50 protein-coding genes, 1 tRNA gene and 1 pseudogene are annotated in these 50,419 nt (G+C 64.2%); 27 read left to right on the forward strand and 25 right to left on the reverse strand.

All coding sequences use genetic code 11. From position 1 onward, the window contains the following. Positions 1–177, forward strand: a pseudogene (locus AC0L3J_RS34335) (LabA-like NYN domain-containing protein); the annotation flags it as partial. Continuing rightward, a complete protein-coding gene (locus AC0L3J_RS34340) occupies positions 158–832 on the forward strand; it encodes a uracil-DNA glycosylase (protein ID WP_027567290.1) in 675 nt (224 codons plus the stop codon). The pseudogene AC0L3J_RS34335 and the gene AC0L3J_RS34340, both read left to right, overlap by 20 nt. An 8-nt stretch (positions 833–840) precedes the next feature. Here the strand turns inward: AC0L3J_RS34340 and AC0L3J_RS34345 are convergent, their stop codons facing one another. The 4 genes from AC0L3J_RS34345 to dapA are packed head-to-tail and all read right to left on the reverse strand — an operon-like array spanning position 841 to position 3,320. Continuing rightward, positions 841–1,422, reverse strand: a complete 582-nt coding sequence (locus AC0L3J_RS34345; protein ID WP_473350022.1) for a peroxiredoxin — start codon at positions 1,420–1,422, stop codon at positions 841–843. A 4-nt stretch (positions 1,423–1,426) separates the two neighbouring features. Continuing rightward, on the reverse strand, positions 1,427–1,900 hold the full coding sequence (smpB, locus tag AC0L3J_RS34350) for an SsrA-binding protein SmpB (RefSeq protein WP_027518360.1): 474 nt from the start codon (positions 1,898–1,900) through the stop codon (positions 1,427–1,429). A 59-nt stretch (positions 1,901–1,959) separates the two neighbouring features. Further along, positions 1,960–2,376: a large conductance mechanosensitive channel protein MscL gene (mscL, locus tag AC0L3J_RS34355; RefSeq protein WP_027567293.1), complete on the reverse strand. Its 417-nt coding sequence runs from the start codon at positions 2,374–2,376 to the stop codon at positions 1,960–1,962. A gap of 53 nt (positions 2,377–2,429) precedes the next feature. Beyond that, on the reverse strand, positions 2,430–3,320 hold the full coding sequence (gene dapA / locus AC0L3J_RS34360; RefSeq protein ID WP_007603384.1) for a 4-hydroxy-tetrahydrodipicolinate synthase: 891 nt from the start codon (positions 3,318–3,320) through the stop codon (positions 2,430–2,432). 295 nt (positions 3,321–3,615) lie between these two features. Between dapA and AC0L3J_RS34365 the strand changes: the two genes are divergently transcribed. After that, positions 3,616–6,033, forward strand: a complete 2,418-nt coding sequence (locus tag AC0L3J_RS34365) for a transglycosylase SLT domain-containing protein (protein ID WP_473350052.1) — start codon at positions 3,616–3,618, stop codon at positions 6,031–6,033. Positions 6,034–6,657: 624 nt separating this feature from the next. Here AC0L3J_RS34365 and AC0L3J_RS34370 read toward each other — a convergent pair. Both AC0L3J_RS34370 and AC0L3J_RS34375 read right to left on the reverse strand, forming a co-directional pair. Further along, positions 6,658–8,229 carry a porin gene (locus tag AC0L3J_RS34370; protein ID WP_473350023.1) on the reverse strand — a complete coding sequence of 524 codons (1,572 nt, stop codon included), beginning with the start codon at positions 8,227–8,229 and terminating at the stop codon, positions 6,658–6,660. Positions 8,230–8,745: 516 nt separating this feature from the next. Beyond that, a complete protein-coding gene (locus tag AC0L3J_RS34375) occupies positions 8,746–9,174 on the reverse strand; it encodes an O-linked N-acetylglucosamine transferase family protein (protein WP_473295536.1) in 429 nt (142 codons plus the stop codon). 218 nt (positions 9,175–9,392) lie between these two features. On the opposite strand from AC0L3J_RS34375, the gene AC0L3J_RS34380 reads away from it, so the two are divergent. Then, complete coding sequence (locus AC0L3J_RS34380; RefSeq protein ID WP_473350024.1) at positions 9,393–9,551, forward strand: hypothetical protein; 159 nt, start codon at positions 9,393–9,395, stop codon at positions 9,549–9,551. A gap of 694 nt (positions 9,552–10,245) precedes the next feature. After that, a tRNA-Ser gene (locus AC0L3J_RS34385) sits at positions 10,246–10,338 on the forward strand. Between the two features lie 154 nt (positions 10,339–10,492). On the opposite strand, the gene AC0L3J_RS34390 is transcribed toward AC0L3J_RS34385, so the two are convergent. From AC0L3J_RS34390 to AC0L3J_RS34425, 8 genes are all read right to left on the reverse strand, one after another. Continuing rightward, positions 10,493–10,759: a hypothetical protein gene (locus AC0L3J_RS34390; RefSeq protein WP_007611206.1), complete on the reverse strand. Its 267-nt coding sequence runs from the start codon at positions 10,757–10,759 to the stop codon at positions 10,493–10,495. Between the two features lie 1,709 nt (positions 10,760–12,468). Further along, the gene (gene gatB / locus AC0L3J_RS34395; protein WP_473350025.1) at positions 12,469–13,947 is read right to left on the reverse strand and encodes an Asp-tRNA(Asn)/Glu-tRNA(Gln) amidotransferase subunit GatB; all 1,479 of its coding nucleotides are present in this window, start codon (positions 13,945–13,947) and stop codon (positions 12,469–12,471) included. Then, positions 13,944–14,246, reverse strand: coding sequence for a hypothetical protein (locus AC0L3J_RS34400; RefSeq protein ID WP_473350026.1), 303 nt, complete (start codon positions 14,244–14,246; stop codon positions 13,944–13,946). Before AC0L3J_RS34400 ends, gatB begins: the two co-directional genes overlap by 4 nt. Continuing rightward, on the reverse strand, positions 14,237–15,712 hold the full coding sequence (gatA, locus tag AC0L3J_RS34405; protein WP_473350027.1) for an Asp-tRNA(Asn)/Glu-tRNA(Gln) amidotransferase subunit GatA: 1,476 nt from the start codon (positions 15,710–15,712) through the stop codon (positions 14,237–14,239). The genes AC0L3J_RS34400 and gatA overlap by 10 nt, the downstream gene beginning before the upstream one ends. Beyond that, positions 15,709–15,921: a hypothetical protein gene (locus tag AC0L3J_RS34410; RefSeq protein WP_007611210.1), complete on the reverse strand. Its 213-nt coding sequence runs from the start codon at positions 15,919–15,921 to the stop codon at positions 15,709–15,711. Before AC0L3J_RS34410 ends, gatA begins: the two co-directional genes overlap by 4 nt. Before the next feature lie 82 nt (positions 15,922–16,003). After that, positions 16,004–16,291, reverse strand: a complete 288-nt coding sequence (gene gatC, locus AC0L3J_RS34415) for an Asp-tRNA(Asn)/Glu-tRNA(Gln) amidotransferase subunit GatC (RefSeq protein ID WP_007603335.1) — start codon at positions 16,289–16,291, stop codon at positions 16,004–16,006. Positions 16,292–16,367: 76 nt separating this feature from the next. Next, positions 16,368–17,444 carry an NAD(P)H-dependent flavin oxidoreductase gene (locus AC0L3J_RS34420; RefSeq protein WP_473350028.1) on the reverse strand — a complete coding sequence of 359 codons (1,077 nt, stop codon included), beginning with the start codon at positions 17,442–17,444 and terminating at the stop codon, positions 16,368–16,370. Between the two features lie 18 nt (positions 17,445–17,462). Beyond that, the gene (locus tag AC0L3J_RS34425) at positions 17,463–18,443 is read right to left on the reverse strand and encodes an NAD(P)H-dependent flavin oxidoreductase (RefSeq protein WP_456769608.1); all 981 of its coding nucleotides are present in this window, start codon (positions 18,441–18,443) and stop codon (positions 17,463–17,465) included. Between the two features lie 97 nt (positions 18,444–18,540). On the opposite strand from AC0L3J_RS34425, the gene AC0L3J_RS34430 reads away from it, so the two are divergent. Together AC0L3J_RS34430 and AC0L3J_RS34435 are read left to right on the forward strand one after the other, a co-directional pair. Continuing rightward, positions 18,541–19,431 (forward strand): LysR family transcriptional regulator, encoded by an 891-nt coding sequence (locus tag AC0L3J_RS34430; RefSeq protein ID WP_456769607.1) that lies wholly within the window; start codon positions 18,541–18,543, stop codon positions 19,429–19,431. Positions 19,432–19,648: 217 nt separating this feature from the next. Further along, a complete protein-coding gene (locus AC0L3J_RS34435; protein ID WP_456769606.1) occupies positions 19,649–20,584 on the forward strand; it encodes a cyclase family protein in 936 nt (311 codons plus the stop codon). Positions 20,585–20,632: 48 nt separating this feature from the next. Here AC0L3J_RS34435 and AC0L3J_RS34440 read toward each other — a convergent pair whose 3' ends face one another. Then, positions 20,633–20,851, reverse strand: coding sequence for a hypothetical protein (locus AC0L3J_RS34440; RefSeq protein ID WP_473350029.1), 219 nt, complete (start codon positions 20,849–20,851; stop codon positions 20,633–20,635). A 46-nt stretch (positions 20,852–20,897) separates the two neighbouring features. On the opposite strand from AC0L3J_RS34440, the gene ruvX reads away from it, so the two are divergent. Both ruvX and AC0L3J_RS34450 read left to right on the forward strand, forming a co-directional pair. Beyond that, a complete protein-coding gene (gene ruvX / locus AC0L3J_RS34445) occupies positions 20,898–21,389 on the forward strand; it encodes a Holliday junction resolvase RuvX (RefSeq protein ID WP_007603328.1) in 492 nt (163 codons plus the stop codon). A 3-nt stretch (positions 21,390–21,392) separates the two neighbouring features. Further along, entirely contained in the window at positions 21,393–22,316 is a 924-nt protein-coding gene (locus AC0L3J_RS34450) for an AEC family transporter (protein ID WP_473350030.1), read from the forward strand. On the opposite strand, the gene AC0L3J_RS34455 is transcribed toward AC0L3J_RS34450, so the two are convergent. Beyond that, the gene (locus AC0L3J_RS34455; protein WP_473350031.1) at positions 22,313–23,083 is read right to left on the reverse strand and encodes a lysostaphin resistance A-like protein; all 771 of its coding nucleotides are present in this window, start codon (positions 23,081–23,083) and stop codon (positions 22,313–22,315) included. The two genes, AC0L3J_RS34450 and AC0L3J_RS34455, sit on opposite strands and share 4 nt — an antisense overlap. A 45-nt stretch (positions 23,084–23,128) precedes the next feature. Then, complete coding sequence (locus AC0L3J_RS34460; protein ID WP_473350053.1) at positions 23,129–23,893, reverse strand: M15 family metallopeptidase; 765 nt, start codon at positions 23,891–23,893, stop codon at positions 23,129–23,131. A gap of 177 nt (positions 23,894–24,070) precedes the next feature. Between AC0L3J_RS34460 and AC0L3J_RS34465 the strand changes: the two genes are divergently transcribed. The 4 genes from AC0L3J_RS34465 to AC0L3J_RS34480 all read left to right on the forward strand — a co-directional run bounded on the left by AC0L3J_RS34465 (position 24,071) and on the right by AC0L3J_RS34480 (position 28,319). Further along, on the forward strand, positions 24,071–25,018 hold the full coding sequence (locus AC0L3J_RS34465; protein WP_007603315.1) for an aspartate carbamoyltransferase catalytic subunit: 948 nt from the start codon (positions 24,071–24,073) through the stop codon (positions 25,016–25,018). Continuing rightward, on the forward strand, positions 25,018–26,325 hold the full coding sequence (locus tag AC0L3J_RS34470) for a dihydroorotase (protein ID WP_473350032.1): 1,308 nt from the start codon (positions 25,018–25,020) through the stop codon (positions 26,323–26,325). Before AC0L3J_RS34465 ends, AC0L3J_RS34470 begins: the two co-directional genes overlap by 1 nt. A 47-nt stretch (positions 26,326–26,372) precedes the next feature. Further along, positions 26,373–26,969, forward strand: a complete 597-nt coding sequence (plsY, locus tag AC0L3J_RS34475; RefSeq protein ID WP_473350054.1) for a glycerol-3-phosphate 1-O-acyltransferase PlsY — start codon at positions 26,373–26,375, stop codon at positions 26,967–26,969. A 144-nt stretch (positions 26,970–27,113) separates the two neighbouring features. Next, entirely contained in the window at positions 27,114–28,319 is a 1,206-nt protein-coding gene (locus AC0L3J_RS34480) for a patatin-like phospholipase family protein (protein WP_473350033.1), read from the forward strand. Here AC0L3J_RS34480 and AC0L3J_RS34485 read toward each other — a convergent pair. Then, on the reverse strand, positions 28,311–29,555 hold the full coding sequence (locus AC0L3J_RS34485) for an amidase (protein ID WP_473350034.1): 1,245 nt from the start codon (positions 29,553–29,555) through the stop codon (positions 28,311–28,313). The genes AC0L3J_RS34480 and AC0L3J_RS34485 overlap by 9 nt on opposite strands. Positions 29,556–29,720: 165 nt before the next feature. Between AC0L3J_RS34485 and AC0L3J_RS34490 the strand changes: the two genes are divergently transcribed. Beyond that, a complete protein-coding gene (locus AC0L3J_RS34490) occupies positions 29,721–30,692 on the forward strand; it encodes an ABC transporter substrate-binding protein (protein WP_473350035.1) in 972 nt (323 codons plus the stop codon). 109 nt (positions 30,693–30,801) lie between these two features. Next, positions 30,802–31,920, forward strand: coding sequence for a DNA-processing protein DprA (gene dprA, locus AC0L3J_RS34495; RefSeq protein ID WP_473350036.1), 1,119 nt, complete (start codon positions 30,802–30,804; stop codon positions 31,918–31,920). On the opposite strand, the gene AC0L3J_RS34500 is transcribed toward dprA, so the two are convergent. Next, on the reverse strand, positions 31,917–32,327 hold the full coding sequence (locus AC0L3J_RS34500; protein ID WP_473295257.1) for a winged helix-turn-helix transcriptional regulator: 411 nt from the start codon (positions 32,325–32,327) through the stop codon (positions 31,917–31,919). The genes dprA and AC0L3J_RS34500 overlap by 4 nt on opposite strands. An 83-nt stretch (positions 32,328–32,410) precedes the next feature. Here AC0L3J_RS34500 and AC0L3J_RS34505 point away from each other — a divergent pair, with 83 nt between their 5' ends. Next, entirely contained in the window at positions 32,411–33,019 is a 609-nt protein-coding gene (locus AC0L3J_RS34505) for an FMN-dependent NADH-azoreductase (RefSeq protein ID WP_473350037.1), read from the forward strand. 66 nt (positions 33,020–33,085) lie between these two features. Here AC0L3J_RS34505 and AC0L3J_RS34510 read toward each other — a convergent pair whose 3' ends face one another. Continuing rightward, entirely contained in the window at positions 33,086–33,268 is a 183-nt protein-coding gene (locus AC0L3J_RS34510) for a hypothetical protein (protein ID WP_027518388.1), read from the reverse strand. A 176-nt stretch (positions 33,269–33,444) separates the two neighbouring features. Then, positions 33,445–34,218 carry an SDR family oxidoreductase gene (locus tag AC0L3J_RS34515; protein WP_473350038.1) on the reverse strand — a complete coding sequence of 258 codons (774 nt, stop codon included), beginning with the start codon at positions 34,216–34,218 and terminating at the stop codon, positions 33,445–33,447. 121 nt (positions 34,219–34,339) lie between these two features. Here AC0L3J_RS34515 and AC0L3J_RS34520 point away from each other — a divergent pair, with 121 nt between their 5' ends. After that, on the forward strand, positions 34,340–34,810 hold the full coding sequence (locus tag AC0L3J_RS34520; protein WP_473350039.1) for a winged helix-turn-helix transcriptional regulator: 471 nt from the start codon (positions 34,340–34,342) through the stop codon (positions 34,808–34,810). Positions 34,811–35,047: 237 nt separating this feature from the next. Continuing rightward, positions 35,048–35,602 carry a flavodoxin family protein gene (locus AC0L3J_RS34525; RefSeq protein WP_473350040.1) on the forward strand — a complete coding sequence of 185 codons (555 nt, stop codon included), beginning with the start codon at positions 35,048–35,050 and terminating at the stop codon, positions 35,600–35,602. Between the two features lie 313 nt (positions 35,603–35,915). Here AC0L3J_RS34525 and AC0L3J_RS34530 read toward each other — a convergent pair whose 3' ends face one another. Continuing rightward, on the reverse strand, positions 35,916–36,155 hold the full coding sequence (locus AC0L3J_RS34530) for a hypothetical protein (RefSeq protein ID WP_247286819.1): 240 nt from the start codon (positions 36,153–36,155) through the stop codon (positions 35,916–35,918). 227 nt (positions 36,156–36,382) lie between these two features. On the opposite strand from AC0L3J_RS34530, the gene topA reads away from it, so the two are divergent. The 4 genes from topA to AC0L3J_RS34550 are packed head-to-tail and all read left to right on the forward strand — an operon-like array spanning position 36,383 to position 42,708. Further along, positions 36,383–39,142 (forward strand): type I DNA topoisomerase, encoded by a 2,760-nt coding sequence (topA, locus tag AC0L3J_RS34535; RefSeq protein WP_473350041.1) that lies wholly within the window; start codon positions 36,383–36,385, stop codon positions 39,140–39,142. A 7-nt stretch (positions 39,143–39,149) separates the two neighbouring features. Then, a complete protein-coding gene (gene rnr, locus AC0L3J_RS34540; protein WP_473350042.1) occupies positions 39,150–41,501 on the forward strand; it encodes a ribonuclease R in 2,352 nt (783 codons plus the stop codon). Beyond that, complete coding sequence (locus tag AC0L3J_RS34545; protein WP_473350043.1) at positions 41,495–41,929, forward strand: DUF983 domain-containing protein; 435 nt, start codon at positions 41,495–41,497, stop codon at positions 41,927–41,929. Before rnr ends, AC0L3J_RS34545 begins: the two co-directional genes overlap by 7 nt. Before the next feature lie 32 nt (positions 41,930–41,961). Beyond that, positions 41,962–42,708, forward strand: a complete 747-nt coding sequence (locus AC0L3J_RS34550; protein WP_473350044.1) for an NUDIX hydrolase — start codon at positions 41,962–41,964, stop codon at positions 42,706–42,708. Here AC0L3J_RS34550 and AC0L3J_RS34555 read toward each other — a convergent pair whose 3' ends face one another. Then, positions 42,709–43,260, reverse strand: a complete 552-nt coding sequence (locus AC0L3J_RS34555) for a hypothetical protein (protein ID WP_473350045.1) — start codon at positions 43,258–43,260, stop codon at positions 42,709–42,711. Positions 43,261–43,474: 214 nt separating this feature from the next. Between AC0L3J_RS34555 and AC0L3J_RS34560 the strand changes: the two genes are divergently transcribed. Together AC0L3J_RS34560 and rpmG are read left to right on the forward strand one after the other, a co-directional pair. After that, positions 43,475–44,800, forward strand: coding sequence for an LLM class flavin-dependent oxidoreductase (locus tag AC0L3J_RS34560; protein ID WP_473350046.1), 1,326 nt, complete (start codon positions 43,475–43,477; stop codon positions 44,798–44,800). A gap of 124 nt (positions 44,801–44,924) precedes the next feature. After that, the gene (rpmG, locus tag AC0L3J_RS34565) at positions 44,925–45,092 is read left to right on the forward strand and encodes a 50S ribosomal protein L33 (protein WP_045008041.1); all 168 of its coding nucleotides are present in this window, start codon (positions 44,925–44,927) and stop codon (positions 45,090–45,092) included. Between the two features lie 908 nt (positions 45,093–46,000). Here the strand turns inward: rpmG and AC0L3J_RS34570 are convergent. Further along, positions 46,001–46,252, reverse strand: coding sequence for a hypothetical protein (locus AC0L3J_RS34570; RefSeq protein WP_473350047.1), 252 nt, complete (start codon positions 46,250–46,252; stop codon positions 46,001–46,003). A gap of 42 nt (positions 46,253–46,294) precedes the next feature. Here AC0L3J_RS34570 and AC0L3J_RS34575 point away from each other — a divergent pair, with 42 nt between their 5' ends. Further along, on the forward strand, positions 46,295–47,374 hold the full coding sequence (locus AC0L3J_RS34575) for an acyltransferase family protein (protein WP_473350048.1): 1,080 nt from the start codon (positions 46,295–46,297) through the stop codon (positions 47,372–47,374). 39 nt (positions 47,375–47,413) lie between these two features. On the opposite strand, the gene AC0L3J_RS34580 is transcribed toward AC0L3J_RS34575, so the two are convergent. Beyond that, entirely contained in the window at positions 47,414–47,686 is a 273-nt protein-coding gene (locus tag AC0L3J_RS34580; RefSeq protein ID WP_473350049.1) for a hypothetical protein, read from the reverse strand. A gap of 314 nt (positions 47,687–48,000) precedes the next feature. Here AC0L3J_RS34580 and AC0L3J_RS34585 point away from each other — a divergent pair, with 314 nt between their 5' ends. Both AC0L3J_RS34585 and AC0L3J_RS34590 read left to right on the forward strand, forming a co-directional pair. Beyond that, entirely contained in the window at positions 48,001–48,813 is an 813-nt protein-coding gene (locus tag AC0L3J_RS34585; RefSeq protein ID WP_473350050.1) for an aminoglycoside phosphotransferase family protein, read from the forward strand. A 369-nt stretch (positions 48,814–49,182) separates the two neighbouring features. Continuing rightward, positions 49,183–50,100, forward strand: coding sequence for an NADP-dependent oxidoreductase (locus tag AC0L3J_RS34590; protein WP_473350051.1), 918 nt, complete (start codon positions 49,183–49,185; stop codon positions 50,098–50,100). Positions 50,101–50,419 lie beyond the last annotated feature (319 nt).

Raw genomic sequence — 50,419 nt, forward strand, 5'->3', positions numbered from 1 at the left:
CAGGCCGACGTCTTCACCGACCTCGTCGAGCTGCAGTCCAAGCTCGGCCGCGACCCGTCCGAACGCCCCGCCCCGCGTGACCGCGGCGACCGCGAGGCGCGCCACCACGCCCCGCAGTTCCTCCAGCGCGCGACCACGATGGCGCCGGCGAGGGGCGATGACGACTTCGAGGAGTGAGGCGGCCCGGTCAAGCCGCCAGCCTCTCAGCCTCGTCCCCGACCGTGACTGTCCGCTCTGTCCGCGCCTGGTCGCCTTTCGCGAGGCGAACCGCGCGCGCGAGCCATTGTGGCACAATGCACCGGTTGCGCCTTTCGGCGACATCAAGGCGCGCCTGCTGATCGTCGGCCTTGCGCCGGGAATGCAGGGCGCCAACCGCACCGGCCGTCCCTTCACCGGCGATTATGCCGGCGACCTGCTCTACGCGACGCTGCTCGAATACGGCTTCGCCAAGGGCAAATATCAGGCGCGTCCCGACGACGGCCTGAAGCTGGTCGACTGTCGGATCGCCAATGCGGTGCATTGCGTGCCGCCGCAGAACAAGCCGCTGCCGGTCGAGATCAACACCTGCCGGCAGTTCCTCGCGGCGAATCTCGCAACGATGCCGAACCTGCGCGCGATCGTCGCCCTCGGGCGTATTGCGCACGACACCGTGCTCAAGCCGCTGAACCTGAAGGGATCACAGGCCCCCTTCGGCCACGGCGCCGTGCATCAGGCCGGCGCATTCAGGCTCTACGACAGCTATCACTGCTCCCGCTACAACACGAACACCCGCGTGCTGACGCCGGACATGTTCCGCTCCGTGTTCGCAAAGGTGAAGGCCGACCTCGACTAATCCTTCGACTAGCCCGTGGCGGGATTGGCCTTCAGCCAGTCCAGGACATCGCCGGCGTTTCGGTCGGGCGGAAACACCGGATAGAACACATGCGTGATCCTGGCGTCGTCGACGATCAGCGCGAGGCGCTTGATCAGCGTCAGGCCCGCGACCTCCATGGTCGGCAAATTCAGGGCGCGCGTCAGCGCCAGCTTCTCGTCCGAGAGCACCGGGAACGGCAGATGCAGCCGCGAGGCCATCTCGGTCTGGTATGCGTTGCTCTGGGTCGAGAGGCCGTACACCTGCGCGGCGCCGGCGGCCTTCAGCTCGGCGAACAGATCGCGAAATGCGCAAGTCTGCGGCGTGCAGCCGCGCGCGCCCGGGATCATGTCCCAATCGTCGACCAGCGCGATCTTGCCGGGCTCGCCGGTGCGCGGATAGGCGAACACCACAGTCCGGCCACGCAGCGCCGAGAGCGCGACCGACGTGTCGTCAGTGGCGAGCAGGCTGACCGGCGGCAATGTCATGCCTTTCAGGTGCGCGGCGCCGCCGTCATCCGCGGGTGCGGGAATCCGGGTCCAATCGACCTCGAGCAGGTTTCTCTGAGTCATCCCGCTATCCCCTCGCCCGCATCAGGCGGCCCTTCTCCCGGCTCCAGTCGCGCTTCTTCTCGGACTCGCGCTTGTCGTGCAGCTTCTTGCCTTTTGCAACCGCTAGCTGCAACTTCGCGCGACCACGCTCGTTGAAGTAAAGCTTGAGCGGGATCAGCGTCATGCCTTCGCGGTCGACCGCGCCCATCAGCTTGTTGATCTGCTTGCGATGCAGCAGCAGTTTTCGCGGCCGCTTGGGCTCGTGATTGAAGCGGTTGCCCTGGAGATATTCCGGAATGGTGGCGTTGATCAGCCAGATCTCGCCATTCTTGGAATCGGCGTAGGATTCCGCGATCGTGCTCTTGCCGTTGCGGATCGACTTGACCTCGGTGCCGGTCAACGCGATGCCGACCTCGATCGTATCCTCGATCGCATAGTTGAAGCGGGCCTTGCGATTTTCCGCCATGACCTTGATCGGACGTTCGTTCTTGTCGGCCATGGAAGACAAACCTGATCGAGATGCGCGAGGACGCTAACAGTTTGGATGAAGCGCGCGCGTCAAGACTTCTTGAGGAGATCGCGGATCTCGGTCAGCAGCTCGACCTCGGCCGACGGCTTCGGCGGAGCGGCAGGCTCTGCCTCGTCCTTGCGCTTCAACTTGTTCATGGCACGGATCACCAGGAACAGCACGAAGGCAATGATGATGAAGTTGATCGTCAGCGTGAGGAAGTTGCCCCAAGCCAAGACGGCACCCTGCTTTTTCGCGTCCGCGAGATTTGCGGCGGTGACCTTGCCCGAAAGCGGCGTGAAGTAGTTCGAGAAGTCGAGACCGCCGGTGGCCGCACCGATGATCGGCATGATCACGTCGCCGACCAGCGACGTCACGATGGCGCCGAAGGCCGCGCCGATGATAACGCCGACCGCGAGGTCGACGACGTTGCCCTTCATGGCGAACTCGCGGAACTCCGTGAGCATCCGCGTGCCTCTTTCCTCGATCGCCATGAAAAGCTCCCTCATCGGCTAGCGCGTCAGTTGATGAGGCCAGCATGAACCATCGCGCTACGCACGGCAACGCGGGTCGGTTCGGTGACCGGCACCATCGGCAGCCGCAGCGTCTCGTCGAGCTTGCCGAGCAGCGACAGCGCGTACTTGATCGGCGCCGGATTGCTCTCGATGAAGAGGTTGTTGTGCAGCGGCATCAGCTTGTCGTGCAGCTTCAGCGCGGTGGCATGATCGCCCTTCGCCCAGGCGGCCTGGAACTCCGAGCACAGCCGCGGCGCGACGTTCGAGGTCACCGAGATACAGCCATGGCCGCCATGGGCCATGTAACCGAGGATGGTCGCATCCTCGCCCGAGAGCTGGTTGAAGTCCTCGCCCATCGCCGCGCGCTGCTGCGAGACGCGGACCATGCTGGCGGTGGCGTCCTTGACGCCGGCGATGTTCTTCAGCTCCCACAGCCGCGCCATGGTGTCGACCGACATGTCGATCACCGAGCGCGGCGGAATGTTGTAGATGATGATCGGAATCCCGATCGCGTCGTTGATCGCCTTGAAGTGCTGGTACATGCCTTCCTGGGTCGGCTTGTTGTAGTAGGGCGTCACGACCAGAACCGCATTGGCGCCCGCCTTCTCGGCGTGCTGGGCGAGCTCGATCGCCTCCTTGGTCGAGTTGGAGCCGGCGCCGGCGACGACAGGCACGCGGCCTTTCGCTTCCTCGATGCACCATTCGACGACCTTCTTGTGCTCGTCATGGCTCAGCGTCGGGCTCTCTCCGGTGGTGCCGACGGGAACCAGGCCGTTGGTGCCCTCTGAAATCTGCCAGTTGACCAGGGAGCGAAACGCCGCCTCGTCCAGCGAGCCGTTCTTGAACGGCGTGACCAAGGCGGTGAACGATCCCCGGAATTTTGTCTTGGCTGCCATGGACTTCCTCCGTACGCGGCAATCTTGAGCGCAGGCCGCATTCATATCGGGTCTATCCCGCCGGTAAAAGACCCGCTCCCGTCTGACGCACCGTTTAGGCCGCGATTTTGCCGCGGTGGTGGTGCAAACCGGGCGAAGGTAAGCGGCTGTTGGTAATTTGTCCGCATATTCAATCAAATACAGCCAGATCTTGTACAGCTAGGTCTTGAGCCAATTGACTGATTCGGGGCGACGAAACGCCGTGATCTCATTTCCGCGCGCCGCATGGCGATCCACCGGCCTGATCGTGTGCCTGATGGCAGGGCTGTCGGCCGGCTGCGCCGCCTGGGCCAAATCCAATGAGACAACCGCGGAAACCGCCAAGGAAACAGCGAAGGAAACCGCGAAACCCGCAGCCAAGCCAGCCGCCAAGGACACTACGAAAGGTGCGTCCAAGGGAACCGGCAAGGAAACTCCGAAGGACGCCGCCAAGGGGGCAAGCAAGGGGGCAAGCAAGGGCGCGCCCAGTGCCCCCGCCAAGGATGCCGCGAAGAAGCCTGCCAAGGATGCGGGCAAGGATGCTGGCAAGACCGCAGGCAAGGAACCTGCGAAGGACAAGCTGAAGCCTACGGCTGCCCCGCCAAAGTCAACGCCGACCGCTGGCGGCTCGGTCCCGAAGACCGCCCCCGCGCCGGCTGCGACGGCCATCGTCAGACCGACCGCCCCGTCCCCCGCCAAGCCCGTCGCGGCTCCTGTCCTGGCTCCTGCGACCCGCCAGCATGCCGCCCCGCGCAAGCCGATCACACCGGCTGCGGTTGCCGCGACCTCGTCGACCTCGCAAGCCGACAAGGACACGCTGGAGACCGTGATCGAGCTCGTGCGCAAACGCAAGGCGGGCGACGCCACCAATGCAGCAGTCACGATCTCGGATCCCGTCGCGCGCAAACTCGCGGAATGGATCATCCTGCGCAGCGAGGACAATGGCGCGACTGTGGAGCGCTACCGCGCCTTCCTCTCCGCCAATCCGAGCTGGCCGTCGCAGACCTTCCTGCGCCGGCGCCTCGAGGCCGCGATGTGGGACGACAGGCGCGACGACCAGGTCGCGTGGTCGTGGTTCGAGAACGAATCGCCCGTGTCCGCCAAGGGCCGCTTCACGCTCGCCAAGGCGATGCTGGCCCACGGCGACCGCGCCAACGCCGAACGTCTGGTGCGCGATGCCTGGCGCAGCGACCCGATGTCGGAAGACACCGAGAACAACGCACTCGACCAGTTCGGCGCACTGCTGACGCCCGGCGATCAGAAGGCGCGGATGGACACGCTGCTCTACGGCAGCGAGAACGAGGCCGCACTGCGTGCTGCAAAGCGCCTCGGCGCCGGCTATGTCGCACTCGCCAAGGCCCGCATCGCCTCGCTCAAGAAGGCGCCGAACGCTCGTGCGCTGCTCGACGCCGTGCCGCGCGAGCTGCACGGCGATCCCGGCTTCATCTTCAGCAAGATCCAGCTGCTGCGCCGCGAGGAGAAATTTGCGGAAGCTGCCCAGCTCATGCTGTCGGCACCGAAGGATCCGGGCCGGCTCTACAATCTCGACGAATGGTGGATCGAGCGGCGCCTGCTGGCGCGCAAGATGATCGACACGGAGGAATTCCGCAGCGCCTATCTGATCGCGCGCGATGCCGCCCTGCCCTCGCGCGACATCTACAAGACCGAGCAGGAGTTCACGGCCGGCTGGATCGCGCTGCGCTTCCTCAACGATCCCGCGGCCGCCACCCAGCATTTTGCCCGCATCGGGATCGGCAGCGTCAATCCGACCACGCTGGCGCGCGCCGGCTATTGGCAGGGCCGCGCCGCGGAAGCGGCAGGCCGCCAGCAGGAGGCGCGCAACGCCTACGCGCGGGCAGCCGAGCAATCGACCAGCTATTACGGCCAGCTCGCACGCGCCAAGCTCGGCCTGCCGCAGATCGAGCTCAACGCTCAGCCGCGCAGCCGCGGTGCCGAACGGCTGGAGATCGTGCGCGCCGCCCAGCTGCTCTACGAGCTCGACGAGCGCGAGATGGCGATACCTGTTCTCGCCGACATGGGCGAGAACGGCGATCCCGAAGCGCTAGCCGGCCTCGGCGAGCTCACCCAGCGCCACAACGACGCGCGCGGCATGCTGCTGCTCGGCAAGGCCGCGCTCAATCGCGGGCTGCCGTTCGATTTCTATGCCTATCCCGTCAACGGCATTCCGCAGTTCACGCCGATCGGCCCCGAGGTCGAGCGCAGCATCATCTACGCCATCGCGCGGCAGGAGAGCGCCTTCAATCCCTCGGTCGTCTCGCCGGCGCAGGCCTATGGGCTGATGCAGGTGACGCCGGACGCCGCGCGCTATGTCTGCAAGCGCCACGGCGGGACCTACGATCTGGGGCGTCTGAAGAACGATTCGGCCTACAACGCTACGCTCGGCTCGGCCGAGCTCGGTGGGCTGCTCGAGGACTATCGCGGCTCCTACATCATGACCTTTGCGGCCTATAATGCCGGCCGCGGCAGCGTGAAGAAGTGGATCGATCGCTACGGCGATCCGCGCGATCCCAAGGTCGACGCGGTCGATTGGGTCGAGCTGATCCCGTTCTCCGAGACACGCAACTACGTGCAACGGATCATGGAGAACCTTCAGGTCTACCGCGCGCGCTTCGGCGGCGGCACGCGGTTGCAGATCGAGGCCGATTTGCGCCGCGGCGCCGGCAGCGTGGAATAGCGGCATCTTCTTTCGAAGCGAAAGCAGGTCCCCCGATCCCCCAGATATGCCGAATTGAGTGAGACAGCCCACGCTCGCTTTGGTAGTATCCATTTCGGGACAGAGATCTGCCGTCCCAACCACCAAGAAAAGGAGGAAAGCTATGAAGACGTTGGCAATGTCCGCTTTTGCTCTTGTCTCGATGTCGATCGTGCCGTTGAGCGCCGCCCCGCTGAAAGTCGCAGCCGAAACCAGCAATGATCCTAGGGTCCAATGCTCCCTGTCCAGTGGTGTGGGTCACAATTGCAGAAACGTTCTCAACTTCAAAACCTTCTACGAGTGCCAAACCAACAGGATGGAGAGGGGCTGGACCAGCATTGAGAGCTCCAACTACTGCCGAACCCTCGACGTGAAATAACGACGGTTTCTGTTTGGACTCCAGGAGGCCGCCTCTCTTGGCGGCCTTTTTCGTACCAAGAGCCGGGCATCGAGACCGCCTCTGCGCCTCAGAGGCGCGATGACGATCATCCCAATCTCATCGCGCTTTACCGACCATCGCCTGCTCTTCGACCCCAGGGATAAGACCACCAAAAAAAGCCCCGGCGGTTTCCCGCCGGGGCTCTCTGTCAGGTCGTTAGACCGAACTTACCAGTTGCGCTGAGCGCGGAGGAGCAGAACGAGCGTGTCCTGATCCTTCAGCTCGTACACAGCGGCCGGCTTGGCCGTGGCGCCGGCACCAGCGTAAGCAACAGTGCCCGCGTACTTCTGGTCGAGATGGGTCCAGGAGAGGTCGGCCGAGAACGTCAGGTTCTTGACCGGGGTCCAGCGGGTGATGAGACCGACCTGGCCGATGGCGAAGTCAGGATTACAACCCGTCACACCCGCGAGGCCACCGAACACGCCGCCAGCACCACCAGCGCCGCAAAGCGTGGTCTTGGCAAGCGTGCCGTACTGGGCCTGAGCGTAGGCACCGTAGATCGCGGTGTTCCAGTATGGATCCCAGTTATGGGTGTAAGCACCGCGGAAGCCCCAGGTCTTGACCGACTCCTGCGAGCTGCCCGTGACATACACCGTGTCCGGAGCATTGGCGAAGCCGACGCTCTGGTAGGCAATGCCGGAACCGCCGAACATCGAGTAGCTGCTGCCCGCGAGGTTCTGGAAGTTGTAGCGGGTCGCGCCATCGGTGTAGACGCCCTGGATGTTGATCACGTCACCCGCACCAGTCGGGATGTTCTTGATCGACAGAGCGAGCTGAGCAGCCCAACCCCACTTGTCGTCGGGGTGGCCAGTCGGCTCGGTGGCGCCGTAGTAGGCAACGTGGTTGTCATGCGCAGCCACCGACGCCTGGAACAGACCCCAGGCCTGGTCGACACGGACCATAGCGACGAGGTTCGGCGAACGGGTAGCGCCGATGCCGTTGGAGCCATAAGCGCCACCGATCATGCCGCCCGCAGTCGCGCCGGTCATGTTCAGGTTGCCGGCATCATAGTAGGCCGCCCGGTCTTCCGCCGAGAACGCTGCCGTCACGCCCTGACCGAAGTCAGCGGTGTAGGAGAACTGGTTGACACCAGTGACCGTGCCGCTGCCGCCGACGAGGCTGTCGAAGTTGTTGCCGGGATAGTTGGTCCAGGGCGCGTCGAACTGCGACACGGCCTTACCCATGGTGAAGCCAGCGAACTGGATGAAGGCGTAGTACACGCCGAGCGAACCGCCCGAGGTGCCGCCGTCGTTGCCGTTGATCGACCCACCGACGAGCGCCGGGGCCGCGCCGGAGGTGTTGAGCGCCAGCGTGCTGCTGTAGGCAGTGCCGCCGGTCGCGCTGCCGGTTCCCTGATAATTGCCGGTCGTCCACGAGAACACGCCGTCAAAGAAGGTACGGACGACGCCGTACTCGGTCGCGGTGCGCGTGTCGATGTTGAGATCTTCACGAGCGCGCATGGTGTAGTAGTTCGTCAGGCGGTTGCGCGCACCGTTGTTACCGGATTGCTGACCGCTGTAGTCCGAGTTGGTGTTCAGCGCGACTTCAGCGCGCAGATAACCACCCAGCTTGATGCAGGTGTCAGTGCCGGGGATGTAGTAGAAACCCGCACCGTACAGGGAGCAGATCTTCACGTATTCGACCGCTTTGGCCTTCACGGGGAGATCGGCTGCCTGCGCTCCGCCAACAGCGAGCAGACCCGCCGCGGAACCGAGCAAAAGGCTCTTAACCAACTTCATGTTAAACCTCCAAGTTTGCCATAGGGAAGGTTCCGGATCCGCTGGGTGAAGACACCCTAAGGTTGGTTCCCTTGTCCCTTAAATTCACCGCTTAGTCGCTTCGCGCCTTCGGACACACCCGCTGAACGCGAGGGACTTAAGCGAACCACCTAAGACGGGACGACCTCGGGATGCCCCCCTCCGTCGCTCAGTCACAATTACCGAACGCCCTTGCACACACAACAACAGAACGCTTCAGAACCGGCCGATGGAGCGTGTTTTCCGGCGGGTGTTGCACAAATAACACGCAGATGTGATCAGAGCGGCTTTGTAAGGCATTGAATCTGCTGTGCTTTTTCGGCAGGTTTCATTGACGTCAAAAGTTCCGGCAAGGGCCAGCCACACCTGCGGAGACGCTCTGCTCTGGGTCTGAGCCGGTCGAATCGTGGAATCAACCAAGGACTCCCAAGGACTCGGCGCGGGCCACCGCTTCGGGAACTGGCTGGCCTGACCATTAAGCGGCTGCGATCATCATCCTCATCCGCGCGCTTGAACTTCGATATGATCCGGCGCCAAGCCGTCCTGATGTCGTTGATACATAGCCTCGAAAGCTGTCTCCAGCCGCTTGGCGTAGAGCGCGGCATCAAGCAGTGATGCGGCCAGGTGGCTCCCTTGCAGCCTTCGGCGAATATCCGCCAGCTTCTGTTTATCAAGCGCCAGTTCGATCGCGAGTGCTTCATAATCCGCACGCGTTCGCGTGATCAGCTCAGGCAGGCCGACAGCGCTCAGCAAGCTCGCCGCCACGCGACCGGCGAAACTATTCCCGATATGGGTCACTACCGGCAGACCAGCCCACAACGCATCGCTAGCCGTCGTATGTGCGTTGTAGGGCAGCGTATCCAGGAAGAGGTCGGCGAGGCGATGGCGCGCCAAGTGTTCGGATGAAGACTCGATTGGGCGCAGCACCGTCGATTGTCGCGACGTGATTATCACGCGGCATGAAGCTGCCGGGCAAACGGACAACCTTCTCGTCGAAGAATTGGCTGTTTTGATCTGGCAGCACGATTTGATCGGCAATGATGCAGCGGAAGAGCTCCCCTGCTCCCCGACGTTCCCGCGAACCCAAGATAGTTGACGACGATCGGAGGACTGGATGCAAACAACGACAGCCTGGCATTGTGCGTATGGCCTGCAAGATCAACAAGACTATCGATCTGCGCATCGTCGATCGCTTTCAGGACTTGGCCGTCGAGCTCGTGCTCGCAATCGACAAAGCAATGAATGATTTTTCGAGCCGCTTGCGGAGATCGCTGTTGTCGTCAGGGCCGATTGAAAAGGCATAAGTCTCCAAGCGGTGCGGATGTTGCCTATCGATATCTCGCGGTGAGGTACCCAGCTGGATGCTCTGCGTCCTGACATCGTAAGTAAGATAAGATCCGTAGCGGCGCAGCCCGGCAGTCGAAGGAAGAGCGAGCGTGCCAGCCCGGCAGCCCTTCCCCGCTTTGATCTCGAGGGCGCTGTTCCAACTGAAAGAGCAATCGCCCCAGGACAGGCCCTCCCTAATTGCGGCGACGTCCGGCGCGACGGGGTAGCTCCTCAGCCGGCGAGCGAGTTATCCCGACTAATAGTGAGAGCGCCCTTCCCGCAGCCTGACACGGGACCCCGTCGGCCGATCTGAGGCGTCATCGCTCCATAGCTTGTGGCGAATCGCTGAAACAGACAATTAAATCAATCACTTGCAAATGATCGCTTGATGGAGGCGGTCGGCGACGAAGGCAGTCGTCCCCCGCGCGGGCCATCCGATCCAATTTTGAAAGTAAAATCAATCGTTTATGTGGAGGAAGGCAGCTCTCATCCGCGCCAAAACGACTCATAATACGGGCGCCAGAACCTCCAGCTTTGTGTCCGTTATCGCGGCGTTATGTTCTCGCCCCGGGAGCAAACCGCTTGGTTTCGGAATTCGCTGGGAATATTCGAGCAAAAACACACGCTTCCAAATTGACCAGCCCAAGTAATTAGATGCATAAGGCTCGCACCGGAGAGGTGGCCGAGTGGCTGAAGGCAACGCTTTGCTAAAGCGTCATACGGTCTCAAGCTGTATCGAGGGTTCGAATCCCTCCCTCTCCGCCACCGCTCAGCAGAATGCGAGATCTGTGCGTTCCTTCCGCTGACGCGCGACGGTGGCCTCATGCCGCTCCGAATCCGGTTGGCGGAGCACGAGGGAACCTGATTCAGCGAAAATCAGCTTTCACCTGCGAAACGACGGCCAGGACGCGATCTCCGCTCAGTGGGCGGAGACCCACGCCCTCGCCTCGCGCTGCGCGGCCGAGATGTCGGCGTCCGACATCTGCCCGGCGACTTCCTGGCGCAGCGTCACGGCGTCCTTGCGGCCCTTGAGCGCGGCGAGGTTGAACCATTTGTGCGCGGCGACGAGATCGACCAGACCGGAGCGACCGCTCGCCCAATAGAGGCCGCGCTCGAACAGCACGTCCGACAGCGCGCCTGCGTCGATCGGCGTCGCGGTCTCCAGATCGAAAGTACCCTGAAACATAACGCATCCCCTTTTTTCTTATGCCGCCTCGTCCCCCGAGCGCGGCTCCCGTCCGATCAACTGTTCAACTCATCCCCGAGGCTTTTTGCCCGTGCCGTTTGCCGGCTTGTTGGAGGTAATGATGGCGGGCAAATTTGAATGGCAGTTTAAGTATCGCGATGAAGCAGACGTAAACGCGCCCGCCCCAGGCGCGCACGACAAATGCAAGAAGCCCTTGTTTTGCAGGCACATCCGCAATTCGTCAGATTCGGTTTACCTTGGGATTTTGGGAGAACGATAACCATCGCGCACGGTGAGGCGCGTCCTGTGGTGTCCCCTCCGCTCTCGTCACCGGTATTCCAGAGACAGCAATGGTCCCACGAGAAGCTGCGGGGTACTGGATCGTCCGGTCGGAGCCGGGCCATGACACCGCGAATGAGAAGCGGCGCGCGAACAGCGTGCAATTGCGCCGCAGCCTCCCTGCTCAAGCAGGGCGCGCATATGAAGAAACATGTAGCTGGAAGCTCGACCGCGGCCATCCTTCGAGACGCCCGCCTGCGGCGGGCCCTCAGGATGAGGGACAAGTATGCGGCAACATCAACGCAGATGGATACAGCTGAGCCTCATCCCGAGGAGACCGCGAAGCGGTCGTCTCGAAGGACGAGGCGCTCGCTCAGGCACCGCTGAGACGTCATATGCGATAGCCCTGCCTGCTCAAGGGCTGCACAGCCCCGTCGCGCTCACAGATCAGCAATGTCGGGATTTGGGAATGCCGGCAATACCCCGGCCTCATGAGAACGAGGGCGTCGGCGAACACGTCAGGACCAGCTTCCACGTTGGCCCGAAGGCCACTTGTGAAATTGCGGAGCCCCTTACGGAGAACCGCACGAACGAAGAAAACTTGTTTCTTCTGCCGGACCGGCCTTGGCGAGCGAACCCGCGAAAGAGAACGATCCGACCGTTGACCTGATGTCTCGCCGACACCCTCTATCGTCGACCAGAACCTTCGAGAAGGCGCTGATGACGTGCCGGCTCTCTAGGAGCCGGCAACTTCAAAAAGCGAAGTTACTTCTTCTTGGCGACCTTGCGGGTCTTCTTCGCAGTCTTCTTCACTGCGCTCTTCGCCTTCTTCGCCTTCTTTGCCTTCTTAGCTTTCTTGGCCATGTTGCCCTCCGATGTGTGAGATGGCTTAATCGCTGCATGCAGTCGGGGATCGAGTGCACACTCATCCCGAATACACCAACACAACGAAAAAAACAGCGTCTCGCTTAAAGAAGTGTTGACGACGAAACGCGCCTGCGCTGGCGAACGCGATGCAAACGGACTGCACCACGTGTGCATGCGAGCGCAGAGAGTCCCCGTGGCATCGACGTTTGCAAAAGATGCGACCGCAGAAAAACACTATGCAACAAGTATTTTTCTGCACGCGCGCATCGCGCACGATCGATGTAATGACCTATCGCGCCGATCCCGCGAGCGCCTCGCGAGGGCGCTTCGCGGACTCTGAGTCGCGACTTTTGGCAACGAAAATATTTTCATGATTAACGGCGCGAGCGCTCGTCGGAGCGTGTGCAAGTCGCCGTTTTGCGCGAATCGCGTGACCGCGATTCGGTCGGCGTATCGCGTTCGATCGGGATGAAGTTCGTCGCCGAGGACGCGCGCGAGCGTCGCATCGCGAACCGAAAGCGAGGTGACGACGCCTGTCCGTCACCTCGTTCGAACGTGCGAGGTCAGATGCCGAGCTTGGACTTGAGCAGCTCGTTGACGCTCTGCGGGTTGGCCTTGCCGCCGGATGCCTTCATCACCTGGCCGACGAACCAGCCGAGCGATTGCGGCTTGTCCTTGACCTGCGCCGCCTTGTCGGGATTGGCCGCGATGATGTCGTCGACAACCTTTTCGATCGCCGAAAGATCCGTGACCTGCTTCATGCCGCGGCTTTCGACCAGCGCGCGGGGATCGCCGCCCTCCTGCCAGACGATCTCGAACAGATCCTTGGCGATCTTGCCGGAGATCGTACCCTCGCCGATCAGGTCGATGATGCCTGAGAGCTGTGCGGCATCGACCGGAGAGTCCGTAATATCCCGGCCTTCCTTGTTGAGACGGCCGAACAGCTCGTTGATGACCCAGTTCGCTGCGACCTTGCCGTCGCGCGCGCGGTTGGCGAGCTTCTCCAGCACGGTCTCGTAGAACACCGCGCTCTCGCGCTCGGCGACCAGCACGCTGGCGTCGTAGGCCGACAGGCCGAAATCCGCGACGAAGCGCGTCTTCTTCTGGTCCGGCAGCTCGGGCAGCTCAGCCTTCAGTTCGTCGACGAAACTTTGCGAGAACTCCAGCGGCAGCAGGTCGGGATCGGGGAAGTAGCGATAGTCGTGCGCCTCTTCCTTGGACCGCATCGACCGCGTCTCGCCTTTGTTGGGATCGTAGAGCCGGGTTTCCTGGTCGATCGCGCCGCCGTCCTCGAGGATTTCGATCTGGCGCCGGGCCTCGTACTCGATCGCCTGGCCGATGAAATTGATCGAGTTCATGTTCTTGATCTCGCAGCGGGTGCCGAGCGGCGCGCCCGGCTTGCGCACGGAGACGTTGACGTCGGCGCGCAGGGATCCCTTCTCCATGTCGCCGTCGCAGGTGCCGAGATAGCGCAGGATCGAGCGCAGCTTGGTCACATAGGCCTTGGCCTGCTCGGCATCGCGGATATCGGGCTTCGACACGATCTCCATCAGCGCCACGCCGCAGCGGTTGAGGTCGACATAGGACATGGTCGGCGACTGATCGTGCAGCAACTTGCCTGCGTCCTGTTCCAGATGCAGCCGCTCGATGCCGATCGTGGCGGTCTTGCCGCCGTCCAGTTCGACCACGACCTCGCCCTCGCCCACGATCGGCGACTTGTACTGGCTGATCTGGTAGCCCTGCGGCGAGTCCGGATAGAAATAGTTCTTGCGGTCGAACACCGAGCGCAGGTTGATCTGCGCATTGAGGCCGAGCCCGGTCCGGACAGCCTGTCTGACGCATTCCTCGTTGATGACCGGCAGCATGCCCGGCATCGCCGCGTCGACCAGCGACACATGCGTGTTCGGCTCGCCGCCGAACGCGGTCGAGGCACCGGAGAACAGCTTCGCGTTCGACGTCACCTGAGCGTGGACCTCTAGGCCGATGACCATCTCCCAGTCACCGGTTGAGCCCTTGAGAAGTTTGTGCGTGGCCGTGCTCATGTCTTGCTCCCGAGCAGCGTGGCAGCGATCCGATCCCACTCTGCTTGTAATGAATCCGTGGCCACAGGCTGGCCAGCCTGGCGGTACCAATAGCCGGCATTGCCGAGGTCGCCCTCGACGCGATGCAGATAGGCGTGCACCCAGGCGGCCTCGCGGCTGCTCTCATCCTGGACGATCTTGTGCGCCTGGTCCCAATCGCCTTCGGCGGCCCACCACAAGCCGGCGAGCGGCGCGCTGAGATCCGGCGCCGGCGCGGCGTCGTCGAGGCTGGCGATATACGCCGCCACGCTCACCACCATTTCGCTGGCGTGAAGCGGCCCGCGGCCTGCTCGATCACCTCGCCCAGCGAGAACAGCGTCTCCTCGTCGAAGGGCCGGCCGATCAACTGCAGGCCGAGCGGCAGGCCCTGCGCGTCCTTGCCGGCGGGCACGGCAATGCCCGGCAGGCCCGCCATGTTCACGGTCACCGTGAAGATGTCGTTGAGGTACATCTCGACCGGGTCCGCGCCGCCCTTCTCGCCGATGCCGAAGGCCGCCGACGGGGTCGCCGGCGTCAGGATCGCGTCGACGCCCTTGGCGAAGCAGTCCTCAAAGTCCTTCTTGATCAGCGTGCGCACCTTCTGCGCCCGCAAATAATAGGCGTCGTAATAGCCGGCCGAGAGCACGTAGGTGCCGATCATGACGCGGCGCTTCACCTCCGCGCCAAAACCTTCGGCGCGGGTGTTCTCGTAGAGTTCGTTGACGTTCCGGCCCTGCTCGCGCAGGCCGAAGCGCACGCCGTCGTAGCGCGCGAGGTTGGAGGACGCCTCCGCCGGCGCCACGATGTAATAGGCTGGCAAGGCGTATTTGGTGTGCGGCAGTGACACTTCAACGAGTTCGGCCCCGGCCGCTTTCAGCCAGGCCGCACCCGCTTCCCAAAGCTTTTCGATCTCGGCCGGCATGCCGTCGAGACGGTATTCCCTAGGAATGCCGATCTTCATGCCCTTCACGGACTTGCCGATCGCGGCCTCGTAGTCCGGCACGGCCATGTCGACCGAGGTCGTGTCCTTCGGATCGTGGCCGGCCATCGAGCGCAGCAGCATCGCAGCGTCGCGCGTGCTGCGCGCGATCGGACCGGCCTGGTCGAGCGAGGAGGCAAAGGCGACGATGCCCCAGCGCGAGCAGCGGCCATAGGTCGGCTTGATGCCGACCGTTGCAGTGAACGCCGCCGGCTGGCGGATCGAGCCGCCGGTGTCGGTCGCGGTCGCGCCCATGCAGAGCAGAGCCGCCACGGCGGAGGCCGAGCCGCCGGACGAGCCGCCCGGCACCAGCGTCGTGTTGCTCCCGTCGCGCCGCCAGGGATTGCCGACGGGGCCGAAGCACGAGGTCTCGTTCGACGAGCCCATCGCGAACTCGTCATTGTTGAGCTTGCCCAGCATCACCGCGCCGTCGCGCCAGAGCTGCGAAGTGATGGTGGACTCGTAGGTCGGCACGAAATTGCCGAGGATTTTTGAGCACGCCGTGGTGCGCACGCCCTCGGTCGCGAACAGGTCCTTGATGCCGAGCGGAATGCCGGCGAGCGGCCCCGCGTCACCCTTGGCGATCTTCTCGTCGACGGCCTTCGCCATGGCCCGCGCCTGGTCCGGCGTCTCCATGACGAAAGCATTGAGCACGCGCGCGGCTTCGATCGCGTTCAGATGCGCGTCGGTCAGCTCGAGGGACGTGAAAGTCTTGGCCGCGAGGCCCTTGCGGGCCTCCGCGAGCGTCAGCGATGTCAAATCGGTCATTTATTGATCGGGCTGCAGAAGAACGGAGACAGGGACTTGTCGTTGGCCGGGTCGTCTTTTTTGGCGGCCGCTTTCGCAGCTGCCTCGATCTCGTCGAGCACGGCATTGACCGCGACGTTGGGGTCGGCGGCCTTGCCCTGCCGCTCCATCTTGTCGAGATAGTTCATGTAGGCCTGATAGGCCTTCTCGTCGTCGCAAAGCATGCACATCGGACTTCGTCCTGAGACTCTTTAGTTGACGCGTTTTCTTTACGCGAACCGGCTTCCACTTCGCTCGAAAACGCTACGTAAATTACTCAACAACCTTCGGCACCAGGAAGAAGTGACCTTCGGTCGCGGGCGCGTTGGCAACGATATCGTCGGCGATCTCGCCGTCATTGACCAAATCCTGCCGCTTCTTCATCTGCATCGGGGTAACCGAGGTCATGGGCTCCACGCCCTCGACATTGACCTCCGAGAGCTGCTCGACAAAGGCGAGCATGGCGTTGAGCTCGCCCTGCAGATGCGGAACCTCGCCCTCGGAAACCGCAATGCGCGCCAGATGCGCGATGCGGCGGACGGTAGCGGCGTCGACGGACATTATATAAGGCCTCTCACGGCAAAACCTATGTGCCGTATAGCAGAGGCCGCTTTTGCGCCGCAACCGGCGCCGGGAGCTATCCGGCCAGCGCCTTCATCCGGGCCAGGGCCGATTTGGCGAGATCGCGGGTCAGTTCAGCTGCCGGGACCTCGCGGCCCAGGGCGATGGCCTGCCCGGCCCAGAGATTGGTGAAATCCACCCTGCCCTGCTTTTCGGCCGCGGCCTTGAGCGGTCCCAGCGCCGTTGCGGCATGGGGAAATGGCGGTGCGTCCGGCGAAATCGGGCCGGCCTCGCGCATCAGGCGGTTCTGCACGCCGCGCGCCGGCCGCCCGGTCATGACATTGGTGATGACGGTGGAATCATCCCGCCCCTCGGCGAGCGCCGCGCGGGCCGCCGTACTGACCTTGGATTCCGGACAGCGCAGATAGGCACTCCCGATCTGCACGCCGGCCGCGCCGAGCGCGAAGGCGGCTGCGATGCCGCGGCCATCCGCAACACCGCCGGCCGCAATCACCGGGACCTTCACGGCGTCGGCCACCTGCGGCACCAGCGCAAAGGTGCCGGGCTGTTCCGAGATCTTGTCGGTCAGAAACATGCCGCGATGGCCGCCGGCCTCCGCGCCCTGCGCGATCACCGCGTCAGCGCCGTGCTGCTCGAGCCAGATTGCTTCCCTCACCGTGGTCGCCGAGGAGATGACGAGACATCCGGCCGCCTTGACCCGCTTGAGCAGCGCGGCCTCCGGCAGGCCGAAATGGAAGCTGACGATCTCGGGCCTCAGCTCCTCCACGACCTCGCAGAAGCCGGCGTCGAACGGCGCGCGGTTTGCGGCATTGATGGGTGCGGCAGGATCGAGGCCATGCTCATTGTAGTAGCCCGCGAGGCGGTGCTTCCAGCGCGCCTCCGCCTCGGCCGTGAGCTCGACCGGTGTGTGGCAGAAGAAATTCATGTTCACCGGCGCGGAGACGCGCTGCCGGATGATGTTGACCTGCTCGCGCGCCTTGTCCGGCGACAGCATCGCGCTCGGCAGCGAGCCGAGCCCCCCGCCTTGCGCAACGGCGATCACCAGCTCCGCGTCCATCACGCCGGCCATCGGCGCCAGCACGATCGGGAATTCGGTCTTGAAGAGATCGATCAGTCGACGGTTCGGCCACATGGTTGTGTCTCGTATGTTTCAGGCGATGGAGGCGATGAAGTTGCGTCGGCCAGCAAGATGCCGCTCGGCTTCGGCGGCAATCCGCCCGACGATCTCGGCCGCCGGTGGAATATCATGGATCAGGCCGACCGCCTCGCCCGCGATCACCGCAGCGATGTCGAAATTCCCGGCTGCCTTCGCAGCCGCATAGTCGGCCCCGACTGCGGCGACATTCTGCATCAGCTCGACCTCGCGGCCGATCCAGCGTCTGGCGTGATCGTTGACTAGGCACCGGCCGGTAAACGGCGCGGGCCAGACATTGTTGCGGGAGAGATCGAAAATGATGCCGCGCACCGTTGCGCCACTATCTGCCGCGCAGATACGCCGCTTGGCCTCTTCCGCACCATCGGCCTCCTGGCTCGCGTAGAAGCGCGTGCCGAGCAGCACGCCGCCCGCACCGAGCATCATCATGGCCGCAAGTCCCCGCCCATCGGCAATACCGCCGGCCGCCACCACCGGCACACGACCCGCGGCAAGATCGACGATTGCCGGCACGAGATCGATCGTGGTGCGCGAGGCGCCGTGACCGCCGGCCTCTGTCCCCTGTGCGATCAGGACATCGGCGCCCGCATCGAGCGCTTGCCGCGCCATCGTCTCGTCCTGCACCTGGCAGATCAGGCGGGCCCCGGCGCATTTGATGCTGGCTGCGAAGGGTGCGGGATCGCCGAACGACAACATGATCGCGGATGGGTTTGCGGCGAGTGCGATGTCGAGAAGTTCGGGCCGCTTGGCGAGGCTCCAAGTTATAAAGCCGATCCCGAACGGCGCTTTCATGCCGGCGAGCTTGGCAATCTCCTGCTCCAGCCAAATCCTCTCGCCGTAGCCGCCGCCCAGGATGCCGAAGCCCCCGGCACGGCTCACCGCCGCCACGAGGCGGCTGCCTGCTACCACGTCCATCGGCGCCAGCAGGATCGGATGCTCAATCTCCAATAGCGTGGTCAGCGACGTCGCGATCGGCATGGCTCCTCCCTGGTCTGGACAGCGAGACTAGGCGCGAATACCATTCTCTAAAATTGAATTCTAACGAACGCTACCATCTCAAAAGCGAAACGATATTATGGAACTCAGCGACATCCAGACCTTCGCCGCCGTCGCCCGTACCGGGGGCATCACCCGCGCGGCCGAAGAGCTCAACACGGTGCAGTCGAACGTCACCCAGCGCGTGAAGGCGCTGGAGGCGGAGATCGGTACACCGCTGTTCGAACGCCACAGCCGCGGCATGACCCTAACCGGCGCGGGCAAGCGCCTTTTGCCCTACGCGCAACGAATGTCCGCATTAGCGCGCGAGGCCGTGCTCGCTGCCTGCGATGACGGCGAGCCCAAGGGACCGCTTGCGATTGGCTCGATGGAAACGACCGCGGCGGTGCGGCTACCGCCATTGCTCGCGGACTTTCATCACCGCTTTCCCGCCGTCCGGCTGAGCCTGCGCACCGCGCCCACCGCCGACCTCGTCGCTTGCGTGCTCGAAGGCACGCTCGACGGCGCCTTCGTCGCAGGTCCGATCGCGCATGCCGATCTCATCGCGACAAGCGCGTTCCGCGAAGAGCTGGTGCTGGTCAGCGCGCGGCGCTGGGCCACACTCGCCGAGCTGCGCGCCGGCACGCCGGAATCCGGCCCGACCGCGCTGGCGTTCCGCACCGGCTGCACCTACCGGCAGCGGCTGGAACAGATCTTTGTCGAGTTCGGCTGGCCGTCAGCCGCACGCTTCGAGCTCGGCACGCTCGACGGCATGATCGGCTGTGTCGCCGCCGACATGGGCGTGACGCTGCTGCCGCGCGCCGTGGTCGAACGCAGTGCGATCAACGGCAGCGTGTCGATGCACGCGCTGAGCCATTCGCACGCGCAGGTCGAGACGCTCTTCATCCAGCGTCGTGCCGGACATCAAACCAGCGCGCTGAGCGGGTTTGCCGCCTGCCTGAAGCAAGACGACGATGTCATCGCGGCCTGAGATGCCAGCGCGTTCCACCGCGCGAAATTCACCGTCACAAATCTGTCGTACTTGATTTAATCGACGCTGCACTTGGCGAGTGCTGCGTTCAGCCGCCGCAGCATGGCACCGCGAAAAGTTTTTGAAGCGCACGGCTTTTCTACGTTAGGATGAGCGACTGGCCAGCGCGAAATCATAACGAAGCCAAACATCGGCAAAAACATCGGGAGGACTATCGATGCGCAATACGCTCGTGTTGTGCTGTGTCGCCGCGTTGTCTGCGACGATCGAAACAGCAAGCGCTCAAGACTGGACCAAGTCGAAATGGGGGCCGAACGACGAGATTGGTGCGGCCAACTACATGACGCCCGAACTCGTGCTGAAGGCCGCATCTCTGGTGAAGACCGGAAAGACCTACGCACTCGGCATTCCCGTTACACCACAAACGCCCGCCTATCCGCCGCGCGCATTCAAGCTCACCATCGTGCAACCCGGACAGGCCGGCATCCCGGGTTTGGGCCCGAACAAGGCCACCTACAATGACGACATCCTCGACACCTGGGTCGGCATCGGCAGCCAGATCGACGGCCTTGGCCATCTCGGCGTCGAGCACGTCTATTACAACGGCAACAAGCTCGCCGACTTCGCCGACCCGAACGGGTTGAAGAAGCTCGGGATCGAGAAGGTCCCGCCGATCGTCACCCGCGGCGTGCTCCTCGACATGGCGGCCTATTACAACACCGATATCGTGAAGGAAGGCACCGCCTTCAACGTCAAGGAGATCGACGAGGTCGCCAAGAAGCAGGGCGTTGAGATCCGCCAGGGCGACGTCGTCATCTTCCACACCGGCTGGCTCAGCCTGATCGGCAAGGACGACAAGCGCTATTCGGCCGGCGAGCCCGGTCTCGGCGTCGAAGGCGCAAAATACCTGACCAGCAAGGGCGTCGTCGCTATCGGTGCCGACACCTGGGCGCTCGAGGTGCTGCCGTTCGAGTCCAAGAACGTATTCGAGGTGCACCAGATCCTGCTCGCGATGAACGGGACCTACATCCTCGAGAACATGGATACGGCCGCGCTCGCCCGGGACAAGGGCTATGAATTCCTGTTCGTGCTCGGCCAGCCGCGCTGGACCGGCGGCGTGCAGGCGATGATCAACCCGATCGCGATCCGCTGATCCGATACCGGGCGAGGACCCTGCCGTCCGCAGACGCCCTCGCCCGGCCTATCTCTCCGACTTGAGATGCCAGCGCCGCAACGCAACCAAAGCCCAGATCGCCTCGACCACGCCGAACGGCCAGGCCCCTTGCAGGAAGCCGTAAGCCGAACCGAGCACGCAGGACATTGCGAACAGCAGCACGAACCAGTGGCTGCGGTCTTCCAGGGCGTAAGTGACCAGCATGGCTGTCACGGCCAACAAGCCGAATAATGTCAGCGCATCCATGTTCCGGGTTCACTCCGTAGCGCGACGCGTGATATGCGCTAACACCATGCCGGCTCTTATCCTGCCTCTCGTCGATGCTGCAACCCACTGGCCCGAACGCGGCGGGTTGGTCGGACTCGATCTCGGTACCAAGACCATCGGCGTTGCCGTGTCCAATCCGGACCGCCGGTTAGCGACCGGCGTCGAGACCATCCAGCGCAAGGCGTTCAAGCAGGATGCCGCCCGGCTGCTCGCGATTGCCAGTGAACGCAAGGCCGTCGGCTTCGTGCTCGGCCTGCCCATCAACATGGATGGCAGCGAAGGCCCGCGCGCCCAATCCACCCGGGCGTTTGCCCGCAACCTCGCCGGCCTGACCGCGCTGCCCATCGGCCTCTGGGACGAGCGTCTGTCGACCGCCGCGGTCGAGCGCGAATTGATCGGCATGGACGTCAGCCGCGCCAAGCGCGCCGAAGTGATCGACGAGCACGCGGCGATCTTCATCCTGCAAGGCGCGCTCGACCGCCTCGCCAATCTGCGCGCAGCCCCGGGGCCTGACTGATCCATGGCCGTCGTGATCGCGGCGCTCCTCCCCGTCTTCATCCTCATCGTGCTCGGCGTGGTGCTGAAGCGCAGCCTGATGCGGCTCGAGACGCAATGGAACGGGCTGGAGCGGCTGACCTATTACGTGCTGTTTCCGATGCTGCTGATCCAGACGCTGGTGAAGGCCGACCTGTCCAGGGTGCCGGTGGCCGGCGTCGGCGGCGCGCTGCTGCTGTCGGCGCTGGCGATGTCGCTGCTCTGCCTCGCGCTCCGCCCGGCCCTGTCGCGTCTCGATATCGACGGCCCCGCCTTCACCTCGATCTTCCAGGGCGCGATCCGCTGGCAGACCTATGTGGCGCTGTCCGTCTCCGCCAACATGTTCGGCGAGGTCGGGCTGGCGCTCGCCTCCGTCGCGATGGTGGCGATCATTCCGCTGGTCAACGTCCTCAGCGTGGCGGTGCTCGCGCACTACGCCGCTCCGGAGAAGCAATCCGCGCGGGCGATCGTCATGACGGTTGTCCGCAATCCCCTGATCTGGGCCTGCGTGATCGGCCTCGTCATCAATGTCATCCACCTGCCGCTGCCCAGGATCTGGCATGAGGTGGCAGACGCACTTGGCCGCTCCTCCCTCGCCATCGGCCTGCTCGTCACCGGCGCCGGCCTGCATCTTGAAGGCCTGCTCCGCCCCAGCGCGGCCGCCGCTATCGGCGTGGTGTTCAAGCTGGTGCTGATGCCGATGGTCGCGCTGGTGCTCGCCGTCTGGTTCGGACTATCCGGCGACAGCCTCGCGATCGTCGCGATCTGCGCCGCGGTGCCGACCTCGACCAGCGCCTATGTGCTGGCCCGCCAGATGGGCGGCGATGCCCCGCTGCTGGCGCAGATCATCACGTTGCAGACGATTTTGGCGGCGATCACGATGCCGATCGCGATCGCGCTGGTGGCCTAGCTCCCCAGCCACATCGTCAGCACCACCGCCGTCAGATTGTTCAGCGCGTGCAGGACGATCGTGAGCCAGAGCGAGCTGCTGCGATAACGCATATAGCCGAACCACAGGCCGATGGAGAAGACCTCGGCGAGGAAGTACAGGTCGTATTGCAGATGCACGACCGTCCACAGCAGCGACGACAGGACGATCGCGCCGGGCACGCGCAGGAAGCTCGCCGACCAGCCGCGGTAGAGGAAGCCGCGCGCCAAAACCTCTTCCGACATCGGCGCAGCCACGCTGAAGGCGAACAGCAGGAAGAAGGCTGCGCCCTTGTCGCGGCCGGTTTTCAACAGATCGGTCATGAAGCCCGGCGTGGCCTCGCGGCCGAGGCTCCGCGACATCGTCTCCCAGGCGACCACGATCAGGATCAGCCCGACGGCGCCGAACAGGAGTTGCTTCCAGGACGGCCAGCGCAGCGCAAGATAGTCGACGAAGGAGGCCTTCTTGATGCGGATGGCAAGCCACACCGCGGCCAGTGTCGCCGGCAGGCCCATGATCACCGACAGCGCGAGCGTCTGCGGCTCGCCGCCGACGAGCTGAAGCGAGGCGAGGTCCATCGGCAGGCCACGCTGCACCGCCAGCAGAAGGATGGCGCCGATCTGCCCGACGAACATTGCAGCGAAAATGACGACGCCCCATATCGCCGTGCCCCAGAATTTCCAGACGCGCGTCGCCTCGTGCGCTGGCGTCACGGTCAGCGGCGGATGATCGGGATTGAGCGAGTCCATCAAGGCGCTTTCATTGGGGAGCATTCCGGGCGGGTCGGTTGCGATCTACTTCGTCCGCGGCGGAATCGGGAAATCATAGGCCGCCCCGCCCGCCCCCGGCAGTGAAAAGTGCCACCACTCCTTCGCATAGTTCACAAAGCCTTGCCTCGCCATCGCAGCCACGAGCCGCTTGCGCCAGGCGCGCTGGTCCGGATTGATCGACGGTGCGGCGGTGTGCCCTTTCGCGTCGGTGCAGTCGTAACCGGTGCCCATGTCGACGCTGCCCTCCGGCAATCGCGCCTCGACCGGCGCGGTACAGTCGGCGTAGCCCTTTGACGGGTCGTATTTGCCTGAATTGTCGGCCTTGAGATCGACCAGCGTGAGATCGAGCGCGGCGCCGGTCGAATGCTGCGAGCGGCTTGCGATGTAGCCGAGGCGGAACAGCTCGGTCTTGGGAATTTTCGGATTGTAGCGCCGCTCGGCGGCGGTCTCGTGGCCGTTCTGCGACCACTGGACCATGTCGAGCGAGGCCCGCGCGGGCCGGTAGCAGTCGAACATCTTCAACGAGAGATTTTGCGCCGCCAGTTCCTGCTGCACCGCCTTCAGCCGCAGCCCAACCTCCCGCTTCACCACGCATTCGCCGGCGCCGTAGCCGGCGAGCGGACGGCCGACGAAATTGTTCGAGGTGGCGTAGCGGATGTCCTGGATGATGCTGGGGTCGATGTCGTGCAAATAGACGAAACCGCCGGGAAGCGATTGGGCGTGGGCTGACGACACTATGGTTATCGCTATGGCCGCAATTAGAAGTGATCTCACAATATCCCTCCGCATCGTCATGGCCGGGCTTGTCCCGGCCATCCACGCCCTTTTTGCGCCGAGCGTGCAAGATCGTGGATGCCCGGGACAAGCCCGGGCATGACGGAGGAAGGAGCACTACCGGGGGATAACTCCCCGCCCGGGCTTTGGCCCTTGCCCCCCCGGCCATCCCCGCCTATAGCTCTCGCTTTAATGACATCGAAATCGACCTTCGTCCTCGGCCACCGGCATTTGCTGGGCATCGAGGGCCTTTCCGCGGCCGACATCACCGGCCTCCTCGACCTGTCCGAAGAATATGTCGAGCTCAACCGCCAGGTTGACAAGAAGCGCACCGTCCTGCGTGGACGGACGCAGGTAAACCTCTTCTTCGAGGCTTCCACCCGGACCCAATCCTCGTTCGAGCTCGCCGGCAAACGGCTGGGCGCCGACGTCATGAACATGTCGGTGTCCTCCTCGTCCATCAAAAAGGGCGAGACGCTGGTCGACACCGCCATGACCCTCAACGCCATGCACCCGGATATCCTGGTGGTGCGCCATCACGCTTCCGGCGCGGTGGAACTGCTGGCTCGCAAAGTTGACGGTTCCGTGATCAATGCCGGCGACGGCGCGCATGAGCATCCGACACAAGCCCTGCTCGACGCCCTGACCATCCGCCGCAACAAGGGCCGGCTCGAGGGCCTCGTGGTCGCGATCTGCGGCGACGTGCTGCATTCGCGCGTCGCCCGCTCCAACATCATCCTGCTCAACGCGATGGGCGCCCGCGTCCGCGTCGTCGGACCCTCCACGCTGCTGCCGCCCGGCATCGAGCGGATGGGCGTCGAGGTCGCGCGCGACATGCGCGAGGGGCTCAACGGCGCCGACATCGTCATGATGTTGCGGCTCCAGCGCGAGCGCATGAACGGCTCCTTCGTGCCGTCGACTTCCGAGTATTTCCATTATTTCGGGCTGGACCAGAAGAAGCTCGCCTACGCCAAGCCAGACGCCCTCGTCATGCATCCCGGCCCCATGAACCGCGGCGTCGAGATCGACACTGCGGTCGCTGACGGCGCGCAGTCCCTGATCCGCGAACAGGTGGAAATGGGCGTGGCCGTGCGCATGGCGGTGCTGGAAGCGCTCGCCCGCAACCTGCCGAACGCGTGATGCTCATGTTGACCGACCGCCGACCCATCCTGCTTGCCAACGCCCGCGTCGTCGACCCCTCCCGGGATTTCGATGGCCCCGGCGATGTCCTGATTGCCGACGGCATCATCCGGGAGACCCGCCGCGGCATTGGCGCTGCCGGCGTCCCCGAAGGCACCGACGTCGTCAACTGCGCCGGCAAGATCGTCGCACCCGGCCTGATCGACATGCGCGCCTTCGTCGGCGAGCCCGGCTTCAGCCATCGCGAGACCTTTGCCTCCGCGAGCCAGGCGGCTGCGACCGGCGGCATCACCACCATCATCTGCCAGCCTGATACCTTGCCGGTGATCGACAACTCGGCGACCGTCGACTTCGTGATGCGTCGCGCCCGTGACACCGCGATCGTCAACATCCAGCCGATGGCAGCGCTGACCAAAGGCATGCACGGCGAGGAGATGACCGAGTTCGGCCTGCTCAAGGCGGCCGGCGCGATCGCCTTCAGCGACTGCGACAAGAGCGTGATCAACGCGCAGGTGATGCGCCGCGCTTTGACCTACGCGCGCGATTTCGACGCGCTGATCGTGCACTACACCGAGGATCGCGATCTCGTCGGCGAAGGCGTGATGAACGAGGGCGAATTCGCCTCGCGGCTCGGCCTGATGGGCATCCCGAACGCGGCGGAGGCCGTGATGCTGGAGCGCGACATGCGCCTGGTCGCGCTCACCGGCGGCCGCTATCACGCGGCCTCGCTGACCTGCATCGAGTCGCTCGACGTGCTCAAGCGCGCCCGCGACGCCGGCCTCGCCGTGACCGCATCGGCCTCGATCAACCACCTTGCGCTCAACGAGAACGACATCGGCCCTTACCGTTCGTTCCTGAAGCTGTCGCCGCCGCTGCGCACCGAGGACGACCGCCGCGCGCTGGTCGCCGCCGTCGCCTCTGGCCTGATCGACGTCATCATGTCCGACCACAACCCGCAGGACGTCGAGGTCAAGCGCCTGCCTTTCGCGGAAGCAGCTCCCGGCGCCATCGGGCTGGAGACCATGCTCCCGGCGGGCCTTCGCCTCGTGCACAATGAGGAGCTGGACCTCAAGACGCTGATCCGGGCGATGTCGACTCGGCCGGCCGAGATTTTGGGATTGCCTGGCGGAACCCTGCGCACAGGCAGCCCCGCCGACGTCATCGTGATCGACCCAGATGTGCCCTGGGTGGTCGATCCCGCCGACCTCAAATCGCCCTGCAAGAACACCCCGTTCGACGAGGCCCGCTTTACAGGCCGCGTGGTGCGCACCATTGTCGGCGGACGGACGGTGTACGAGCATGTCTGACGTGCGGAGCTGCTGCCAGGGATTTTGCAGACATGGAATTTGCAGACATGGCGCTTGAATTGTTCCTCCCGGTGGCTTTTGTCATCGGCTACCTGCTCGGCTCGATTCCGTTCGGACTGATCCTGACGAAACTCGGCGGCACACAGGATATCCGCTCGATCGGCTCGGGCAGCATCGGCGCCACCAACGTGCTGCGCACGGGGCGCAAGGGCCTTGCCGCTGCAACCCTGCTGTTCGACGCGCTCAAGGGCACCGTGGCGGTGGTGATCGCGGGCTACATCGCCGGTCCCAATGCCGCGATGCTGGCCGGGCTTGGCGCCTTTCTCGGCCATCTCTTCCCGGTCTGGCTCAAATTCAAAGGCGGCAAGGGTGTCGCCGTCTATATCGGCATCATGCTCGGGCTGTTCTGGCCAGCGGCGGTAGTGTTCTGCCTGCTCTGGTTGGCGACGGCCATCACCGCCCGCTATTCCTCGCTCTCGGCCCTGGTGGCCTCGTTCATCACCCCGCTGTTCCTGCTGTGGTTCGGCCAGCCCGCGCTCGCGGCGCTGGCGGCGGTGCTGACGCTGCTGCTGTTCTTTGCTCATCGCGAGAACATCAAGCGGCTGCAATCGGGCAAGGAAAGCCGGATCGGCGAGAAGGCATAAGCCGGGAATCCACGGATACCGCGGCACCCCTTCTGCATTATATCCAAATGGTGTTCGCAACTTGCAGCCGAATCACGGCTGTATGGACGAACGGGTTCCTGGCTTGGCCCTGATCATGGGCATGGCTCTACGCGGTTGCTCAGAATGAGCGAGAAGATTGTCAGCGCGCATGTTGAAGGTGGCTTGCAGGGCACTGCGGCAAGCCGGATGCTCTCGACGACGGACATCTGGTCCACTGCGCCCTCGCCGGTTCCTGCTTCCAAGCCTGTGCCCGTTTCGCCACCAGCGCCGGACCCTGCTCGCATCGCGCAAGCTCCTCTGACAGTTGAGGCCGTGATCGCTGCGGCACCAGTTGCACCCGCGCGGCTCCGCGCCAACCCATGGCCGCCGCAAAAACTGTCGCTGGCGCTTCAGGGCGGCGGCACCTTCGCTGCTTTCACCTGGGGCGTGCTGGAACGGCTGCTGGAAGAGCCATCCATTGCGATCGACACCATCAGCGGCGCCAGTGCCGGCGCCATCAACGCGCTGCTGCTCGCTTCCGGCTTCGCCGAGGGTGGCCGTGAAGGCGCGCGCGCACGGCTGAACCGGTTCTGGATCCGGCTGATGCACGAGGCCTCGTTCCGATCGCTGATGCTGATCGGCGGCTTCTCGCCGGCGGGGAGCTCGGTCGCATTCGGTCCAACGCTACGCTCCGGCCAGTTCGATCCGTTCGATCTCGATCCGCTGCGGCAGGCGCTGTCGCGCGACATCGACTTTTCCGCCTTGCGCGACCCGCGCTGCCCCAAGCTTCTGATCGCAGCGACCCGGATCCGCGACGGGCAGCAGCAGATCTTCCGCAATGACGCCATCACCGCCGACGTCGCGCTGGCCTCGACCTGCCCACCGCTGGTTCATTGCGCGGTGGAGATCGACGGCGAGGCTTATTGGGACGGCGGCCTCGGCGGCAATCCGCCTCTGCTGCGGCTCGTGCAGGACACGACGAGCGCCGAAATCCTGCTCGTCCAGGTCACGCCGGCGCGCGACAGCTACGTGCCGATCACGCTCGCCGCGATCGACCGCAGGCTGGACCAGATCGCGGCCAACGCCGCCCTCAATGCCGAGATCGCGGCGGTGGAATGGGCGCAATCGCAGGCCGCATCGTCGCTGCGGCTCTCCAGGATCGCCGCGGAAGACTTCGTCGACGGCCTGGCGCAGCGCTCCTCCACCGATCTCGGCCGCGGCTTCATTCGCGCGCTGCACCGCAGCGGCCGCGAGGCCGCCGGGCGCTGGCTCAAGCAAGGTACGGATTACAACGCAGCGCCGGCCGCATCGGGCCAGCGCATCGTCGCTCTCGAACCTGCGCTAGCCTGATTTCGCCAGCGCCTGCTCCAGGAACCACGCCGTCGCCAGCGCTTGCGCGTCGTTGCCGAAGCGCGCGATCACCTGCACGCCGATCGGCAGGCCATTGACCTTGAGCACCGGCACGTTGACGCAAGGATTGCCCATCAGCGTCCAGAGCCTGTTGTAGCGGGGGTCGCCGGTGCTCGCGAGCTCCTTGGCTGGCGGCGCGCCCGGCGCCGAATAGGTCAGCAGCACGTCGAACCCCTCGAACAATGCGCCAAGCTCGCGGCGCCCGCGACGGCTGATCCGGCGTGCGTCGTCGTAGTCCTTGGGTGTGAGACCGACCGTTGCATCGAGACTGGCGCGCAGCATCGGCGCGATCTCGTCGTGGCGTTCGGAAAATTCCCAGGCGAGCGCGCGATGCGCCTCGAAGTCCTGGATGACAGGGTGGATACGCCAGGCCTCCTGCACCGCCTCCGGCAGATCGATGGTCTTCACGCTGGCGCCAGCCTTCTCGGCGGCCTTGATCGCGGCTTGCAGCCCCTCTTCGGCAGCCGGCTCCACGGCACCGGCAAACTCCTGCCTGACCACGCCAATGCGCGGCGCCTTTGCCGGCACGATGCCGGCAAATTCGCTGCGGCCGGTCATCGCCAACAATCCGCGCGCGAGATCTTCCGCGCGCGCGCCGAACAGGCCGACCGTGTCGAGCGCCCACGAATAGCATTTGACGCCGACCGTCGGCAGCATCCGGAACGACGGCTTGATCGCGGCGGTCCCGCAATAGGCCGCGGGCCGGATCACCGAGCCGCCGGTCTGGGTGCCCAGCGCCAGCGGGATCATGCCGGCACCGACGGCCGCGGCCGAGCCCGAGGACGAGCCGCCCGGCGTATGTCCGAGATTGTGAGGATTGAGCGTCGGGGTCGGATCGCGCGAGGCAAATGCCGTGGTCGTGGTCTTGCCGATGATGGTGGCGCCCGCCCGCTTCAGCATCATCACCACAGGCGCGTCCGCGCGCGGTTGCCAGCCGCGATAGATCTCCGATCCCATCTCGGTCGGCATATTGGCGGTATCGATGATGTCCTTGATCCCGACCGCGATGCCACGCAGCGGCCCGGCGCCTTGCGCCTTTGCGGAGGTGTCGTGACGGACGAAGGCGTGGACGTCCTTCTCCCGCGCCTCGATGGCCGCGTGCGATCGCGTGATGGCGGCCTCGGGCGAAAGCTCGCCCGCTTCGATGCGGCGCTGGAGGTCGGCGAGTGAGATCATGGCAAAACCCTTGGTATGGGCCTTGCTTTTAGCATCGCAAGGTGGTTGCGCAAGCAGACCTGAGCGCACCACTCATGCCTTCTGACTCGACCTGGTCATTGACCTGGTTGGACCAATGTCGACAAATGCGGCTTCTCCGCCGGAGTAACAGCGATCAAACATGGCATGAAACGACGCGCATTCATCTCTCTCTCTGGCGGGGCATTGGCCTGGGCCACGGCGGCGCGCGCTCAGCAAGGCAAGCGCATCCCGCGGGTCGGCCTTTTCCTGCCCCCGCCGCGAAATTCGGAGGTCGACGCGTTCCTCGTTGCGCTTCGCGGTCTCGGTTGGGTTGAGGGCGAGAACGTTCGCGTTGAATATCGCGACGCCGACGGCGACGACAACCGGCTTCCTGCGCTGGCCGCTGAACTGGTCGCGCTCGGCGTCGACGTTCTCGTGACAGCCACATTTCCAGGGATTCTGGCCGCGCACCGTGCGACGACCACAATTCCGACCGTGATGATCGTGGGCCCCGATCTGGTGACCTTGGGCCTCGCGGCCAGCATGGCTCATCCCGGCGGTAACACGACGGGACAAACCTTTTTCCTCACAGAATTAGCTGCCAAGCGGTTAGAGGTGCTTGCGAGCATAGCTCCTTCGATGACCCGCGTAGGGGTGCTCATGCAACGAGGCAACCCCCTGAATAACGGCACAATCAGTGCCATGGCGACCGCCGCGTCGGCAATGAAGGTAGAGTTGCGACCGATCGAGGTTGGCATCCCCGGCGACCTCGACGACGCATTGGCCATCGTCGGCTCCACCGCTATGGACGGTCTCGTGGTCACCGACGCCAATGCGTTTGTCACCAACTCGTCATTGGTCGCCGCGATTGTCGACAAGTGCCGCGTGCCATCGATTGCCGCACCCGTCGTCGCGTCCCGGGCGGGCGCGCTGCTAGGGTACGGGGTGGACTTCACCGCCATGTTTCGCGGTGCCGCTGTTTTCGTCGACAAGATATTGAAGGGCGCCAACCCGGCTAACATCCCGATTGAGCAGCCGACCCTGTTTAGGACGGTCATCAACCTGAAGACCGCCAGGACGCTGGGCCTCGAGATACCGCAGTCGTTGCAGGTGCGCGCGGACGAGGTCATCGAATAGCAGTGCCGACCTCTCCTCCTACGTCCGTGATTGGGACGATAGAAACAAGCACGCCGCTGTTGCCCACGCCCTCAGGTTGTTCCATGCTGCGCCTGCAAGGGGAGCCGCCGTGGACGCCATCAACCGAAGCGTGGAGCTGACAGAGGCCGAGCGGGTTGACCGCCTGCGGCTGATCCGGTCCGACAATGTCGGGCCGCGCACGTTCCGGTCGCTGGTCGATCATTTCGGCACGGCGCGCGCGGCGCTGGAGCGGCTGCCGGATCTGGCACGCCGCGGCGGCGCGCAGCGATCGGCGCGCATCTGTAGCGCCGACGAGGCGAAAGCAGAGCTCGCCGCGAGCCGCAAGTTCGGCATCGCTTGGCTCGCGCCCGGCGAGGATGGCTATCCGGGTCGGCTGGCGATGCTCGACGATGCGCCGCCGCTGCTCGCGGTGCGCGGCGACACTGCCACGCTGATGCGGCCGATGATCGCGATCGTCGGCTCGCGCAACGCCTCTGGTGCCGGCTTGAAATTCGCCGGTCAGCTCGCCCGCGAGCTCGGCGAAACCGGCTTTGTCGTCATCTCCGGGCTCGCCCGCGGCGTCGACCAGGCCGCGCACCGCGCCAGCGTCGAGAGCGGCACCATCGCTGTGCTCGCCGGTGGCCATGACTGCATCTATCCGCCGGAGCACGGCGATCTGCTGGCCTCGATCCTCGACCGCAAGGGTGCAGCGATCTCCGAGATGCCGCTCGGCCACGAGCCCCGCGCCCGCGACTTCCCCCGCCGCAACCGGCTGATCTCGGGCGCCGCGCTCGGCGTGGTCGTGGTGGAGGCGGCGCACCGCTCGGGCTCGCTGATCACCGCGCGCATGGCCGCCGAACAGGGGCGCGAAGTGTTCGCGGTGCCGGGCTCGCCGCTCGATCCGCGCGCCGCCGGCACCAATGATCTGATCAAGCAGGGCGCGACGCTCGTCACCGAAGCCGCCGACGTCGTCAACGCGGTCGCACCGATCATGGAGCGGCCGCTGATGCGCACCGCGCGCGAGCCCGACAGCGAGCCGTTCGAAAGCGACCCGCAAGGACACGACCGCGACCAGATCACCGGCCTGCTCGGCCCTGCCCCTGTCACGATCGACGATCTCGTGCGGATGTCCGGCGCCTCGCCTGCCATCGTGCGCACCGTGCTCCTGGAGCTCGAGCTCGCCGGCCGGCTCGAACGCCACGGCGGCGGCTTGGTTTCGTTGCTTTAAGGAGTGTTGCGCTCGTCGAACCGCGTCCGTGCCGAGGCGATCTGCTGCTGATGCGTGATCGCCCATTCGCCGAGAGCCTTCACCGGCTGTTGCAGTCCCCGGCCGAGATCGGTCAGCTCGTAGTCCACGCGCGGCGGAATGGTCGGGAAGATCGTGCGTGTGACCAGGCCGTCGCGCTCGAGCCCGCGCAACGTCAGGGTTAACATTCGCTGCGAGATGCCGTTGATCATGCGCTTGAGCTCGTTGAAGCGCTTGGGCCCATCGCTCAGCATCATGATGACGAACACGCTCCATTTGTCGCCGACGCGCGCGAGGATGGAAGCGACGCCGCGGCAGTCGGCGTGGTCGCGATCCGGCATCGGCGTGGCAGGCAGATCGATGTGCGCAGGTTTCAGGGATGTGCCCATGGCTCAAAAAGGTGCGTTCTTGCGGGGATTTCGATAGTCACTCATGTAGCTCTGGTTACAAACATATACCAGGGTGATCCCGAATGAAACTCCTCCACATCGACTCCAGCGTGCTCGGCCCCCACTCCGTTTCCCGGCAGGTCTCCGCCGCCATCGTCGACCGCCTGCGGCAGGCGACGCCATCGTTCGACATCGTCTATCGCGACCTAACGCAGAGCCCGCTCGCCCATCTCTCCGGCTCGCATCTGGCGGCCGCGCAAGGCGCGCCTGCGCCGGCGGAGCTCGGCCCCGACCTCGCCGCCAGCAAGGCTGTGCTGGAGGAGTTCCTTGCCGCCGACATCGTCGTGATCGGCGCGCCGATGTACAATTTCACGATTCCGAGCCAGCTCAAGGCCTGGATCGACCGGGTCCTGGTCGCGGGGAAGACGTTCAGCTACGGCGCGAACGGACCGCAGGGCCTTGCCGGCGGCAAGCGCGTGATTTTCGCGATCTCGCGCGGGGGCTATTACGGCGCGGGCACGCCCGCCGCGTCGCTGGAGCACCTCGAAAGCTATCTGCGTGGCGTGTTCGGCTTCATGGGCATCCATCATCCCGAATTCATCAGCGCCGATGGCATCCAGGTCGGGCCGGAGCATCGCGAGAAGTCGCTCGCAAGCGCGCTTGAGGCGGCAACCAGCCTCCGCGCGGCCTGACGCAACGCGTACAGCCGCCGCAACATCGCTTGCGGCGGCTGATCGACCGGTGCGCGGTCGGCGAAGCTAAAACCAGGCGCCCTGAATGCCCAAGATGACGGCGACGAGGGAAACGAACAGGCCGATGCCGGAGAAAAGAGCGACCCCGATGAACTCGGAGGTGTCGGAACGCTTGGCGGGAACGGCGGAGTTCTCGGTGTAAATACGCGGTGCTGAAATCGGGGAAATAATACGAGCTGCCTTTGGCATATCGGGCTCCCTTGAAATGAGTCTTCGTGACCCCCTGCCCGTAAAAGTGTCTTGGCAGCGCAAGCGAAGGTTCAACGCCTCACGCAAGGTTCCGAAAATACAGCTCGCGAGACGTGGGAACCGGCCGGCGCAACCGGTTTGCGTACGCCGACCGATTCAATTTTCACTTCAATTGATCAGCCACGATAGATCGGCGCGCCGCTCGGCGAGGCGACTGCGCCGCCGTCGACGAAGATTTCCTGGCCCTGCACATGTGCGGAATCGTCGGAGGCGAGGAACAGCACCGTCTTCGCGACGTGATCTGTTTCACCAATGCGCCCCAGCGGCGTCGTCAACGCGATCCGCTTCTCGAACGCCTTCTCGGCTTCCGGTGTGGCGGTCGCAGCTCCCCAGATTGGCGTGCGGATCGCACCGGGCGCGACCACGTTGACGCGAATGCCGCGCGGCGACAGTTCTGATGCCATGATCCGCGCCATCGCCCGCACGCCGGCCTTGGCGGCGCCATACGCCGAATATCCGGGAATGCCGAGTACGGAGATCACCGAGCCGCTGAGGATGATCGAAGCGTTGTCGTTGAGATAAGGCAGCGCGGACTGCACGGTGAAGAACACGCCGGTCAGATTGGTGCTGATGACCTTCTCGAAGACCTCCAGCGTGGCCGACCCCAGCGGCGTGCCGCCGGCGATGCCGGCATTGGCGAACACGATGTCGAACTTGCCGAACTTTTCGGCGCCCTTCTTGATCGCAGCTTCGGTCGCTGCAATGTCGGTGGCGTCGGCGGCCAGCGCGAGCGCGTTCGGCCCGAGCTCCTTCGCGGCCGCCTCGAGCGTCTCCTTGTTGCGTCCGGTGATCACCACCTTGGCGCCCTCGGCCACGAACAGCTTTGCCGTTGCCAGTCCAATGCCGCTATTGCCGCCGGTGATCAGGGCCGTCTTGTTCTTCAATCTCATGTTCGCCTCCAGTGGTTGCATCATAAAACTACGATTGCCATCTAGGGCATATGGTTTTAAGATGCAACCACACGAGCGCGTGAACGGCGACCGGACCGTGCGATCGCGAAAGGACTGGACCATGGTGAAACGAACGAGCTTCGAGGGCGATGCCTGCCCGATCGCACGCTCGCTCGAAGCGATCGGCGACTGGTGGTCGCTGCTGATCATTCGCGAGGCGCTGTTCGGCCTGCGCCGCTTCGGCGAGTTTCAGAGCAAGCTCGGCATGGCCAAGAACATCTTGTCGGCGCGGCTGCGCGCGCTGGTCGACCACGGCATCCTGACCACGGCCCCCGCCTCCGACGGCAGCCCTTACGAGGAATATGTGCTGACGCCGAAGGGCCGCGGCGTCTTCCCGGTGTTGGTAGCGCTGCGCCAATGGAGCGAGGAATTCGACGATCGCCCATCGGAGATTGCGACTATCCTGGTCGATCGCGAGAAAGGCCGCCCGGTGAAGAAGCTCGAACTACGCGCCGAGGACGGGCGGCTGCTCACGCAAGCCGATACCACACTGAAGCCGCGGCCGGCGCCGCGACGGCGGTCGGCGGGATAGCGGCGCTCTATCTCTCCAACGTCGTCCTGGCGAAAGCCAGCACCCATTACTCCAAGGAGGAGTTTGGCGAAGGCTCGTCACCCGGAATTCGCACCGCGCTCAGGTCGACAGACCTCGCGGTATGGGTCCTGGCTTTCGCCAGGACGACTCCGAGAGAGAGCGAGCGTGGCGCGGCAGGACTTGTACAAGACATCGCCAGCGTGAAGGATGGCGAGGTCCCACCAAAGTGGCACCACCATGCCCCTGCTCGCCATTGTCTATTTTTCCACCTCCGGCACCACCGAAAAGCTGGCGCATGCGGTTGGGCGCGGAGCGGATGGCAAGGCGCAGGTCACGCTCTGTCGCATCACCGGCGACGACATCCTGTCAGGCCGCTTCCAGAATGAGAGCTTACTGGAGACGATCGACCGCGCCGACGCAGTTGCGTTTGGCAGCCCGACCTACATGGGCGGACCAGCCGCTCAATTCAAAGCGTTTGCCGACGCTTCAAGTGATCGATGGAGCCGGCAGCAATGGGCCAACAAGATCGCAGCCGGATTCACCACGGGCGCCTGCGCAGGCGGCGACCAACTCCACACACTGTCCTACTTTTCCATTCTGGCCGCGCAGCACGGCATGCTCTGGTGCGGACTGGATATTCCGGGTGGGGAGGATCCGAGCGGCCGCAATCGTTTGGGCAGCCAGCTTGGCTTGGCAAGACACTTGATTGACAGCTCGTTGCCTCAGAGCGACCTCAGCACGGCCGAATATCTCGGCCAGCGATTGGCCAAAATGGCAAGCCGCAACGGTTAACGACGCCGTCATTGCGAACGGAGCGCCTATCAGGCGCACGTGCTGACGGAAAAGGTCCGCGGTACCTTCCCGACGCGGGTACCACGCTGAAGCCGCGGCAGCGGCTTTAGCGGGCGCGCGCTGTCTCTCCAACGTCGTCCTGGCGAAAGCCAGGACCCATTACCCCAAGGAGGAGTTTGGCGAAGGCGCGTCCCCCCGGATTGGCATCGCGCTCAGGTCGATGGACCTCGCGGTATGGGTCCTGGCTTTCGCCAGGACGACTCCGGAGAGAGAGAGAGAGAGCGTGCGTGATGGATCCGCTCGGTCCTCGCCTTCACGACAGCCTGCGCTTGCTCCGCAGCCGCAGGTGCTCGTCGGCTTCCAGCTTGGTCATTCCCAGGAGATAATGCAGCACGTCGAGCTTGTGCCGCTCGGCGAGCTTGCGCAGTGCCCCGACCTGCTCGGCGATGAAGGCGACCGCCTCCTCGACGCCGCCCTCCCCCGGTTCCTCGTGACGCGAGCCTCCCGCCGCGCGCGATGCGGCGCCCGCCCGTTTCTTTCCTGGCTTAGTCACCAGCCCCCACCCGAATCCATGCCCCGCAGAAACATTACGCCGACATCGGCCGCAACTCAAAGGTGGTATTTTGCAACTTTCTCGATATGAAACTTTTCCCATCGGGATGGCTTTCAACACCCCTCGATTTGACAGCGACGGCCTCACCACCCATGTTCGGGACGAAAGGGCCGACCCGAATCTCATCGAATTCGGCCCCAAATTTCCCCATAAGTTACTGGAACTACATGAATATCGTCATTGTGGAGTCGCCGGCGAAAGCCAAGACGATCAACAAGTATTTGGGCTCGTCCTACGAGGTTCTGGCCTCGTTTGGCCATGTCCGCGACTTGCCGGCGAAGAACGGCTCCGTCGATCCCGACGCCAATTTCAAGATGATCTGGGAGATCGACCCCAAGGCGGCCGGCCGGCTCAACGACATTGCCAAGTCCCTCAAGAACGCCGATCGCCTGATTCTCGCCACCGACCCTGATCGCGAGGGCGAGGCCATCTCCTGGCACGTGCTGGAGGTCCTGAAAGAAAAGCGCGCGATCAAGGACCACAAGATCGAGCGCGTGGTGTTCAACGCCATCACCAAGCAGGCGGTCACGGACGCCATGAAGCATCCGCGCCAGATCGACGGTGCGTTGGTCGACGCCTATATGGCGCGCCGCGCGCTGGACTATCTGGTCGGCTTCACCCTCTCCCCCGTGCTGTGGCGCAAGCTGCCGGGCGCCCGCTCGGCGGGCCGCGTGCAGTCGGTGGCGCTGCGGCTGGTCTGCGACCGCGAGCTCGAGATCGAAAAGTTCGTCGCCCGCGAATACTGGTCGCTGATCGCGACCCTGCTGACGCCGCGCGGCGACGCCTTCGAGGCCCGTCTCGTCGGTGCCGACGGCAAGAAGATCCAGCGCCTCGACATCGGCACCGGCGCGGAAGCCGAAGACTTCAAGAAGGCGCTGGAAGCAGCCGCCTACGCGGTGACCACGGTCGATGCCAAGCCGGCCCGGCGCAATCCGCAGGCCCCCTTCACCACCTCGACGCTGCAGCAGGAAGCCAGCCGCAAATACGGCTTTGCGCCGGCGCACACCATGCGCATCGCGCAGCGGCTCTATGAAGGCATCGACATCGGCGGCGAGACCACCGGACTCATTACTTATATGCGTACCGATGGCGTGCAGATCGATCCGTCCGCGATCACCCAGGCCCGCAAGGTGATCGGCGAGGATTACGGCAACGCCTATGTGCCGGACGCGCCGCGCCAGTACCAGGCCAAGGCCAAGAACGCCCAGGAAGCTCACGAGGCGATCCGGCCTACCGACATGTCGCGCCGCCCCGACAGCATGAGCCGCAAGCTCGAATCCGACCAGGCGAGACTCTATGAACTGATCTGGAAGCGCACCATCGCGAGCCAGATGGAATCGGCCGAGCTGGAACGCACCACGGTCGACATCACGGCGAAGGTCGGCGGCCGCACGCTCGACCTGCGCGCCACCGGCCAGGTCGTCAAGTTCGACGGCTTCCTCGCACTGTATCAGGAAGGCCGCGACGACGAGGAGGACGAGGACTCCCGCCGCTTGCCCGCGATGAGCCCGAATGACGCGCTGAAGCGACAGTCGCTCGCCGTCACCCAGCACTTCACCGAGCCACCGCCGCGCTTCTCCGAGGCCTCGCTGGTCAAGCGTATGGAAGAGCTCGGCATCGGCCGGCCCTCGACCTATGCCTCGATCCTCCAGGTGCTCAAGGACCGCGGCTACGTCAAGCTCGAGAAGAAGCGCCTGCACGGCGAGGACAAGGGCCGGGTCGTGGTCGCGTTCCTCGAAAGCTTCTTTGCCCGCTACGTCGAATACGACTTCACCGCCAATCTGGAAGAGCAGCTCGACCGCATCTCCAACAACGAAATCTCCTGGCAGCAGGTGCTGAAGGATTTCTGGACCGGCTTCATCGGCGCGGTCGACGAGATCAAGGATTTGCGCGTAGCCCAGGTGCTCGACGTGCTCGACGACATGCTGGGACAGCACATCTATCCGGCGCGCACCGATGGCGGCGACATCAGGCAATGTCCGAGCTGCGGCAACGGACGGCTCAATCTGAAGGCCGGCAAGTTCGGCGCCTTCGTCGGCTGCTCGAACTATCCGGAATGCCGCTACACCCGTCAGCTTGCCGCCGACGGCGAGGCAACGGCCGATCGTTCGCTCGGCCAGGACCCCGATACGGGTCGCGATGTCTGGGTCAAGGCCGGCCGGTTCGGCCCCTACATCCAGCTCGGCGAGCAGAAGGATTATGCGGAGGGCGAGAAGCCCAAGCGCGCAGGCATTCCGAAGGGGACGTCCCCTGGAGATGTCGAGCTCGACCTTGCGCTCAAGCTGCTGTCACTGCCGCGCGAGATCGGCAAGCACCCGGAAACCGGTGAGCCAATCACGGCAGGTCTCGGCCGCTTCGGGCCGTTCGTGAAGCACGAGAAGACCTATGCCAGCCTCGAGGCCGGCGACGAAGTGTTCGACATCGGCATCAACCGGGCCGTGACGCTGATCGCGGAGAAGATCGCCAAGGGCCCGAGCCGCCGCTTCGGCGCCGATCCCGGCAAGGCGATCGGCGATCATCCCACCCTCGGCACCGTCACGGTGAAGGGCGGCCGCTACGGCGCCTATGTCACGGCGGGCGGCGTCAACGCGACGATCCCGAGCGACATCGAGAAAGACGCCATCACGCTGCCGCAGGCGATCGCGCTGATCGACGAGCGCGCGGCCAAGGGCGGCGGCAAGAAACCGAAGAAGGCGGCGAAGCCGGCCAAGGCCAAGAAGGCTGCGGCGAAGGCCGCCGACGGCGATGACGCCGCGCCAAAAACCAAAAAGCCGGCCGCAAAGAAGGCGGCCAAACCCAAATCCGAATCCACCAGCAAGGCGCGCGCCGCCGTGTCGTCGACGGCCAAGACTTCGGCCATCAAGACGTCGCCGACCAAGGCAGCTGGCGCCAAAGCTCCGGCCAAGAAAAGTGCCGGCACCAAATAGAGGCTAAGTGAAACGCAAGAATGACCGTGGCTTTCCCGACAGGGCAGCCATCGTCGCCTTCATCAAGGCAAATCCCGGAAAGGTCGGAACCCGCGAAATTGCGCGCGAGTTCGGCCTGAAGAACGCCGACCGCGTCGAGCTCAAGCGCATGCTGCGCGAGCTCGCCGACGACGGGCTCGTCAAGAAAAAGCGCCATACGATTTCAGAGCCGGACAGCCTGCCGCCGACGCTGGTCGCCGACATCACCGGCCGCGACACCGACGGCGAGCTGGTCGCCTCCCCCACCGAATGGGACGAAGTCGAAAGCGGCGAACCGCCAAAGATCCTCATCACGATGCCGCGCCGGCCAAAACCAGGCACCGCGGCCGGCGTTGGCGATCGCGCGCTGCTGCGCGTCGAGCGCTCGGATGAGACCGAAGGCCCGGCCTATCGCGGCCATATCATCAAGGTCTTCGACAAGACCAAGAGCCGCATCCTCGGCGTCTTCCGCAGCCTGCCCGAAGGCGGCGGACGGATCATCCCCGTCGACAAGAAGTCCGCCGACCGCGAGCTGAACATCGCGCCCTCCGAGACGCACGGCGCGCAGGACGGCGATCTCGTCAGCGTCGACATCATCCGCTCGCGCGGCTTCGGGCTGGCGTCAGGCCGCGTCAAGGAGAAGCTCGGCTCGGTCAAGTCGGAGAAGGCGATCAGCCTGATCGCCATCTACGCGCACGACATTCCGATGCAATTCCGCCCCGCGGCGGAGCGCGAGGCCGAAGCGGCGGAGCCGGCCAATTTGAAGGGGCGCGAGGACTGGCGCGACGTGCCGCTGGTCACCATCGATCCGCCGGATGCCAAGGACCACGACGACGCGGTGCACGCGCAGCCGGATCCTGATCCCAACAACAGAGGCGGCTTCATCGTCGATGTCGCCATCGCCGATGTGAGCTTCTACGTGCGACCGGGCACCGCGCTCGACCGCGACGCGCTCGATCGCGGCAACTCGGTCTATTTCCCCGACCGCGTCGTGCCGATGCTGCCCGAGCGCATCTCCAACAATCTGTGCTCGCTGGTGCCGGGCGAGCCGCGCGGCGCGCTCGCGGTGCGGATGATCATCGCCCCCGACGGGCGCAAACGCTCGCACAGCTTCCATCGCATCCTGATGCGCTCCGCAGCCAAGCTGAACTACGCCCAGGCGCAGGCCGCGATCGACGGCCGGCCGGACGACACCACCGGGCCCCTGCTCGATCCGATCCTGCGGCCGCTCTATGCCGCCTATGCCTGCGTCAAGCGCGCGCGAGACGAGCGCGATCCGCTCAATCTCGATCTGCCCGAGCGCAAGATCCTGTTGAAGAGCGACGGCACGGTCGATCGCGTCGTCGTGCCCGACAGGCTCGACGCGCACAAATTGATCGAGGAGTTCATGATCCTCGCCAACGTCGCGGCAGCCGAGATGCTCGAGAAGAAGTCGCTGCCGCTGATCTACCGCGTGCATGACGAGCCGACCCTGGAAAAGGTCCACGCGCTCGCGGAGTTCTTGCAGACGCTCGACGTTCCCTTCGCGAAAGGTGGCGCGCTGCGTCCCGCTCTGTTCAACCGCGTGCTGGCGCAGCTTGAAGGCCACGACCATTTTCCGCTGGTGAGCGAGGTCGTGCTGCGCGCCCAGGCGCAGGCCGAATATTCCTCGGAGAATTACGGTCATTTCGGCCTGAACCTGCGCCGCTACGCGCATTTCACCTCGCCGATCCGCCGCTACGCCGACCTCGTCGTGCACCGTGCGCTGGTTCGCGCGCTCGGGCTTGGCGAAGGCGCGCTGCCCGACACCGAGACGCCGGAAACGTTGAGCGAGGTCGCCGCCCACATCTCGGTGACCGAGCGGCGCGCGATGAAGGCGGAGCGCGAGACCGTCGACCGCCTGATCGCCCATCACCTCGCCGACCGCATCGGTTCGAGTTTCCAGGGCCGCGTCTCCGGCGTCACGCGCGCCGGCCTGTTCGTCAAGCTCGCTGAGACCGGCGCCGACGGCCTGATCCCGATCCGATCCCTCGGCACGGAATATTTCAACTATGACGAAGGCCGCCACGCCCTGGTCGGCACGCGCAGCGGCACCATGCATCAGCTCGGTGATGTCGTCGACGTCCGCCTGATCGAAGCGGCTCCCATCGCAGGCGCGTTGCGCTTCGAGCTGCTGTCCTCGACGGGGGAGACCGCGCCGCGCGGCCGCAGGGGATCCGGTCCGCAACGCCGCCCCTCGTTCAAGGCGCACCCCGGGCGCAGTCCCGACAAGAAGCGCAAACCGGACAAGCCGAAGCCCGGCAAGGGGAAAAAGGCCAAGGGAAAAAGCAAAGGCAAGGGTCAAAAGGGTAAGGCATGGTGACCACAGCCCCGAAGATCTGGACCCGCGAGACCGGCCTCGTCGAGAAGCGCGACGTCTTTGCTGCCATGAAGCGCGGCTTTCGCGGCCGCTGCCCCCGCTGCGGCGACGGAAAACTGTTCCGCGCCTTTCTGAAGACCGCGGACAATTGCTCGGTCTGCGGCCTCGATTTCACCCCGCATCGGGCCGACGATTTGCCCGCCTATCTCGTCATCGTCATCGTCGGCCATGTCGTGGTGCCCAGCATCCTCTGGATCGAGACCAACTACACCACGCCGGTCTGGATCAGCTTCGCGGCCTATCTGCCCTTCACCTTCGTCGCCTCGCTCGCCCTGCTCCAGCCGGTGAAGGGAGCCGTGGTCGGATTGCAATGGGCTCTGCGCATGCACGGGTTTGACGAAAACCCGACGGATGGTATTCCGCCGGTGTAAGCAAAATAAGCAAAAGTAGTTTGGGTGAGGACATGACGGATACGGCGCAGGCGGAAAAGGCGAAGATCCACGAGGGCAAGGAAGCCGACCATCATCCCTATTTCCGCCCGCGGGATGCGGCGACGCTGATCCTGGTCGATCGCAGCGGCACAACTCCAAAAGTCCTGGTCGGCAAGCGCCACGACAACGTGGTGTTCATGCCCGGAAAGTTCGTTTTCCCCGGCGGCCGCGTCGACAAGGACGATTATCGCGTGCCGTGTGCTGCCCCCATCACCGCCGAACTGGAATCCAATCTCGCCAAGGGCAGCCCGAAGACGCCGCCCTCGCGCGCAAAATCGCTGGCGATTGCCGCGATCCGCGAGGCCTGCGAGGAGACCGGCCTCTGCCTCGGGCGCAAGGCCGATGGAAAGGCCAAACTCGAGGGCGCCTGGAAGCCATTCGCGGATGCGGGCCTGTTGCCCGATCCCTCCAGCCTGTTCCTGATCGCGCGCGCGATCACCCCGCCCGGCCGCGTCAAGCGGTTCGACACGCGCTTCTTCACGGCGGACGCCTCCGCGATCACCCATCGCGTGGACGGCGTGATCCATGCCGATGCCGAGCTTGTCGAATTGGTCTGGGTCGAGCTCGGCTCGAAGCCGCTCGCCGATCTGCATCCGATGACGCGCAACGTGCTCAACGAGCTCGACGCGCGCCTCGCCACCGGCCCGCTCCGCCATGATGCGCCGGTGCCGTTCTTCCATTTCTACGGCGGCAAGATGCAGAAGGATATTTTGAGCTGATCAGTTCGTGACGTCCGCATCAGGCTCGGTGCCGACATAGTCGCGCGCGGGAACGTTCAGCACTCGCCCGAGCTCGCTGGCGAACCGACTGGCTTCCTCGCGCTTGGTGAAGCTCATCAGCGTGATCGGCTCGGTCCCTTTGTTGCCGCAGAGATTGACATCGTATGTCGTCAGCTCCGGATCGTCCTCGTCGGTAATGCTGATGAAATGATAGTCGGCGAGATCGCGATGGTTGCGAAAATTCAGTGGGCCGAACTGCCTGGTGATGACGATCTGGCGCAGCGTCTCGTTCAGCACGACGAAGGTGCGGAAGGTGAGCAGGATGATTCCGGGGATGCCGACGAGCAACCCGAGTCCCGTGAACACCAGCACCGGCATGAGATCATCGGCGAGCCGGCCAAAACCGGAGAAATCCTGCCGCAGGCCGAGCGCGACATTCCACAGCAGATAGAAGCTCGCCGCCAGCAGCGGCAATGACAGCAGCCGCCCGACCCAGGGCATGGGCCGGTCGATGCGGACGATGCGCCCGTCCACGCTCATTGCACCTGCCATCGAAGATCTCCTTGGGAGCGAAAGTCATGGCTTGGTCGGAGTGAGCCGTGGATCGGTTCGATGGGACTCCTCCGTCATTCCGGGCGCGGCTCGGGATGACGCGAATGTGCTGAGAGCTCGCGAAAAACAAAATAATCTTCCCGCCTCCCCCAATGGCGGAGTTCCGCGGCATGCCTATGTCTTCCGGAACGACACCAAGAACGGACACCGGGCGATGGCACAACGGCAACTCAAGCTTGGCGCGTTCATGCGCCCGATCAGCATCCACACCGGCGCCTGGCGCTATCCCGGGGCCTGGCCGGACGCCAATTTCAACTTCAGCCACATCAAGACGCTGATCCAGAAGCTCGAGGCCGGCAAGTTCGACGCCTTCTTCATGGCCGATCACCTCGCCGTGCTGAACATGCCGGTCAATGCGCTCAAGCGCAGCCACACGGTCACGTCGTTCGAGCCATTCACGCTGTTGTCGGCGCTCTCGGCCGTTACCGAGCGGATCGGCCTGATCGCGACGGGCTCGACCACGTTCGACGAGCCCTATCACGTCGCACGGCGCTTCGCCTCGCTCGACCATCTCAGCGGCGGGCGTGCGGGCTGGAACATCGTCACCACCTCGAACCCGGACGCGGCGCTGAATTTCGGCCTCGACGACCACATGGAGCACGCCGAGCGCTACAAGCGCGCCCGCGAGTTCTACGACGTCGTCACGGGCCTGTGGGATTCCTTTGCCGACGACGCCTTCGTGCGCGATGTCGAAAGCGGCGTGTTCGTCGATCCCGCGAAGATGCATGTGCTCGACCATCAGGGCAAATATCTGAAGGTGCGCGGTCCACTCAACATTGCCCGCCCGGTCCAGGGTTGGCCGGTGATCGTGCAGGCCGGCGCCTCCGACGACGGCAGGCAGCTCGCGGCCGAGACCGCGGAAGCCGTCTTCACCGGCGGCGGCAGCCTTGCCGACAGCCAGAAACTCTATGCCGACATCAAGGGCCGCATGGAGAAGGTCGGCCGCGACCCCGAGCACCTCAAGATCCTGCCCGGCGCCTTCGTCGTGGTCGGCGACAGCGTCGATGAAGCCAAGGAGAAGCGCGCGCTGCTCGACAGCCGCGTGCATTACGACAGCGCCATCGCCTCGCTCTCGGTCGTGCTCGGCACGGATGCCTCCGGCTTCGATCCGGATGGACCGCTTCCCGAAATCCCCGAGACCAATGCCAGCAAGAGCGGCCGCCAGCGCATGGTCGACCTCGCCGCGCGCGACAAGCTCACCGTGCGCCAGCTCGCCCAGCGCGTCGGCGGCTATGGCGGTCTATCCTTCATCGGCACGGCCAAAACCATCGCCGACCAGATGGAGGAATGGCTGGTCGGGCGCGGCTCCGACGGCTTCAACATCATGTTCCCGTTCCTGCCCGCCGGCCTCGACGATTTCGTCGACAAGGTGGTGCCGGAGCTGCAGCGCCGCGGGATTTTCCGGAAAGAGTATGAAGGGCCCACTTTGAGGGAGAATCTGGGCCTGCCGCGGCCCAAAAACCGGTTCTTCGAGGCCTGATCGGGCCGATTTGAGCGGTTTTCGACCCCTAAAATCTTGACATCAGGCTGTTTCTGGCTAGGTTGCCGGCCAACGCGGGCCATTTGGCCGGCTCCAGATTCCCTTCATTCCTGAGGTACTGAACATGGCCAAAGCGGTCACCATCAAGGTCAAGCTCGTGTCCTCGGCCGACACCGGCTTCTACTACGTCGCCAAGAAGAATTCGCGCACCATGACCGACAAGCTGGTCAAGAAGAAGTACGATCCGGTCGCGCGCAAGCACGTCGAATTCCGCGAATCCAAGATCAAGTAAGAAGATCGCGGAACGTAGAAGACTTTTGCGGGGCCCTTTCGGGCCCCGTTTTATTTTGGCCCCTCTCTCGTGTCCCGGACGCGCAGCGCCCCGTGGACGTGACGCTACGCTGCGACCTGAGCACGAGGGCTGAGCTCGGCACAGCGAGTCATCGCCAGATATTCTCTCAACCCCCGGTTGCTCGCTTCCGAATGTATGTTACCGTGCACTTGCCGGGCGGAATGTCCGTGCCGGATTTGGAAGGACATGGTCATGAGATTCTCATCAAGCCTTGTCGTGCCTTCAACCATCGCTGCCTTGTCAACAATCTTGCTGTGCGCGCCGGCAGCGTCGCAAATCCCAATCGGCTCCGCCGCCACGATTCCCCCCGTCACGGTCGACGCGCCGAAGCAGGTGGCAAGGCCGCACGTGTCGGAGCGGGGAGCAAATACAGTTGCGCCGCGTCGGACTGTATCTACAGCTCGAACGTCAGTCGCGCGAACGCCTTCGTATGCGCCGGGTTCTGTGATGGGGAGAATTGCCAGCCTGGAGAAAGTCGCCAGCAGCTGCAACGGAGGCTGTGCATCAAGCTTCCCAAGCGGCAAGGATCCGTGGGTTGGATGCAGCCTGTCAGGCGGCAACATAGACTACGGTCCTTTCTCGCCAACTTGCCGCGACACCATCACCCACAAATCCTACCTGGATTGCGTCGACACCAGAACGTTCCTGGGCGACAACCGAAACAAGGCCCACTGGTTGTGCAGCAGCCTGGCCGCCGGCAACAGGTTTAAGGTCGCCGATCTCAAGCGGTCAGCACGCACGCGTTAGTCCATCCTCTCCGCAGTCCTTCTGTTGCGATCGAGCTTCAGCTCACTCGTGTCCAGACCCGGACGCAACGCGTGGCGTTGCGTCCGGACATGAGAGCAGGGTTACGTGACTAACTCAAAGATCCCGCGCATTTCGACCACGACGGACCAAGTGTGACCCACCTCCCAGAGCGCCTTCACCGGCTCCAATATCTCCAGCGGGATCGTTGCATGAACCTGGTCCATTCCCGTGAAGAGCCATTTGCCGTTGCTGGATCCGCTGCGCTTCGCCGCCGCCCTCGGCGTCGCCATGTTCCACCAGATGTTCTGGTCCTGGGCCTGGACCTCGATTGGCGTCCCGGGTTTCGAGCGCACCGTCGCCGCCGATGTTCTCTACCCGTCCGTCGCGCCTTACACGTGGTTCGGCTGGGTCGGCGTCGAAATCTTCTTTGTCATTTCCGGTTTCGTCATCGCGAATTCCGCGAGCACATCGTCGCCGGGAAGTTTCTTCTTGGTCGTGCGCTTCGGATTTATCCGGCGGTCTGGGTTTGCGCGACCGCGACCTTCCTCGTTCTGCTCCTCTTCGGGAGCGGACCGGCATCCGAACTCATTCTGCCCTACATCCACGCCATGCTGATGGTCCCCAAGGGAGTCACTGGTCAGTGGCTTGACGAGGTCTATTGGACGCTGGCAGCCGAGACGGCATTTTATGGTCTGGTGTTTTGCGCGATGCTCACCAAGAAGGTCACCCTGCGGCACCTGGCCTGGGGCCTCACCATCTACAGCGCAATATTCAATGCCGTCGCGCTGCTCGTGCTGTCATGCACGACGCCATCCGACTTGCCTTACCTCGTCATTCTGATGTTTCGGGTGCCGTGCGCGGCATTCCTGCTGACGCATGGCTGCTTCTTTGCGCTGGGGATCTGGCTGTTCATCTCCGCGAACAGACAATTGACGGCGCTCGAACAAGTCGCAATTGCCATCACGTGTCTATCAGGCGCGGCGGAAATCTACTTCTTCGCCTCGTTCTTCTTGACGTCTATCCCCGCCATCTCGGATCAATCGGCTCTCGTGCCGATCATGGTCTGGGCTGCTGCAGTGCTCCTCATTGCCATTGCCGCGAAGCGGAGCAGGCGCTCTGCAGGCAAAGCTTCTCCTGAAACACCAGCCTATTTGAGAACGATCGGACTGATCACCTATCCGCTCTATCTCACGCATAACCTCATCGGCACCGCGATCATTCGTGCCCTGGTCGATGCCGGTTTCGATGCCACCTCGGCCGTCTGGATCGCGCTGGGCCTGCTTGTTCTGGTCTGCTGGCTCATTTGTGCGAAGGTCGAGCCCGCCGTCAGATCCGCGCTGATGCAGGCCCTCTCGCATTTCGGAAAGCTGCCGAAGAGACAGCCGGCATCGCGCTATCAGGCTTCGGCCCGCGGGCTGCGCCTTCCGCTGCCCGTGTCGGTCAAGGTGAATGTCGCCGTGCCCTTAGCGCGATGAGATCGGAATGAACCGTCCCCGCGCTTTGGCGTCTGCTCGCTATTGCAGTCCCAGCCCGCTGCAATACCATGCCATGTCTTCGTGCCTCCAGCCGCGCTTGACGCCTGATTCCTTGCATTCGTTGTAGCTCTTGAAGTTTGCGCCGTTTCGGCAGCCTGCCGGATAGGTCCCGAAGCCTCCACCAGACGTGGAACACGCGACCGAGCTGACCTTCGTTTCGGAGATCGAAGCGGAAGCGCCCTTAGGGGCGGCGCTGGCTGCGCTGATCGACAGAATGGTCAAACCCGCAAGAAGAAAAACCGAAGCTCTCATCGTCTTCTCCCCAATAGTGGATAGCTTTGATGCTATCTCAGGATGCACGATAGCAAAGACTACAACCATTGCCAATGCATCACCCCCGGTCGGCGCGATATCAGCGTCATCCTCTGGACCTGACTCCGGCGAGCACACCCTCGCCTACGCCGTCCGCAACACCGGCGCCGGCGGTTGCGATGGTCGGATCAGCGCGAACGCGGTCGAAGGTCCCTGCAGGTTGAAACGCGATCATGATCTCCGGCTGCCCTCGCGACGGGAAGGGTTCCTTTTTTCTCGCCGCCGGTGTTTCATCTGCACGGCGGAGAACGGGCATGCAGGGATCGCTGGGGGAAAAGATCGGTGAAGGCGCCTTTTCCGAAGCCTACGCCTGGGCGCCCGGTCAGGTCGTGAAGCTGTTCAAGGCCGGCGTCTCTCATCTGCTCGGCCGACACGAGGTACGCATGATCCGCGCCGTGCACGCCGCCGGCGTCCCGGTGCCGGCGGTGTTCGGCGAGGTGACGCTGGACGGGCGCTTCGGCATCGTGCTGGAGCGCCTCGACGGACCGACCCTGTTGCATCTCTCGCGGACGGGCGCGGTGACGTTCGAACAGGCGGGCGCGATCGTCGCGGCTCTGGCCATGTCTCTTCACAAGACGTCCGCGCCGCCGGAGCTCCTCTCCATGCGCGCGTATATGGAGAGCGAGTTGCGGCACGACGACGGCAAGGTCCCGAAGCACATCGCCGCCGATATCCTCGCCCTGATCGATCGCCTGCCGACCGGCGACGGGCTTTGCCATTGCGACCTTAGCCCCGGCAACGTGATCATGACGGCGGAAGGCCCAAAGCTCGTCGACTGGACCTTCGCGATGCGCGGGCCCGCAGCCCTCGATCTTGGGTTCTTGCATGTCATCCTGTCCGAGCTCGCCCCGGAAATAGCCGACAATCCGGAGCGGCCGCGCGCGACCAATGCGGCGGCGCAATCCGAATATGCGCGGCTGGCCGGCATGTCTCTGGCGGAGCTGACGGCGGCAATGGAGCCGCATCTGCCTATCGTCCGCACCTTCGTCGTCCTCGGAAACGTGGTGCCTGCGCTGCGGGAGCAACTGATCCAGCGCATCGAAGCGGGGCTACGCTCGAAAGACTGAACCGTCCGCAATGCAGATTCCTGTTCGCCCTCTCAAGGCGCTCTCGATCACCAAGCAAATCTCGGCAGCCAATGGAGCCGTTTGGCACAATCGAGTTGTATCGGGAGGCGGCCGTCGCGCTTGGTACAGCCAAAATCGGCATTCTTGGTACTGTTTTATAGCCGGGCGCAACGCATCTAATCGCTGACACCAGCGACCGGAGCGATCCCGATCCATCAGGATGAGTGGGAGCCCCGGTCAATGCGGACAGCAGAGATTGCGGACACGGAGACAGGAGTTCCACACAGCCTGGCATTCTGTGGATAGCCGGTGTGTCCACGCTCTCTGCATTATTCGATCAAGAGACAAATGACCGAGGAGATAATTCCCATGAAGGCGATCGTTGTAACGGACCAGGCCGCAGGAACGGCCGGGATGAAGCTCATGGACCGGCCCGAGCCGCAGGCGGCGATAAACGACGTCGTCGTTCAGGTTCATGCGTCGGGATTTGTACCGACTGAACTGGCGTGGCCATCGACCTGGACCGATCGCCTCGATCGTGACCGAACACCGTCGATCCCTGGGCACGAGCTGGCCGGAGTGGTCTCCGCCCTCGGATATGGCACGACGGGGCTATCAGTCGGACAGCGGGTGTTCGGCCTCGCGGACTGGTATCGCGACGGCACGTTGGCCGAGTATGTGGCGATCGAGGCACGCAACCTTGCACCGCTGCCGGGCGACGTCGACTTTACGGTGGGTGCGAGTCTGCCGATCTCGGGCCTGACGGCCTGGCAAGGGCTGTTCCAACACGGCCGCCTTCAGGCGGGGCAAAGCGTCCTCGCACACGGCGCGGCCGGCGCAGTCGGGTCGATGGTGACGCAACTCGCACGAGAGGCCGGCGCCTACGTCATCGGCTCTGGACGCGCCGCCGACCGTCAGACAGTGCTCGAGTTCGGCGCGAACGAGTTCGTCGACCTCGACAACGACACCCTTGAGGACGTGGGTAAAGTCGATCTGGTTCTCGATGTCATCGGCGGTGACATCCAGAAGCGATCCGCGGCACTGATCCGAGCCGGAGGAACATTGGTGACAATCGTGGGGCCGGCCGAGACGCGGCCCTCCGATGGCCTGGCGGTCGACTTCGTCGTCGAGTCCGATCGTGCCCAACTGAGTGAGATCGTCCAGCGGGTGCGGGACGGACGACTGCGGACGAACATCGGCAACGTCTCGACCCTCGACGATGCCGTCGCCGCGTTAAATCCGACCAAGCGACGCAAGGGGAATACGATTATCAACATTCGTCCCTGAGAGACGCACGCTCATCGATGCACGCCGCCAGCCGGCGGTCACGGACCAGGCAGCCCGGATGCCCGCTGAATTATCCGCCGCGATGGAGACGAAGGCGTGCGCTTCCGCCCTGCCTAGGGCGTGTACCCATTAAGTGGCCGCCCGCCAGATGTCCGGTTTACCGCCAACATCGGCCGCAGACCTGAAGGCCTTCGAGGTCGCAGATGGGCCACGAGCAGTCGCTCTGGCTACCGAGTTCGTTCCAAGTCGCGGGTCTGCTCGAAATCCGACCAGCTCAGAATGTTAGCCAACTCCCGCTTCGCTCCGTGGCCGGCTCCAT

The organism is Bradyrhizobium sp. Kon37 (genome assembly GCF_055807535.1).

Bases quoted from the DNA above. Each gene is read 5' to 3' on its own strand.
- AC0L3J_RS34340 (WP_027567290.1), top strand. From the start codon at position 158: ATGACGACTTCGAGGAGTGAGGCGGCCCGGTCAAGCCGCCAGCCTCTC.
- AC0L3J_RS34345 (WP_473350022.1), bottom strand. From the start codon at position 1,422: ATGACTCAGAGAAACCTGCTCGAGGTCGATTGGACCCGGATTCCCGCA.
- smpB (WP_027518360.1), bottom strand. From the start codon at position 1,900: ATGGCCGACAAGAACGAACGTCCGATCAAGGTCATGGCGGAAAATCGC.
- mscL (WP_027567293.1), bottom strand. From the start codon at position 2,376: ATGCTCACGGAGTTCCGCGAGTTCGCCATGAAGGGCAACGTCGTCGAC.
- dapA (WP_007603384.1), bottom strand. From the start codon at position 3,320: ATGGCAGCCAAGACAAAATTCCGGGGATCGTTCACCGCCTTGGTCACG.
- AC0L3J_RS34365 (WP_473350052.1), top strand. From the start codon at position 3,616: ATGGCAGGGCTGTCGGCCGGCTGCGCCGCCTGGGCCAAATCCAATGAG.
- AC0L3J_RS34370 (WP_473350023.1), bottom strand. From the start codon at position 8,229: ATGAAGTTGGTTAAGAGCCTTTTGCTCGGTTCCGCGGCGGGTCTGCTC.
- AC0L3J_RS34380 (WP_473350024.1), top strand. From the start codon at position 9,393: ATGGCCTGCAAGATCAACAAGACTATCGATCTGCGCATCGTCGATCGC.
- AC0L3J_RS34390 (WP_007611206.1), bottom strand. From the start codon at position 10,759: ATGTTTCAGGGTACTTTCGATCTGGAGACCGCGACGCCGATCGACGCA.
- gatB (WP_473350025.1), bottom strand. From the start codon at position 13,947: ATGAGCACGGCCACGCACAAACTTCTCAAGGGCTCAACCGGTGACTGG.
- AC0L3J_RS34400 (WP_473350026.1), bottom strand. From the start codon at position 14,246: ATGGTGGTGAGCGTGGCGGCGTATATCGCCAGCCTCGACGACGCCGCG.
- gatA (WP_473350027.1), bottom strand. From the start codon at position 15,712: ATGACCGATTTGACATCGCTGACGCTCGCGGAGGCCCGCAAGGGCCTC.
- AC0L3J_RS34410 (WP_007611210.1), bottom strand. From the start codon at position 15,921: ATGTGCATGCTTTGCGACGACGAGAAGGCCTATCAGGCCTACATGAAC.
- gatC (WP_007603335.1), bottom strand. From the start codon at position 16,291: ATGTCCGTCGACGCCGCTACCGTCCGCCGCATCGCGCATCTGGCGCGC.
- AC0L3J_RS34420 (WP_473350028.1), bottom strand. From the start codon at position 17,444: ATGTGGCCGAACCGTCGACTGATCGATCTCTTCAAGACCGAATTCCCG.
- AC0L3J_RS34425 (WP_456769608.1), bottom strand. From the start codon at position 18,443: ATGCCGATCGCGACGTCGCTGACCACGCTATTGGAGATTGAGCATCCG.
- AC0L3J_RS34430 (WP_456769607.1), top strand. From the start codon at position 18,541: ATGGAACTCAGCGACATCCAGACCTTCGCCGCCGTCGCCCGTACCGGG.
- AC0L3J_RS34435 (WP_456769606.1), top strand. From the start codon at position 19,649: ATGCGCAATACGCTCGTGTTGTGCTGTGTCGCCGCGTTGTCTGCGACG.
- AC0L3J_RS34440 (WP_473350029.1), bottom strand. From the start codon at position 20,851: ATGGATGCGCTGACATTATTCGGCTTGTTGGCCGTGACAGCCATGCTG.
- ruvX (WP_007603328.1), top strand. From the start codon at position 20,898: ATGCCGGCTCTTATCCTGCCTCTCGTCGATGCTGCAACCCACTGGCCC.
- AC0L3J_RS34450 (WP_473350030.1), top strand. From the start codon at position 21,393: ATGGCCGTCGTGATCGCGGCGCTCCTCCCCGTCTTCATCCTCATCGTG.
- AC0L3J_RS34455 (WP_473350031.1), bottom strand. From the start codon at position 23,083: ATGGACTCGCTCAATCCCGATCATCCGCCGCTGACCGTGACGCCAGCG.
- AC0L3J_RS34460 (WP_473350053.1), bottom strand. From the start codon at position 23,893: ATGCGGAGGGATATTGTGAGATCACTTCTAATTGCGGCCATAGCGATA.
- AC0L3J_RS34465 (WP_007603315.1), top strand. From the start codon at position 24,071: ATGACATCGAAATCGACCTTCGTCCTCGGCCACCGGCATTTGCTGGGC.
- AC0L3J_RS34470 (WP_473350032.1), top strand. From the start codon at position 25,018: ATGCTCATGTTGACCGACCGCCGACCCATCCTGCTTGCCAACGCCCGC.
- plsY (WP_473350054.1), top strand. From the start codon at position 26,373: ATGGCGCTTGAATTGTTCCTCCCGGTGGCTTTTGTCATCGGCTACCTG.
- AC0L3J_RS34480 (WP_473350033.1), top strand. From the start codon at position 27,114: ATGAGCGAGAAGATTGTCAGCGCGCATGTTGAAGGTGGCTTGCAGGGC.
- AC0L3J_RS34485 (WP_473350034.1), bottom strand. From the start codon at position 29,555: ATGATCTCACTCGCCGACCTCCAGCGCCGCATCGAAGCGGGCGAGCTT.
- AC0L3J_RS34490 (WP_473350035.1), top strand. From the start codon at position 29,721: ATGAAACGACGCGCATTCATCTCTCTCTCTGGCGGGGCATTGGCCTGG.
- AC0L3J_RS34500 (WP_473295257.1), bottom strand. From the start codon at position 32,327: ATGGGCACATCCCTGAAACCTGCGCACATCGATCTGCCTGCCACGCCG.
- AC0L3J_RS34505 (WP_473350037.1), top strand. From the start codon at position 32,411: ATGAAACTCCTCCACATCGACTCCAGCGTGCTCGGCCCCCACTCCGTT.
- AC0L3J_RS34510 (WP_027518388.1), bottom strand. From the start codon at position 33,268: ATGCCAAAGGCAGCTCGTATTATTTCCCCGATTTCAGCACCGCGTATT.
- AC0L3J_RS34515 (WP_473350038.1), bottom strand. From the start codon at position 34,218: ATGAGATTGAAGAACAAGACGGCCCTGATCACCGGCGGCAATAGCGGC.
- AC0L3J_RS34520 (WP_473350039.1), top strand. From the start codon at position 34,340: ATGGTGAAACGAACGAGCTTCGAGGGCGATGCCTGCCCGATCGCACGC.
- AC0L3J_RS34525 (WP_473350040.1), top strand. From the start codon at position 35,048: ATGCCCCTGCTCGCCATTGTCTATTTTTCCACCTCCGGCACCACCGAA.
- topA (WP_473350041.1), top strand. From the start codon at position 36,383: ATGAATATCGTCATTGTGGAGTCGCCGGCGAAAGCCAAGACGATCAAC.
- AC0L3J_RS34545 (WP_473350043.1), top strand. From the start codon at position 41,495: ATGGTGACCACAGCCCCGAAGATCTGGACCCGCGAGACCGGCCTCGTC.
- AC0L3J_RS34550 (WP_473350044.1), top strand. From the start codon at position 41,962: ATGACGGATACGGCGCAGGCGGAAAAGGCGAAGATCCACGAGGGCAAG.
- AC0L3J_RS34555 (WP_473350045.1), bottom strand. From the start codon at position 43,260: ATGGCAGGTGCAATGAGCGTGGACGGGCGCATCGTCCGCATCGACCGG.
- AC0L3J_RS34560 (WP_473350046.1), top strand. From the start codon at position 43,475: ATGGCACAACGGCAACTCAAGCTTGGCGCGTTCATGCGCCCGATCAGC.
- rpmG (WP_045008041.1), top strand. From the start codon at position 44,925: ATGGCCAAAGCGGTCACCATCAAGGTCAAGCTCGTGTCCTCGGCCGAC.
- AC0L3J_RS34580 (WP_473350049.1), bottom strand. From the start codon at position 47,686: ATGAGAGCTTCGGTTTTTCTTCTTGCGGGTTTGACCATTCTGTCGATC.
- AC0L3J_RS34585 (WP_473350050.1), top strand. From the start codon at position 48,001: ATGCAGGGATCGCTGGGGGAAAAGATCGGTGAAGGCGCCTTTTCCGAA.
- AC0L3J_RS34590 (WP_473350051.1), top strand. From the start codon at position 49,183: ATGAAGGCGATCGTTGTAACGGACCAGGCCGCAGGAACGGCCGGGATG.